The following is a 57,671-nucleotide window of genomic DNA, read 5'->3' as shown; positions in this document are numbered from 1 at the left end:
CGGGTGATCGGCCCGTTGGGCGACTGCCTGGATGGCGGGCCGCCGGTTAGCGGCCTGCAGCGCTACCCGCTGCAGGCCGAACCGCCTGCGCCGTTTTCCCGGCAGCTGATCGAGACCCCGATGCCGCTCGGTATCCGTGCCATCGACGGGCTGCTGACGGTGGCGCGCGGCCAGCGCATGGGCATCTTTGGCGAGCCCGGGGTGGGTAAGTCGTCGTTGCTGGCGGGCATCGTGCGGCGCAGCGAAGCCGAGGTGATCGTCATCGGCCTGATCGGCGAGCGTGGTCGCGAGGTGCGCGAGCTGCTCGACGTGCACCTGGGCGCCGAAGCGCGCGCCCGTACGGTGGCGGTGGTCGCCACCTCGGATCGTCCGGCCACCGAACGGGTCAAGGCCGCGCTGGTGGCCACCGCCCACGCCGAATACCACCGTGACCAGGGGCGCCATGTACTGCTGCTGCTCGACAGCCTGACCCGCTTCGCCCGCGCCCAGCGTGAGATCGGTTTGGCCATTGGCGAGCCGCCGACCCGGCGTGGTTATCCACCGTCGCTGTTTTCCGCCCTGCCGCGCTTGCTGGAACGCTCCGGGCCGGCGGCCACCGGCAGTATCACCGCGCTGTACACGGTGCTTACCGAAGGCGACGCCTCCCTCGATCCGGTGGCCGAGGAAGTGCGCTCGATCCTCGACGGGCACCTGGTGCTCAGCGCCGAACTGGCCCAACGCAACCATTTTCCCGCCATCGACGTGCTGCAGAGCCGCAGCCGCCTGATGGATCGCGTGGTCGAGCCCGAGCAGCGGCAACTGGCCGGCCACCTGCGCGCCCTGATGGCGCGACATGCCGATATCGAATTGCTGTTGCGCACCGGCGACTACGTGCCTGGCAGCGATCCGCTGGCCGACGAGGCCATTGCCCGCCAGGCTGCCATCGAACAGTTCCTGCGCCAGGATGCCAGCGAGCCGAGCAGCCTCGATGACACCCTGAGCGCTTTGCGCAAGGTACTGGCATGAGCCGCCCCCACGCCGTGCAGCAACTGGACGATCTGCGTCGCCTGCGCGTGCGCCGGGCCGAGGCGCAACTGGCCAGCTGGCGCGTGCCCTGTGAGCAGGCCGCAGCGCGGCTGGCCAGCGCCCAGGCGCAGGTGGGCGAGGCGTTGGCCTTGCTCGAACAGGAAGCCCGGCAGCTGCAGACCCTGCTCAGCGAGGGTGCCCTGCCGGTTGGGCAGTACCGCAATGCCCTGGATTTGCTCGACGCCCTGGAGGCGCAGCGCGCCGGGCTGGCCGAGCAGGCAGGCGATGCAGCCCGGCAACTGGCCGAGGTGCAGGCCAGCCGTGATCATGCCCAGCAACTCTGGTTGCGTCGGCAATTGCAGTGCGAGGCCCTGGAACCCTTGCTGCAGCGCCATTACCGCACGCAGCAGCGGGCCGCCGAGGCGGTCGAGGAAAGCCTGGCCGAAGACCGCCCCCATGGAGTCACCCGCCGATGAATTGCCATCAGTCGTCGCTGCCAGCGCCGCTGTTGCCGCTGTTGCCGCAGCTCGATGCCGCCAGGCAGGCGCTGCACAATCGCCTACTGCGCCGCCGCCAGCCCTGGCAGGGGGAGGTGGCCGGCGAACGGCTCGAGGTCAGCGTCAGCGGCCAGCCTGCAGCGCTGCAGGCAGCCCTCGTGCTACCCGCCCGGCTAGGCGCTGCAGCGCTGCAATTGCATCTGGATGGGCCGCTGCTCGAGCGGCTGCTCAGCGGCCTCGATCTGCAGCGCGATTTTCATGGCTTGCCGCAGCCCTTGCAGAGCCTGTTACTGGAGCAGGCACTGATGCCCTGGCTGGAGCCCCTGGAGCAGGCGCTGGGCGAGCCCCTGACCCTGGATGCCGAGCCGCAGCCCTGGGATTTCATGCTGACCCTGCAACTGGGTGTCGCCGGGGCGCCGGCCGGCGTTCTCGGCCTCGGCCTGGACACCGCTGCCGGCGAAGCGCTGGCCGCTTTGCTGGAGCGCCACCTGCAGCCGGCGCGGCACGCCTTGCCGACCTTGCAACTGGGTCTGGCCCTGCAGCGCGGCTGGCAGACCCTGAGCCTGGCCGAGCTGCGCAGCCTGCAGCCCGGCGATGTGCTGATGCTTGATTGCCCGCCGGATGCCGACGGTCTGCTGGTGCTCGGCAATGGCCATCGGCAGGCCCGTTTCAAACGCCAGCAGTCCGGGCTGGAACTGCTCGAAGCCTGGCAACCGATCAACCCGACGATGGAGAACGCCATGGGGCAAGACGCCGATGATGCGCAACTGGACGATGTGCCGCTGACGGTGGTCTGTCAGATCGGCAGCCTGGAACTGCCCCTCGGGCAACTGCGCGAACTGGGCGAGGGCAGTGTGCTGACCCTGCCGGATGGCGATGCGCAACGGGTCGAGCTGATGGTCAATGGGCGCTGCGTCGGGCGCGGCGAGCTGGTCGCCATCGGCGATGGGCTGGGGGTGCGCCTGACCCGGTTCGCCAGCCTATGACGGATTACCAACCGAACCTGCTGGAAATCATTCTGGTCGTCACCACGATCGGTCTGATTCCCCTGGCGGTGGTGACCCTGACCGGCTTTCTGAAAATCTCCGTGGTGCTGTTCCTGATCCGCAACGCCCTGGGCGTGCAGCAGACGCCGCCGAACCTGGTGCTCTACGGCATCGCGCTGATCCTCGCGGTGTACGTGACCACGCCGCTGATCGGCGAGATGTACCGCGAGGTGGAGGGCCGCTCGATCAGCCTGCAGAACGCCGAGGAGTTGCGCGAGTTGGGCGACGCCCTGCATGCGCCCCTGCAGACCCACCTGTCACGCTTCGCCAACCCGTCCGAACGGGCGTTCTTCGTGCAGGCCACCGAGACCGTGTGGTCCGAGGAGGCCCGCGCCGATCTGCGCGACGATGACCTGGTGGTGCTGATTCCGGCGTTCGTCAGCTCCGAGCTGACCCGCGCCTTCGAGATCGGCTTTCTGCTCTATATCCCCTTTCTGGTGATCGACCTGCTGGTGGCCAACGTGCTGATGGCCATGGGCATGATGATGGTGTCGCCGACGCTGATCTCGATCCCCCTGAAGATTTTTCTGTTCGTTGCCGTCAGCGGCTGGTCACGGCTGATGCACGGCCTGATCCTCAGTTACGGGGGAGGGTAAAACATGGGCCAGGACGTATTTCTATCGTTGATGAAACAGGCGCTGATGACCGTGCTGCTGCTCAGCGCACCGGCGCTGGCGGTGGCCATTCTTATCGGCCTGGGGGTCGGCCTGTTGCAGGCGCTGACGCAGATCCAGGACCAGACCCTGCCGCAGGCAGTCAAACTGGTAGCGGTGCTGCTGGTGCTGGTGCTGATCGGCCCGCTGCTGGCGACCCAGGTAGCGGCGCTGGCCAGCCACGTGCTGGACAATTTCCCCGCCTGGACACGCTAGGGCATGGATGCCGACATCGGCCTGGGCATCGCCGAGATCGCCTATCCGGTGATTTCGGCGGCGGCCCTGGCGGTCTGTCGGGCGCTTGGCCTGGTATTCATCACCCCGGCCTTCAATCGCCTTGGGCTGACCGGAATGATCCGCAGCTGCGTGGCCGTGGCGATCTCCGCGCCGATGTTTTTGCCGGCCTTCTCGGCGCTGACCGCCCTGGAGGACTACGGCAGCTTTCTCCTCGCCGGCCTGATGATCAAGGAGTTTCTCATCGGGGTAACCGTGGGGCTGCTGTTCGGCATTCCGTTCTGGGCCGCCGAGGTGGCCGGCGAACTGGTCGACCTGCAGCGCGGCTCGACCATGGCGCAACTGGTCGACCCGTCCGGTGCCGGCGAATCCGGGGTGACCGCGACCCTGCTCAGCGTCACCCTGATCACCCTGTTCTTCATGTCCGGCGGCTTCATCCTGATGGTCGACGGCTTCTACCACAGCTACCAGCTATGGCCGGTCACCGCCTTCACCCCGGTGGTCGCCAGTTCGGCGCTGGAAGCGGTGCTGGCGATTCTCGACCAGGTGATGCGCATCGGCGTGCTGATGGTGGCGCCGCTGATCATTGCCCTGCTGGTGGCCGACATGATGCTCGCCTATCTGTCGCGCATGGCACCGCAGATGAATATCTTCGACCTCTCGCTGTCGGTGAAGAACCTGATCTTCACCTTTCTGATGGTGCTCTACTGCGGCTTCCTGATTCCGCTGATGCTCGAGCAACTGGCGGAATTTCGCGGCACCGTCGAGGTGCTCAAGACGTTGTCCGGCGCGGGTGAGTCCTGATGGCCGGCAACAGCGGCAGCGAGGAGAAATCCCAGCCGGCCTCCGACAAGAAGCTGCGCGAGGCGCGGCAGAAAGGCCAGGTCTCGAAAAGCCAGGACATGGTCTCGGCGGTGGTGCTGCTCGGCTGCTCGGTGTGCATCGCCTTTCTTGCCGGTATCGCCGAGTCACGGGTACGCGGTCTGCTCGACCTGGCCGCGACCATCTACGTGGAACCCTTCGCCACGGTCTGGCCGCGGCTGCTCAACAGTGCCCAGCAGGTGCTGCTGCGCACGGCCTTGCCGATCCTCGGGGTGACGGTGGTCTGCGTGATCCTCACCAACATCATCACCATGCGCGGCATGGTGTTCTCCGGCGAGCCGATCAAGCCGGAATTCTCGCGTATCAACCCGGTGGAAGGGGCCAAACGCATCTTTTCCATGCGCAATTTCATCGAGTTCCTCAAGAGCCTGGTCAAGGTGGTGGTGCTGTCGGTGGCCTTCTACGTGGTGGGGCGCATCGCCCTGCAGGCGCTGATGGAGTCCTCGCGTTGCGGCGCCGGCTGTATCGAGTCGGTATTCTTTCTGCTGCTCAAGCCGCTGGTGGCCACGGTGCTGCTCACTTATCTGGTGATCGGTGGTGTCGATCTGTTGCTGCAGCGTTGGCTGTTCCAACGTGAGATGCGCATGACCCGCAGCGAGCAGAAGCGCGAGCGCAAGGACATGGACGGCGATCCGCTGATCAAGCGCGAACGCCAGCGTCAGCGCCGCGAGATGCAGGCCCTGAGCAGCCGCAAGGTAGGCATCGCCCATGCCACCTTGATGATCGGCAGCGAAGACGGCTGGCTGGTCGGCGTGCGCTATGTGCGCGGCGAAACGCCGGTACCGGTGCTGGTGTGCATGGCCATGGGCGAGGACGCGCAAGCCCTGCTGGCGCAGTCGACGAGCCTGGGCGTGCCCCTTAGCCCGGATGCCAGGCTGGCCGCCGAGATCGCCAAACGCGCGGTTAAGGGCGAGCCGATTCCGGCCAACACCTTCCAGCCGGTGGCCGACGCGCTGGTCGCGGCGCGGCTGATCTAGCGGCGTCCGCAGCTTACCTGGTCGTCGACTGTCGTGTGCCTCGTGGCGGCCGCCTTGCGGCCACGCTATCCCGCTCCTTTTCAGCGTACCTGGTAGCGCAGCGGTTCCTGCACGGCCGGCTGTTCCACCCGCGGGCGCGACGAGCGATCACGATAAGGGCCCAGGCCGAGTGCCGCCAACGTCAGCTCCAGGCCCAGGGACTGGTTGCCGTCGGTCGAGCAGGCCCAGGTGAGCGCCGAACGGATGGTATCGCTTTCCGCGCCGTAGAGATTCTTCCAGGCTTCCGGCACCACGGCATCCAGTTGGCTGGCGGCCTTCTTCACCACAGCCAGTGCGTAGGACGCATGACGGGCCACGAGGCGTTGGGTGCTGCCGGTCTGGTCGAGTTTCTCCAGTGCGTAAAGGCGCTCGCTCTTGGGCATCTGGTAGAACTTCAGGGTGTCGTCGCGGTGAGCGATCAACAGGGACTTGTCCACCAGGCTTTCGATCAGCGGCAGCGGATCGCCCGGCAAGGCTTCGTCACCTTCGACAATGGCGCGTACCGCATTGAGGGTGAAGGTGCCGTTGAAGATGGCCACCAGGCGCAGCATCGCCTGCTCGGCCGGGGTCAGCGTCTGGTACGACCAGTCCAGGGTCGCCCGCAACGAACGGTGGCGTGGCGGCGCGGTGCGGCGGCCCTCCATCTGCAGGCGGAATTCGCCATCGAGCAGTTCCGCCAGCGGGCCGAGGCCGAAGGCGCTGACCCGCGTCGCAGCGATCTCGATGTCCAGGGGAATGCCGTCGAGCTTGCGGCAGATGCTGATCACGTCGGCCACGTTGTCGTCGTTGAGGTTGAAGGCCGTGTCGCTGGCCTGCACACGCTCCACGAACAGCTCGATGGCCGGGTAGGCCAGGGCCTGCTCGGCCGCGGGGTGTTCGCAGGCTGCCGGCAGTTGCAGGGGCAGCAAGCGTTCTATCTGTTCGCCCGTGGCGCGTAACGGTTCACGGCTGGTGGTCAGAATGCTGCAGTCGGACGTCCACTTGAGCAGGGTTTCCACTACCATGGCAGTGCCGTCCAGCGCCTGTTCGCAGTTGTCCAGGATCAACAACTGACGCCGTTGCTGCAGGTGCTGCACAACGTCGCGCAGCGGGTCGTTGCCGGCCCGCACGCCCAGTGCCTCGGCCAGCGCATGGGCGATGCGGCGGTCGTCGTCGATCTCGCTGAGGTCGACGAAGCAGGCGCCGTGGGGCATCTCGCCGGCCAGCTGGTTGCCCAACGCCAAAGCGACGGTGCTCTTGCCGATACCGCCGGGGCCGACCAGGGAAATCAGTCGCGTCTGTTGCAACTGCTCGCCAAGGCGCTGCAGCAGGTCGTCACGCCCCAGGGGGCGGGTGATCAGGCTGGGCAACGACTGCAGGCGTTCGACCCCGGCAGGCTCGCTGGGTACATCGTAGGGTTCGGTATGCGCCACGAAGCGATAGCCACGCCCTGGAACGGTGACGATGTACTCGAAGCCACTTTCATCCTCGCTGAGCACCCGGCGCAAGGCGACGATCTGCGCCCGCAGGTTACATTCCTCGACGATGACCTTTGGCCAGGCATGGGCGATCAGCTCGGATTTTTCCAGCAGCTCGCCCGGGCGCGATGCCATGGCGATGAGCAAGTCCAGTGCGCGACTGCCCAGGCTAACGGGCTCGCCGTTCTTGAGCAGCAGGTGCTGGCGCGGGTAGAGGACGAAGGCGCCGAACCGCAGCGCGCCTTCGCTGTTGAATGGTGCATGATCGTAAGGCGTCTCGGTCGGCGTGGTGGTGCCGAGAGTGGTCGAATACATGCCTATAGTCCCTCGAGGATTATGGTTGTTGTACGCACTGGCAACCGTCGCGCACAGGCAAGCCAGCGCAGGCTCGCAATGAGCGCGTGGGGCTGCCCGGTGAGGCGGTTGCTGACGGAACGCGGCAGTACGGCAATTGGAACAGGCAAGAAAGAATCCCCCAAAACGTGTTTGTTGTTGTTTATCACCGCAGCGCTACAAAGCGGTGTCGATCAGAGGTAGGGGTATGCATCGCAATTACCGTGCCGTGCCGCTGCAATGACCAGGTAGTCGCTAACTGATTGATTGTGAATGGCCGGTGCGGTTCATTGGCGAGGCGGCGTTCGGTAATTCGGATCACGCCCCAAAAACCGTTCGGGAATCCGGCTGCCAGGCAGGCGCCAGGGTAAGCATGGGAGGGCATGTCGCGGTGCTCCTGACAGTCTGTTCAGCGCCGCCCTTGCATCCTGTTAAGGGCTATATGTCGCCGTGAAAAGCTGCGAAATCCATCGCGATAAGGTTGTTACATCAATGTGACGGTTGCTTGAATGAGAGGGCAGCAGGTCGAGTTATTCGCGTGCACCGTTCTCTTTTTCAGCAACGGGTGAGTCGTCACGGGCAGATCTGCGCCGTTCAACAAGTGCCACAGCCACTCACTTGCGTACAAGGTCGGCAGTGCCGTTTTGCGACCTTGTCCACTTATCGAGCCGGAGCGCAGAGCCGATGAGCACCATTGACACCAGCACACCAGAACGCTTGACCGGGGAAACCGGCGATAGCAGTTTCAATGACAAATTGCGCGAGGCGCAGAGCCGGGGCGGCCAACTCGATCAGGAAGGCATCGACGCCTACAAGGAGTACCGTGGGCCCTACCTCGATGGCAAGCCGCCGTTGGCCGAGAGTGATCACAAGTGGGAAGAGAAGGACATCGCCAACGTCGAGACCCACTGGCTCTCGCGTAGCGGCCATCGCCTGATGCTCTGGGACGACCTGCTGCTGGTGACCATGAAAAACGGTGATCAGGTGCTGGTGCATGCCGGCGTCAACCCGCGCCTGCATGAGGTGGCCAAGGAAAAGCTGGATGCCGGTGAGGTCGCCGGGCCACCAGCCTGGACCGAGAAGGAACTGTCCGAGGAGCACGAAAACTGGCTTGGCCAGCGCGAGGCCGGCGGTTTCGAGGTGGTCACCTCCGCCGACGAGATACCCGAGCTGGGGGATCTGCGCTTTATCGAAGACGGCTACATGGACATGAGCGCGGCGGTGTATCACCCCGGCAACGGCTTTCAACTGACCGTCGACGACAACGGCGCCTATGGGGCGAACGACACGGCGCTGTTCACCACGGCCGACGGCAAGAAATACGCGGTGTCCAAGGAGGTATCGCCGGAAGCCTACAAGAAGGTCAAGGAGCTGGCCGAGACCCGCGACAAGATCGAGAACAAGATCGACGATGACGGCTACAAGGTGATGAGCGGCCGGGATGACATTCCGGTGGTCACCGACGACACCAAGGTGGAGACCCTGGCGCCTGGCGTGCTTGCCGTGGAAACGCCCCGAAAGGGCAAGTTCATCGTGATCGAGAGCGTCACCCCCGAGCACTTCGCCAACCTCAGCGGCGTGCAGGCCGAGAAGCAGCAGGGCGCTGTCGACAAGGCGTTCGAAGACCGCGACCTGCCGCCCGCCAAGGAAACCGACCTGATGCTCGCCGAAACCAGCGAGAAGAAGGACGGCAAGGCCAAGACCGTCGGCGAGCTCTACTACGACAACCTCAAGGAGGCCTACAAGGACAAGCCTGCCGACTCCAAGGAGGCCAAGTACCTGCGCCTGCTCGAAGCCCGGGCGATGCTCAACGGCGGCTTCCAGTACCTGCCCTATACCACCACCAATGGCGCGTTCAGCGGCACCACCAATACCAGCTACGGCAAGGATCCCAAGGAGATGAGCCCGGCCGAGATGCGGGCGCTGGTCGACGAGGGCAAGCTCGGTGAAGAGCTGCTGGCGCTGATGACCGACGAGGACATCGCCGCCGACAACGACCGCTTCCTCAAGGAGGCAATCGACAAGGTCGAGGACAAGGATGGCTTCAAGGACAAGCTGGCCGAAACCCTGCGCGACCCGCAATACAAGGAAGCGCTCGAAGCGTTGCAGAAGGACAACCCCGAAGGCGCAGCGGCGCGCTACGCCGCCGACATGCAGTCACTGAGCCTTCTTGATTCCGAGCTGGCGGCGCAGATTGACACCGAGTTCAAGTTCGGTATCCCTATCGAGCAGCTCAACGAGCTGTACAAGGATGGCATCGACGGCGTCGGCGAGGATAACGTCGACAAGGCCACCACCGACATGGTCTCGACAATGCTCACCACCATGATGACTTCGGTGCTGGGTACCAAGCGCGGCACCGACATCTACAACTACTTCTTCGGCGGCGGCAAGGAGAAGGGCCAGGCCAAGCCCGAGCTCAATGCCGAGGAGCAGAAACTGGTCACCGCGGCGGAAAACTCCCGGGAGCCGCTGACCCAGCTGCTCAAGGACAGCGCCACGGAGAGCATCAAGGATCCCTCGGGGAAAGGCGGCGCCATAACCGCCGAGAAGATTGAGAAAGCCGTACAGAAAGTCCCGCTGGCCGAGCGCGACGGGGTTGCCGGGGTACTGGGCAAACTAGGCAAAACCGGGGTACTGAGTTCCAGTGCCGGGTTGATCTCGATGGTCGCCGGGATTTACAAGCTTTCCGATGGCGGGCTGAACTTCGGCGACACGCCGGCCGAGCGCATCGAGGCAGCGAAGAATTTCGTGACCACCATCAGCATGATCTCGCCGATGGCCACCATGGTCACCGGTGCCTATGAAGAACTGTTTCGCAAGCCGGGCGCCGCTGACGCCCTGGGCCTTGGCACAAGCCTCAAGGAGAACGTCTGGGACAAGCACTTCAAGCCCAAGGACGTGTCGGAAACCGACGCCATCGAACTCAAGGAGCGGCAGCAGAAGCTCGACAACCTCAAGGAGCTGCCGCAGCTCGACATGGGCGACAAGTTCACCGCCGACAGTTTCTGGCAGGAGTTCGATGACACTACCCGTAAATCGCGGCCGAGGGTCGAGGACCTGATCGAACAACTGCCGCCGGAGCAGCAGGACGCAGCACGCAGCAGCTTTCTCAGCATCACCGACAAGAACCCGGAGTTGAGCAAGGTGCCCGAGGCCGATCGGCTGCGCTGGGTCGGTGGCGCGCTGTCGACCATCGGCGGCGCGGCCGACGTGGTGGGCGGCGTGCTGGACCTGGTGCTCGGCGGCATGGGCATCGACAAGCTGCGCAAGGAAGGTGGCACGCCGGAGCAGTTCGCGGCCAAGAGCCTGCAGCTGGTTGGCGGCACTGCGGGGCTGGTGATGGGCGGCGCCGGCCTGGCTGCGGCCATTGGCGTGGGCTCGGCGGCGGTGGCCGGGGTAGTGGCCGCCGCTGCTGGCGGTGTGGGCGCGGTGCTCGGTTTCATCGGCGCCATCATCGGTGGCGTGGTCGCTCTGAAGAAGAGCGAGGAGACCGTCGAGAAGGTGCGTGACCACTTCCGCGCGCTGGAAGACGACGGGGTGCTGGAAAAGGAGTGGGGCGACAAGCTCAACTACTTGGTGCACATGAGCTACGAGTACAACTACTACGAAGGCAAGTACGAAGACCGTTTCGACGCCTGGTACCCCGAAGATATCCCGGTGTGGGAGGCCCAGCCCGAGCACTACAAGGAATTCACCGAAAAGGTCGAGAAGGACGGCAAGATCGACGATGACTGGTTCACCGACAACATGCAGGACCTGGTCACCTACAGCGACAAATTCGACGCCGAGTTCTACCGCGAGAACAAGGACAAGATCGACCGCATCGTCGATAACTGGGAGCAATGGCAGGGCAGCGACGACATCATCAGCGACAAGGATTTCAACAAGCTGCTCAAGGGCGACGAGCGCTTCGACAACTCCAAGGAAGACATCGATGCGGTGCGCTTCCTGATGGAGAACAAGGAGTTCTTCGAGTTCCTCGACACCATCCGTTTCCACCCCAACAACGTCAAGGCAGACGGCAAGATCAGCCGCAAGGACGTCGACAAGTGGCTGGAGCAGGTCAGCTGAAGCCGACTGCGCTGGTCGGGCTGCTAGGCGTGCGGCGCCAGGCCTGACCTTGGCGCGGCCTCGCGCCGATCCTGCCGCGGGCTGACCGCAAAGCGCGTGCGGTAGCGACGGGCGAAGTAGGAGGCCGACTCGAAGCCGCAGGCCAGGGCCACCTCCAGCACGCTGAGGTCGCTCTGGCGCAGCAGCTGGCGGCCCTTGTCCAGGCGCAGGGCGAGGTAGAAGGTGACCGGCGTGGTGTTCAGGTGCTGGCGGAACAGCCGTTCCAGCTGACGGGTGGTGATGCCCACCGTGTCGGCCAGTTGTTGTGGGCTGCGCGGCTGTTCGGTGCAGCGCTCCATCTCGCCGATCACCAGGGCCAGCTTCTTGTCGTGAATGCCATAGCGGCTGCTGACCTGCATGCGCTGGTGGTCCAGCCGGGTGCGAATACGACCGAGCACGAACTGCTCGGATACCTGGATCGACAGCGCCTCACCATGGTCGCGGCCGATCAACCCGAGCATCAGGTCCAGGCTGCTGGTGCCACCGGCACTGGTGATAAGCCGGCCGTCGATCTCGAACAGCTCCTGGGTCGGCTGCAGCTGTGGATAACGTTCGCGAAAGGCCTCCAGCGCTTCCCAGTGCAAGGTGAAGCGCTGCTTGGCACCCAGCAGCCCGGCCTCGGCGAGCACGAAGCTGCCAGTATCGATGCCGCCAACTATCGGGCACTCCCGGTCCGCATGGCGCAGGCGGCTGGCCAACTGCCGGCTGAACGCCGCGAGGGGTTCGAAACCGGCCACCACGAACAGGCTGTTGCCGGCCAGATCGTCCTCCAGGCTGCCGTCGACATTCAGCGACATGCCGTTGCTGGCCTCTATGGCCTGGCCGTCGAGGCTGAGCAGGCGCCAGCTGTAGTGCGGTGCATGAAAGCGATTGGCAACCCGCAGCGGCTCGATGGCCGACATCAGGCCCATCATCGAAAAGCCGGGCAGCAGCAGAAAGCAGAAGTGATGCGACATGGCGATCCCCGCCTATGGAAGCCCCATCTAACGGCAGGCACGCCGGGCAATCAAGTCGGTATGTTGTGGTTTTATGTCGATATAGTGAGAATTGCGGGTCAGGCAACTGCGTAAGGTGAGCTCATCGGAATTCAGCCGTTCCGGTCACACGGTACTAAGAACCAGACTAAACCGTTGAGGAGCCCCCTATGAAAGCGCTCACCGCGTTCGCAGCCTGCTGCACCTTCACCCTGTTCAGTTCACCCCTGCTGGCCGCCGAAGACGCCAGTTGCAAGACCGTGCGCCTCGGCGCCGTCGGCTGGACCGATGTGGTCGCCACCACCGCCGTGGCCAGCGAGCTGCTGCAGGGCCTGGGCTATGAAACCAAGCAGACCCAGGCCTCCCAGCAGATCATCTTCGCCGGCATCCAGAAGGGTCAGGTCGACGCCTTTCTCGGCTACTGGAAGCCGATCATGGACGACAACATCAAACCCTTCCTCGACGCCGGCGCCGTGAAGGTGGCCGATAAGCCGTCGCTGAACGATGCCGTGGCGGTGCTCGCCGTGCCGACCTATGCGGCCGAGCAGGGCATCAGGACGCTTGCCGATATCGCCCGCTTCAAGGACCAGCTCGACGGCAAGATCTACGGCATCGAGGCCGGTTCGGGCGCCAACACGGCGATCCAGAAGATGATCGATTCCAACCAGTTCGGCCTTGGCGGTTTCAAGCTGGTCGAGTCCAGCGAGGCCGGCATGCTCGCCGCCGTCGGCCGTGCGGTGCGCAACGACAAGCCGGTGGTGTTCTTTGGCTGGAAGCCGCACCCGATGAACCTGCAGATGCCGATCACCTATCTGACCGGTACCGAGGAGGTGTTCGGCCCCAACGACGGCGCCGCCACGGTATCCACCGTGACTTCGCCTGACTACGCCCAGCGCTGCCCGAACGCCAACCGCCTGCTCACCAGCCTGCGCTTCACCAGCGCCCAGGAAGCCGAGCTGATGCAGCCGATCATGGATCGCCAGGCGCCGGCCAAGGTGGCGCGCGAGTGGATCGCCGCCAATCCCCAGGTGGTCACCGCCTGGCTCGACGGCGTCACCAGCCGCGACGGCAAGCCGGCCGCCCAGGCCCTGAAACTCGCCCCTTAACCATTGCCCAGGCTGCCACCGCGCCCGGCGCGGGGGCGGCGTTCGTCCAGAGAATCTGCCTGGCGCCTGATCGGCATGAGCCACGCAGTTCCCACCAAGGAGATCGACCGTGAACCATGAAGTCATCATCACCTGCGCGGTCACCGGCGCTGGCGACACCGTCGGCCGTCACCCGGCCATTCCCGTCACGCCCAAGCAGATCGCCGAGGCCGCCCTCGAAGCCGCCAGGGCCGGTGCCACCGTCGCCCACTGCCACGTGCGTGACCCGCACACCGGCAAGCCGAGCCGTGACGTGGCGCTGTACCGCGAGCTGGTCGAGCGCATTCGCGAAAGCGACACCGACGTGATCATCAACCTCACCGCCGGCATGGGCGGCGACCTGGAAATCGGCAAGGGCGAGCAGCCGCTGGAGTTCGGCACTGGCACCGATCTGGTCGGCCCGCTGACCCGCCTGGCCCATATCGAGGAGCTGCGGCCGGAGATCTGCACCCTGGACTGCGGCACCCTGAATTTCGGCGATGGCGATTTCATCTACGTGTCCACCCCGGCGCAACTGCGCGCTGGCGCCAGACGCATCACCGAGCTGGGGGTGAAGGCCGAGCTGGAGATCTTTGACACCGGCCACCTGTGGTTCGCCAAGCAGATGATCAAGGAAGGCCTGCTCGACGACCCGCTGATCCAGTTGTGCCTGGGCATCCCGTGGGGCGCGCCGGCCGATACCGCGACCATGAAGGCGATGGTCGACAACCTGCCATCAGGCATGACCTGGGCCGGCTTCGGCATCGGCCGCATGCAGATGCCGATGCTCGCCCAGGCCATGCTGCTGGGCGGCAACGTGCGCGTCGGCCTGGAAGACAACATCTGGCTGGACAAGGGCGTGCCGGCCAGCAACGGCTCGCTGGTCGAGCGGGCGGTGGAGATCATCGAGCGCCTTGGCGGCCGTGTGCTGAGTCCGGCCGAAGGTCGGGCAAAGATGAATCTGAAAAAACGCTGAGCCGTCGCCTGGAGCCTGCCATGTCCTATGTTACCGATATCAAGATTTTCGCTGCCCTGGGCACCGGCGTGATTGGCGCCGGCTGGATCGCCCGCGCCCTGGCCCATGGCCTGGACGTGCACGCCTGGGACCCGGCGCCGGGTGCCGAAGCGGCCCTGCGCACCCGCATCGCCAACGCCTGGCCGGCTTTGGAGAAGCAGGGGCTGGCGCCTGGCGCGGCGATGCAGCGGCTACGCTTTTTCGCTGACCTCGAGGCCTGCGTACGTGATGCCGACTTCATCCAGGAAAGCGCCCCCGAGCGCCTCGACCTCAAGCTCGACCTGCACGCGCGGATCAGCGCCGCGGCGCGCCCCGAGGTGATCATCGGCTCCAGCACCTCGGGCCTCCTGCCCAGCGAGTTCTACGCCGAGGCGCAGTACCCGCAGCGCTGCGTGGTCGGTCACCCGTTCAACCCGGTGTACCTGTTGCCGCTGGTCGAGGTGGTCGGCGGCGAACGCACCGTGCCCGCGGCGGTGCAGGCGGCCATTGGCATCTACAGCGCACTGGGCATGCGCCCCTTGCACGTGCGCAAGGAGGTGCCGGGTTTTATCGCCGACCGCCTGCTCGAAGCGCTGTGGCGCGAAGCCCTGCACCTGGTCAACGACGGTGTGGCCACCACTGGCGAGATCGACGATGCGATCCGCTTCGGCGCCGGCCTGCGTTGGTCGTTCATGGGCACCTTCCTGACCTATACCCTGGCGGGTGGAGATGCCGGCATGCGTCACTTCATGGCCCAGTTCGGCCCGGCGCTGAAACTGCCCTGGACCTACCTGCAGGCGCCTGAGCTGACCGAGCAACTTATCGACGACGTGGTCGCCGGCACATCGGTTCAGCAGGGCCAGCGCAGCCTCGCCGAGCTGGAGCGCTATCGCGACGACTGCCTGCTGGCGGTACTCGGCGCCATCCGCGAGACCAAGGCCCGTCACGGCTTCGCCTTCGAGGACTGAGCATGCTGCCCGTCACCTACAAGACCGCCGTGCAGCCCGCCTGGGTCGACTACAACGGGCACCTGCGCGATGCCTATTACCTGCTGATCTGCAGCTTTGCCAGCGACGGGCTGATGGATCTTATCGGCTTGGACGAAGCGGGCAGGGCCCGTACGGGGCACACGCTCTACACCCTGGAGTGCCACCTCAACTTTCTCGCCGAGGTGAAGCTTGGCGTCGAGCTGCGGGTGCGTACCCAGCTGCTCGGTCATGACCACAAACGCCTGCATATCCACCATTTGGTCGAACGCTGCGAAGACGGGCGGGTGGTGGCCGAAAGCGAGCAGATGCTGATGAACGTCGACACGGCCACTGGTCGTTCGGCGGCCTTCCATGAGCAGATCGCAGGTCGCGTCACGGAACTGGCCGGGGCGCAGCAGGAGCTGCCGCGCTCTGCCTGTGTCGGCCGGTTGATCGGTTTGCCGGCAAGCTAGCACGCGTGTCGGCGGGCTCCTGGCAGGGCAGGAGCCCGCCGGTTTATCAGAAACGCATCTGGCGCCAGGCCGGCGTGTCGTCGTTGGGGTTGTAGGTCAGCTCGCTCTTGTCGGTCTTCTCCAGGCCGATGGCCTCGAGCCAGGTTTCCAGGTCGCCGGTGCTGATCTTGCCGTCGCGCCTGTCGTTTTTGGCCAGGTTGTCGAGCTGATCGAAGAAGCCCTGATTGTTGAGCAGGAAATTCGCCGCTGCTTTCTCCTCTTCGCTGCCGTCGCCCTTGGAAATTTTATCCAGATCGTCCCTGCTGACGATGGCGTCCTTGCCGTTCCAGGCGTCCCAGCGCTCGCGAATGGTCTCGATGATGTCCTTGTGTTCATCGTAATAGGCGCGCCCGTAATCCTCCTGGTGAGCGCCGACCATCTTCAGCCAGGTGTTGAGGTCATTGGTGCTGACCTTGTTGTCCTGGCCGCCCTTGCCCCATTGGGTATCGAGTTGCTCCCAGAATTCGCTGTTGTTGAGCAGGAACTTCGCGGCTGCTTTCTCCTCTTCGCTGCCGTCGCCCTCAACGATTTTGTCCAGGTCGTCCTTGCTGACGATGGCGTCCTTGCCGTTCCAGTCATCCCAGCGCTCGCGGATGGTGTGGATGACCTCGCGGTTCTCTTCGTAGAACGCCTTGTCGTACTTGGCCATGTGCTTGTCGTCGTCCAGGCGGTTGATGGACGAGCCGCCTTCCTGGGGCGTTTCCTTGAAATGCTCCCATTCGTCTTTCTGGTAGTCGTAGATGCTCTGGCCTGCGGGCGCATCGCGACCATCGTATTCGTAGAAGCTGTAGCGGGCGTACTCGAGCTTGTCGCCCCAGTCCTCCTGGGTCAGGCCGAGTTCGGCGAGGTCCTTGAACCACTGGCCTTCCTTGTCGGTGGCTTTCTGCTTCTTCTCGTGATCGACGAAGATGCCGATGATGCCGCCGATCAGCCCCAGCCCTGCGGTGATCAGGAACAGCGGGCCAGTGGCGCCGGCCAGGGCACCGATGCTGGCGAACAGGCCGACGGTGCCGATGACGCCGGCGGTGGTGCCCGCCACGCCGCTGATGATCTGCAGGGCACCAGCGGCCTTGCCCAGGTCGCTGTTGTTGGCGATGGCATCCTTGATGGTGAAGCCGCCCATGACGATGTCGGCGACGCTGAGGATATCCGGCGCCACGCCCAGCACCTTGGTCAGGGTGCCGCCTATCTTCGCCGCCAGGCCGGGCTTTATCGACGGTGTATCGGCGCCGCCCAGGGCGCTATTGATGGTGTCGGTGTCGACGATGCCCTGCACCGAGCCATTGCGCACCGTGTCGTTGAGGCGCTCGACGGCATCGTCGATCACCTCGGCGGCCGGTGGCGTGCGGTTGTCGTGCTCGAACATCTGGTTGATCGAGTCGCCATCCAGGCGCAGGTCGCCGTCGAACGGGTCGTTGGCCGCCGGCACGCTGCGGCCGGACTCCTCGATGCGCTGGTTGACCACGCGCTCGACGGATTCGCGACTCGGCGGCGTGATATTGCGCTCTTCGAAATACTCCACCGCATCTTCATAGATGGTCGACACCGCATCGGTGTAGCTGGAATAGCCCGAGGAGGTGACCGAGGGTGGCAGCGGGCGGTTGGCCGCCTCATCGAGAAAGTCGGCGAACTCGCGAACCGAGGCATCGTCAGGGACCTGCCCCAGCCCGGCCCCAGCCTGGCGTTCGGCGATGCTCTGGTTGATGGTGTCTTCGGTTATGACCAGGTTCTGCTCGTCGGCGAGCTGATTGAGGCTGTTGTAGCGTGAGTAGTCGTCGGGTGGGTTGCCGCCGGCGCGTTGCACGATGTCATCGAGCAGGGCACGAGTCGCGGCATCGTCTAGTGGACCGATACCGGCGGCTTCGGCGGAAAGCCGCACCTGATCGAGTACGCTGCCGCCGCCACCGCCATTCAGCGAGCCCAGCTCGATCACGCTGTTGGCGCGGCTCTCCACCGCATCGGGAATGCCCTTGATGCCGCGATCGCGCAGGAAGCCTTCGACCTTCTTGCCAAGGGTGCCGTTTTCCTTGCCCCAGATTTCCGGCAGGGTCTTGCTCAGGCCCAGCAGCTCGGCGGTGTTGGTCTTGGTGAAGAGGTCGAAGATTTTGGTTTTTTCGAATTGCGCACCGCCACTGAGGAAGGTGATGAAATCCTTGGCGATGGCCAGGCGCTCCAGGGGCTCGTCGGATAGCTGCCCATTCTTGGCCGAAAGCATGTAGATCGCCCCGCCCAGGGAGCCGAATGCGGAAATGGTGCCGAGCACGCCGTACTGGTTCAGCGTGCCGATGGCCCTGGTGAAGTCGTCCTTGCTGACTTCCGCCGGAATGTACTTGGTTTCCAGCTGCTTATCGAAGTCGGCCTGGGTGATGGTGCCGTTATTGAGCTGCTCGGAGAGCTTGGCAAAATCGGCCATCTTGGTCTTGTCATTGAGCAGCTCGTTGTAGAACTTCTCGATGCTGTCCTGCACCCGACGCGGAATGTCGGCGGACTTGAGCACGGTCTTGATCAGTGCGCCCATGTCCTTGTAGGCCAGTTCCTTGTACTCGTCGGGAATCGCACCGGGGTCGCCGACCAGGGTATCGATCTCCACCAGGATGCCGTTCTGCTTGAGCGCCGACTCGGCCTGGCGAGCGCGCTCCGGGTCCAGCAGCTCCAGGCTGGAGGCGAGCCGGGCAACCTCGGCCTGGCCCTCGCTGCCCAGACCCTGCTCTTTCATGTCCGCCAGGTACCGGACGAAATCCAGGCTGGTCAGGGTGTCGTAGAGTTCGTCCGCCAGCCTGGTCTTGTCTTCGCCGCTGATCTTCTCGATGGCGCTGTCCAGTTCGGCCTGGTACTCCTTGCCGATCTTGTCCTTCTCGCCATTGCCGCTGGTGAACATCTCGCTGAGCAGTTCATCCACCGAGTTGCCGTTGAGGATGTCCTGCATGTCCTCGGTACTCAGGGTTTCGCCATCGCTGTCGAACTTGCGCCAGGTGGTGTTACCGCCACGCGGATCCTCGATGTAGGGGGTGATGCGGTGGCCGCTCTCCATCGACGCCTTGGCCTCGATGGCCTTGACCAGCTTGTAGATGTCGCTGTCCTTGCCGACCTTGCCGTCGTCGATGAGCTTCTTGTACTTGTCGAGCAGGTTCTTGGTGGCCAGCTCGACCACCGTCATCTCTTCCTTGTCGTCCTTGTTGGCCTTCTCGCCGCTGCTCTGGCCGAGCAGGTCCAGCTTGTCGAGGTCGGGCAGGTCGTATTTCTCACGCAGTTTCTGGATCGAGTCGCCGCCTTTGACGTGGTCGCTCCACATCCCCGCGACACGGTCGTACATCGCCTTGTTCTCGTGTTCGGATACCACGTACTTCTTGCCATCCTTGGTTTCGAACTGGATGACGCCATTGCCGAATTCCTCGGGGCCGCCCCAGAGGGCAATATCGTGCTCGGCCACATAGGTGTCGGGGCCGGCGACCTCACGGCCATCGGCGACGCGCTGTTCGAGGGTGTAGCGCGACAGGCCGATCTGCTGCACCTCGAGGAACAGCTCGGGGGTCAGGGCCTTTGACACGGTGACCGTCTCACCGTCCGCGGTGACGTAGGTGATCACCTCGGCATCTTCCAGGTTGCCCTGCCATTTGAACTGGGTGTAGTCGCCCCAGTCCTGCACCTCTGTGTTGCGGTCGGCGATGGCGTGCTCGTCGCCCATCGCCGCGACTACCTGGGCCTTCTGCTCGGGCGACTGGTTGAGGGCGTGCAGGTTGAGCAGGAACTTGTACAGCTCGGGGTTGACCGAGCGCTCGACCACCACACCCTGGCCATCGAGCTGGTAACGGATATTGCCGTCCCTGGGCGCTTCTACCCGGGTCTCGTCAATGGGTGGCCACTGCTCGTTGTCGGTTGCCTTGCGGTCTTCCTTGGGCTTGGCGTTGCCTTTGCCCTTGAGACTCAGCTGCATGATGTTGTCGAAGCGCAGACTGTCGGCATCGTTCTGCTGGTTGGGGCCTTTGCTCAGTGGTTTCACGCTCACGGTAGGTTCCTCGCGAAGTGGAAGCGCTTGGCCGAGCCGCGTTGCAGTAAAAGCCGCGTATGCGCCTGTGGCCGGGGCTAACCGATTGTTCCGCTTAGTTGCGTGAAATGCTGTGAAAACTTCTGCTAAGCCGAACAAACGGCAAGCAGCGGCAGTGGTGCCGGTTTTCTGGCCGTGGGAAGTGATGTGGTTACCGAGGCCGGGCGGCGCGCTTGTTATCCGCCGGCGCACGCTCCGCCTGCCAGCGGCGCGCGCAAAAAGAAGCCCCGCCAGCTCTGGGCTGGCGGGGCTGTCGATATCACCTTAGCGGCTTATTGCGCCTTTACATCACGCAGGTAAGGCGCCGGGGCGGCGCCCAGGTTGTTGAGCATGCGCCCGCTGTACCAGTCGATGAAATTGACCACGCCGAACTCGTAGGTTTTCGAGTAGGGGCCGGGCTGGTAGGCGGTGGAGTTGATGCCACGCTGGTTCTCTTCGGCCAGGCGGCGATCCTGGTCATTGGTGGCGTCCCAGACTTCACGCAGGCGCGCCACATCGTAGTCGACCCCTTCGACGGCATCCTTGTGCACCAGCCAGCGGGTGGTGACCATGGTTTCCTGGGCACTGATCGGCCACACGGTGAACACGATCATGTGGTCACCCATGCAGTGGTTCCAGGAATGCGGCAGGTGCAGGATACGCATCGAACCCAGGTCCGGGTTCTGGATGCGACCCATCAGTTTGTTGCAGCCCTGCTTGCCGTCCATGGTCATCGACACGGTGCCCTTGAGCAGCGGCATGCGCACGATGCGGTTGCGCAGGCCGAAGCCGGCATGCAGGTAGGGGATCTTCTCGGCTTCCCACTTGGCCGCTGATTCGGCCACGTGATCCTTGAAGGCCTGGCTAGCGCGCGGGTCGTTGGTGTCGTCCCACTCCAGCAGGGTGTTGAGCAATTCGGGGTGCGAGCCGTTGCAGTGGTAGCACTCGCGGTTGTTCTCCAGCACCAGTTTCCAGTTGGCTTTCTCAAACAGCGTGGTCTGTACCGCCACCTTGGCGTTTTCCATGTCGTACGGTTCCATGTAGTGCGCCAGGGTGGCGAGGAACTCGTCGATGGCCGGTGGGTTCTCGGCCAGGGAAATGAAGATGTAGCCGCCAGCGGTCTTGCAGTTCACCGGCTTGAGGTTGTAATCGGCGAGGTTGAAGTCGGCGCCCATTTCAGTGCCGGCGAACAGCAGGCGGCCGTCCACTTCGTAGGTCCACTGGTGGTACGGGCAGACCAGCTTGGCGACCTTGCCCTTTTCGCTGGTGCACAGGCGCGAGCCGCGATGGCGGCAGACGTTGTGGAAGGCATGCACGACGCCCTCGGCACCGCGGATGACGATGATCGGGTTGTTGCCGATCTGCAGAGTCAGGTAATTGCCCTTGGCGGGGATCTCGCAGGTCATGCCGGCGATCAGCCATTCCTTGTGGAAGATCTCCTGCATGTCGAGCTGGAACACCCGCTCGTCGTTATAGAACGGCTGTGGCAGGGAGAAGGTGCGCTCGCGGTTCTGGAGCATTTCGGCAACGGCGGCGCGGGCCGGATCCAGCGGGTCGCCAAGGCTCAGCGTAGAGGTGACGGTCATCGGAAAACTCCTCATGGCGAGCGCGGGGCGAACGCCGTAAAAGTGGCTATTGCGGTGGTACGCAAGATGGCGCGTCGCTCCCCGGAACGCCTGCCGAATGGCGCTTTGCATAGGGGCTGCGGCTGACGCTCTTATCCTGTTCGGCTTGGGGCGAGTGTGGAGCCGGGCGCGGGGCGAACCTTATCTATGGGCGACATGGCCGAATCATTTCCCGACTGGGTACGCCAGTGTCTACGGGGCAGGTCGCCGTTAGCATGCCGATGTCGCTGGCAGGTAAATGAGCGCCAGGTGTCATGCGCACAATCGCGGCAAAGACAGGGCCGGTGAGCGGCCTGCGTGCGCGAGAGAACCGACATGTCGAACGACTTCCTCTATCCCGTCACTACCCAGACCTGGAGCAATGGCCGCCATGTGGTGCGCTGCGTCAAGGTCATCCAGGAAACATGGGATGTCCGCACCTTCTGCTTCATGGCCGACCAGCCGGTGCTGTTCTTCTTCAAACCAGGGCAGTTCGTCACCCTGGAGCTGGAGATCGAGGGCCAGCCGGTGATGCGTTCCTACACCATCTCCAGTTCGCCATCGGTGCCCTACAGCTTTTCCATCACCATCAAGCGGGTGCCGGGCGGCAAGGTGTCCAACTGGCTGCACGACAATCTGAGCGAAGGCCAGGAGCTGGCGGTGCACGGCCCGGTAGGGCTGTTCAACGCCATTGATTTCCCCGCCGACAAGGTGCTGTTTCTCAGCGGCGGCGTGGGCATCACCCCGGTGATGTCGATGGCTCGCTGGTTCTACGACACCAATGCCAACGTCGACATGGTGTTCGTGCACAGCGCACGCTCGCCAAAGGACATCATCTATCACCGCGAGCTGGAGCACATGGCCGCGCGGATCAATAACTTCAGCCTGCACGTGATCTGCGAGAAGCATGGTCTGGGCGAAGCCTGGTCAGGTTACCGTGGTTATCTCAACCAGCCGATGCTGGAACTGATGGCGCCGGACTACCTGGAGCGGGAGATCTTCTGCTGCGGCCCGACGCCCTACATGAGCGCGGTCAAGCGCCTGCTCGAAGCCAAGGGCTTCGACATGAGCCGTTACCACGAGGAGGCCTTCGGCCCGGTGCCGGCCGACGTGCGCGAGGAGGTCAAGGAGCTGGCCGAGCAGGCCGCCGATGCGCCGGACGTGCCGGCCGCCGACCTCAACCAGGTGGCCTTTACCAGTACCGGCAAGAGCATTCGTGTCGGCCCGGGTGAAACCGTGCACGCCGCGGCGGCCAAGCTTGGTCTGCATATTCCCAAGGCATGCGGCATGGGCATCTGCGGTACCTGCAAGGTGCTCAAGACCGCTGGCGACGTGGACATGGAGCACAACGGCGGGATCACCGACGAAGACGTGGCCGAGGGTTACATCCTGTCCTGCTGCAGCGTGCCGCGTAACGATGTGAGCATCGATTACTGACTGGCACTGGTCAAAATCTGGGCGGTGCCCATCAGGGCCCGCCATGCCTGGGCTATAGCCTTAACCAAACAGCTTATCCACAACGGCGCACACAGTAATTGTGTGCAACCGCTCCTGCTGGCATGGCATCACCGGTGTCGCTTCTGGCTTGCCCCACGCGCTTAAAGCAGCCGGCATATGGCGACGTTTTCTGTTGGTTCGTGCAGAGTTATACAAGCTATCCACAGTTCTATACACAGTTCGGGTGGCTCGTTGCCTCCTATGATCGAACCTTACCGACACAAGCAACTGTACGATTTATGATCGATAGGCTGCAGGCCGCGGATTTAGTAGCATGCAGCGATATAGCGACAGTTTTTGCACAGCTTGATCCACCTGCTTTGGGGAAAGCCTGCGGAGAGTTGTTCAACTGCTCCCCTGATAACCCTCAGTCTATGTTCAGAGCAGAACCCCATTCGGCCCTGATCAATAATTGATCATTGCTTTAAGAGCGCCATGGATACTGGGCTGCAGCGCTAGCCGAACATGTTATGCACAGCTAAACGCACAGCTTCTGTGTGTAGATAACTTGCCACTCAATCGTCATCGATCATTTTTTCATCGCTATGCCAGAGGCCACGGATGGCAAGGGGTATAGGTATATACCTACAGCTTATCCACGTCATCGTCCCCGACTTGTGGGGACGGATTTCCACAGCTATTGATTCGCGCTTAGGGATGGCTGTGGATGGAGCGGCCTTTTCTGTCCTTGATCAAAAAATGATCGCCGTGCTACAGCCCTTTATTCGCGAGCCTGGTAGCGACATATGCACAGCTTGTGAGCGCGCTACTGCACAGTAGTTGTGTGTAAGCTTCCAGGCAACTTGCTGAAATAGAACGTTTTTTGTACGGATGCCTGTAACCCTTGCAGAATCTGGGCTGCAGCCAGATGCAGACAGCTTATGCACAAGCTCGTCCACGTGATCTGGGGATGGGCCAGCCGTTTATCCCCACTCGGCTGATTCGCTGTTGCTAAAGATCAACAGTCGGGAAATATATAGAAGCGCGCGACAGGCGCGATTTCAAGCGGCAGTGGATAGTTATCCACAGACTGATGTAGACAGTGAGGTCAGGGAGCAAGTGCGAGGTCTTACTGCGGCGGGGATCAGGCATGACCTGATCCCCCATTGCCAAGAGTTGCCGCACAGGCTGTTGTCAGGACATTACCTGGCGGATATCCGCTGCCAGCTGACGAACGCGGGCTTCGTCGGTGTCCCAGGAGCACATAAAGCGTGCGCCACCGGCACCGATAAAGGTGTAGAAACGCCAGCCGCGGGCGGTGAGAGCGGCGATGGCCGGCTCGGACATCTGCAGAAACACGCCGTTGGCTTCGACCGGGAACATCAGGCTGACGCCGGGCACGTCTTCCACCAGCTTGGCGAGCAGCTGGGCGCAGTGGTTGGCGTGGTTGGCATAGCGCAGCCAGGCATCGTCCTGCAGGATGCCCACCCAGGGCGCCGACAGGTAGCGCATCTTCGAGGCCAGCTGGCCGGCCTGTTTGCAGCGGTAGTCGAAGTCTTCGGCCAAGTCGCGGTTGAAGAACAGGATTGCCTCGCCAACCGCCATGCCGTTCTTGGTGCCGCCAAAGCACAGCACATCCACGCCAGCCTTCCAGGTCAGCTCGGCCGGAGTGCAGCCGAGAAAGGCGCAGGCGTTGGAGAAGCGCGCGCCGTCCATATGCAGGTTGAGGCCCAGTTCGTCACAGGTCCGGCTGATCGCCTGGATCTCCTCGGGGCGGTAGACGGTGCCGACTTCGGTGGCCTGGGTCAGGGTGACCACCCGCGGCTTGGGGAAGTGGATGTCCTTGCGCTTGAGGGCGATCTCGCGGATCGAGGCGGGCGTCAGCTTGCCCTGCTCGGTGCGCGCGGTCAGCAACTTGGAGCCGTTGGAGAAGAATTCTGGCGCGCCGCATTCGTCGGTCTCGACGTGGGCGGTCTCCGAGCAGATCACGCTGTGGTAACTCTGGCACAGTGCGGAAAGGGCCAGGGAGTTGGCGGCGGTACCGTTGAAGGCGAAGAACACGTCGCAGTCGGTCTCGAACAGGCTGCGAAAATGGTCGGCGGCGCGGGCCGTCCATTCGTCATCGCCATAGGCGCGCTGGTGGCCCTGGTTGGCCTCTGCCATGGCTTCCCAGGCTTCGGGGCAGATGCCCGAGTAGTTGTCACTGGCGAATTGCTGGGCGTTGTCGGGCATTGAGGAATCCTTGTCTGCGTCGCCCCGTGCGGGCGTATGTCGGTACTGTATCCCGGCGCGCCTGTGCGTAGAACTCGCCAGGGCGACATATTGTTCCGTCGCCAAGCCCTCGCCGGGCGGCCCCATTAATTCTGAACTCACGGGCGTCGATGGGCTCACAAAACAGAGAGTTCATTCAAGGACTCACCGATCCCAAGCTACAGGAGCCCACCATGAGCTACCGTCATCTGATCGCCCTTTTTGCACCGCTCGCTTTCGCCCTGCCGGCCGTAGCCGCTCAGCAGTGGTCGCCGGAAGCCAAGTCGACCTTCGTGCAGGAATGCGTGAAGGGCGCTCAGTCCGGCCACTCGCAGGAAAAGCTGACCGCCTTCTGTGATTGCGCGGCGACCAAGGTCAGCCAGGAATTCAGCGAAGCGGAAATGGCCGAGATGAGCAAGCAGGTGCCGCCGGATGCCGCTCTGCAGAAGCGCCTGGTAACCGCCTCGAGCAGCTGTAACGCAAAGCTGCAGTAAGCACCTGGAGGGCGGCGCAGTTCGGCGCCGCCCTTTTCATTTGCGCCATCGCGCTGGCAGCCTCTACCGTGATGCCTCATCCGTCAGCCTGATGCGCGTGTATGCCATCCTCATCTCCCCAGCAGCCCCTCATCCGCAGCCGTGACGCGGCCCTCGATCTGATCAAATGGCTGGCGCTGCTGACCATGCTGATCGATCACCTGCGCCATGCCTGGCCGTCGCTGTACTTTCTTTATGTGCCTGGGCGCCTGGCCTTTCCATTGTTCTGCCTGGCCATTGCCGCCAATGTCGCGCGGCCCCGGATGGGGGACGCCAGCGGCTTGTCGGCGCGCTACCTGGGCTGGCTGCTGCTGTTCGCGCTGATCTCCGAATGGCCGTACCGGCTGCTGGTGCCGACTGCCGAATCGCTCAACGTGATGCCGACCCTGATGCTCGGGCTGCTGATCGCCAACGCCGTGCAGCGAACTGACATCCAGGCGCGCTGGTTGGGCGCCGGCGCGCTGGCGACTGCGGTGCTGGCCCATGAGTGGCTGATGTTCGGCGCCTTCGGGGCGCTGCTGCCAGCGGCCTTCCTGCTGGCGCTGCGTGGCTCCCGTGCGCTCTGGCTGCTGCCGATGGTCTGCTGCTTGGCGGCCAACTACTGGGCGCCGTTCTATGCCGATGCCGCCCGGGGCGATCCCTTTGCCTGGAGCGTGCTTGGCATCTGTCTGTTTGCGCCATTGCTGGGCCTGCTGCTGTTGCGCCTGCGGCCGCCCTTTGCGGTGCCGCCGGTCAGGCGCTGGGCCTATCTGTTCTACCCCGCGCACTTTCTCGTGCTGGTGGCACTGCGCAGCCTCTGAGCGACGCCCGGGGCATGCACAATTGCGACGCTTGCGCATGTCGCAAACGCAATCTCCCGTGGCGTACATAGGCATCTGGTTCTCAAGGGCGAGTCATACCATCGCTGCAACAAGACTCATATCGAGCAACCGAGCCAGATGCGGCGCTGCAAGGCGCCTCGGGGAGAAACGTGATGTTCAGCAAGCAAGATCAGATTCAAGGCTACGATGACGCCCTGCTCAGTGCCATGCAGGCCGAGGAGCGTCGTCAGGAACATCACATCGAGCTGATTGCCTCGGAAAACTACACCAGCAAGCGGGTGATGGAAGCCCAGGGTAGCGGCCTGACTAACAAGTACGCCGAAGGCTATCCGGGCAAGCGCTACTACGGTGGCTGCGAGCATGTGGACAAGGTCGAGGCGCTGGCCATCGAGCGCGCCAAGCAGCTGTTCGGCGCCGACTACGCCAACGTGCAGCCGCACTCCGGCTCTTCCGCCAACTCCGCCGTGTACCTGGCGCTGCTGCAGCCCGGCGACACCATTCTGGGCATGAGCCTGGCCCACGGCGGCCACCTGACCCACGGCGCCAAGGTGTCGTCCTCGGGCAAGCTGTACAACGCCGTGCAGTACGGCATCGATACCGATACCGGGCTGATCGACTATGACGAAGTCGAGCGCCTGGCCGTCGAGCACAAGCCGAAGATGATCGTCGCCGGCTTCTCGGCCTACTCCAAGACGCTGGATTTCCCGCGTTTCCGCGCCATTGCCGACAAGGTCGGAGCCTTGCTCTTCGTCGACATGGCCCACGTGGCGGGGCTGGTTGCTGCAGGCCTGTACCCGAACCCGATTCCGCTGGCCGACGTGGTCACCACCACCACCCACAAGACCCTGCGTGGCCCACGTGGCGGGCTGATCCTCGCCAAGGCCAACGAAGAGATCGAGAAGAAGCTCAATGCCGCGGTGTTCCCTGGCGCCCAGGGCGGCCCGCTGATGCACGTGATCGCCGCCAAGGCGGTGTGCTTCAAGGAGGCGCTGGAGCCGTCGTTCAAGGAGTACCAGGCCCAGGTGATCAAGAACGCCCAGGCCATGGCCGCGGTGTTCATCGAGCGCGGCTTCGATGTGGTGTCCGGCGGCACCGACAACCACCTGTTCCTGCTCTCGCTGATCAAGCAGGGCATCACCGGCAAGGACGCCGACGCCGCCCTCGGCCGCGCCGGTATCACCGTCAACAAGAACGCCGTGCCCAACGACCCGCAGTCGCCATTCGTGACCTCAGGCCTGCGCATCGGTACCCCAGCGGTCACCACCCGCGGCTTCAAGGAAGCCCAGTGCCGTGAGCTGGCGGGCTGGATCGCCGACATCCTCGAGCACCTCGGCGACGCCGATGTCGAGGCCCAGGTCGCTGGTCTGGCGGCCGGTCTGTGCGCCGATTACCCGGTTTACCGCTGAGACACAGTCGTTACGTAGGGCGTCAGCTCTAGCCGCAGGATGGGTGAAAACCCATCAGTGATTGATGGGTTGTGCCTACGCGGTGCGACCCATCCTGCGGTCAGGGGTACCTCTACAGGCAAGCAGAATTCAGGAGTTCCCCATGCAGCGCTATTCCGGCTTTGGCCTGTTCAAGCATTCTTTCAGCCACCATGAAAACTGGCAGCGCATGTGGCGCAACCCGACGCCCAAGCCGGTTTATGACGTGGTCATCGTCGGCGGTGGCGGCCACGGCCTTGCCACCGCCTATTACCTGGCCAAGGAATTCGGTGTGAAGAACGTCGCCGTGGTGGAGAAGGGCTGGCTGGGTGGTGGCAACACCGCACGCAACACCACCATCGTGCGTTCCAACTACCTGTGGGACGAATCAGCGCACCTCTACGAGCACGCGATGAAGCTCTGGGAAGGCCTGTCCCAGGACCTCAACTACAACGTCATGTTCTCCCAGCGCGGCGTGTTCAACCTTGGCCACACCCTGCAGGACATGCGCGACATCGAGCGCCGCGTCAGCGCCAACCGCCTCAACGGTATCGACGGCGAGGTGGTGGACGCCAAGCAGGTGGCGGAGATGATCCCCTACCTGGATTGCTCGAAGAACACCCGTTACCCGATCCTCGGTGCCTCGCTGCAGCGCCGTGGTGGGGTGGCCCGCCACGATGCCGTTGCCTGGGGCTTCGCCCGTGCCGCCGATGCCCTGGGCGTCGACCTGATCCAGCAGACCGAAGTCATCGGCTTCCGCAAGCAGGACGGTGCGGTGATCGGCGTGGAAACCAACAAGGGCTTCATCGGCGCCAAGCGCGTTGGCGTGGTCGCCGCCGGCAACTCCGGGCACCTGGCCAAGCTCGCCGGCTTCCGCCTGCCGCTGGAATCGCACCCGCTGCAGGCACTGGTTTCCGAGCCGATCAAACCCATTATCGACACGGTGATCATGTCCAACGCCGTGCACGGCTACATCAGCCAGTCGGACAAGGGCGACCTTGTCATCGGCGCCGGCATCGACGGCTACAACGGCTACGGCCAGCGCGGCTCCTACCCGACCATCGAACACACCCTGCAGGCCATCGTCGAGATGTTCCCGGTGCTCTCGCGGGTGCGCATGAACCGCCAGTGGGGCGGCATCGTCGACACCACGCCGGATGCCTGCCCGATCATCGCCAAGACGCCGGTGAAGAACCTGTTCTTCAACTGCGGCTGGGGCACCGGTGGCTTCAAGGCCACGCCGGGCTCGGGCAACGTGTTCGCGGCCAGCCTGGCCAAGGGCGAGATGCATCCGCTGGCCAAGGCCTTCTCCATCGAGCGCTTCCACAACGGTGCGCTGATCGACGAGCACGGCGCTGCCGGTGTGGCGCACTGATTTTGGCGCCCTCTCTCGCTGAGAGGGGGACGATGGTTTTCTGGAGGTACCGAGCATGTTGCACATCTTCTGCCCTCACTGTGGCGAACTGCGTTCCGAAGAAGAATTCCACCCCGCCGGCCAGGCGCACATCGCCCGCCCGCTGGACCCCAACGCCTGCACCGACGCGGAGTGGGGCGAGTACCTGTTCTTCCGCGACAACCCGCGCGGTATCCACCACGAGCTGTGGATCCACGCGGCGGGCTGCCGTCAGTATTTCAACGTCACCCGTCACACGGTGAGCTACGAGATTCTCGAAACCTACAAGATCGGCGAGCGCCCCAGCGTCACTGAAGCTTCGCTCGCCGTGAAAAAGGCCGCTGACCAAGGAGTAACGGCATGAGCCAGGTCAATCGTCTTTCCCAGGGTGGCCGCATCGACCGCAGCCAGCCGCTGACCTTCAGCTTCAACGGCCAGACCTACCAGGGTTATGCCGGCGATACCCTGGCCGCCGCGCTGTTGGCCAACGGCGTCGACGTGGTCGGCCGCAGCTTCAAGTACTCGCGCCCGCGCGGCATCGTCGCCGCCGGCGCCGAAGAGCCCAATGCGGTGCTGCAGATCGGCAGCACCGAAGCGGCGCAGATTCCCAACGTGCGTGCCACCCAGCAGGCGCTGTACGCCAACCTGAGCGCCACCAGCACCAACGGCTGGCCGAGCGTCAACACCGACCTGATGGGCATTCTCGGCAAGGTCGGCGGTGGCATGATGCCGCCCGGTTTCTATTACAAGACCTTCATGTACCCGCAGAACCTGTGGCTGACCTACGAGAAGTACATTCGCAAGGCCGCAGGCCTCGGTCGCGCACCGAAGGAAAATGACCCGGACATCTACGACTACCTGAACCAGCACTGTGACGTGCTGGTGGTCGGCGCCGGTCCTGCCGGCCTGGCTGCGGCCCTGGCCGCTGGGCGCAGCGGCGCACGGGTGATCCTCGCCGACGAGCAGGAAGAGCTCGGTGGCAGCCTGCTCTCCACCCGCGAGATGCTCGACGACAAGCCAGCCGCCGAGTGGGCCGCCACGGCCATTGCCGAGTTGCAGGCCATGCCGGAAGTGACCCTGCTGCCGCGCGCCACGGTCAACGGTTACCACGACCACAACTTCCTCACCATCCACCAGCGCCTCACCGATCACCTGGGTGAAGTCGCGCCCATGGGCCAGCCGCGTCAGCGCCTGCACCGCGTGCGGGCCGGCCGGGTGGTGCTGGCCACCGGCGCCCACGAGCGGCCGCTGGTGTACGCCAACAACGACGTGCCCGGCAACATGCTGGCCGATGCCGTGTCGACCTACGTGCGCCGCTACGGCGTGGCGCCCGGGCAGAAGCTGGTGCTGTCGACCAACAACGATTATGCCTACCGCGTGGTGCTCGACTGGCTCGACGCCGGTCGCCAGGTGGTGGCGGTGGCCGACGCGCGCAGCAACCCGCGTGGCAGCTGGGTCGAGGAAGCGCGTCGGCGTGGCGTGCGTGTGCTCACCGGCAGCGCCGTGGTCGAAGCGCGGGGCAGCAAGCGCGTCACCGGTGCGCGCATCTGCGCCATCGACGCCGCCAGGCACAAGGTCACCAGTCCGGGCGAGACCCTCGACTGCGACCTGATCGTCAGCTCCGGCGGCTACAGCCCGGTGGTGCACCTGGCGTCGCACCTGGGCGGTCGTCCCGTCTGGCGTGAAGACATCCTCGCCTTCGTGCCGGGTGAGGGCTTCCAGAAGCGTCATTGTGCCGGTGCCGTGAACGGCGTGTTCGGCATGGGCGACAGCCTCGCCGATGGTTTCGAAGCCGGTGCCAAGGCGGCCGCCGAAGCGGGCTTCCAGCCGGTGACCGGCACCCTGCCAAAGGCCGAGAAGCGCATCGAGGAAGCCACCATCGCGCTTTTCCAGGTGCCCCACGACAAGAACACCGCCCGGGCGCCGAAGCAATTCGTCGACCAACAGAACGATGTCACCGCCGCCGGCATCGAGCTGGCCACCCGCGAGGGCTTCGAGTCGGTCGAGCACGTCAAGCGTTACACCGCGCTGGGCTTCGGCACCGACCAGGGCAAGCTGGGTAACATCAATGGCCTGGCCATCGCCGCCCGTTCGCTGGGGATCAGCATCAGTGAGATGGGCACCACCATGTTCCGCCCGAACTACACCCCGGTGACCTTCGGCAGCATCGCCGGCCGTCACTGCGGCGAGCTGTTCGAGCCCAAGCGCTATACCGCGCTGCACAAATGGCACCTGCAGCAGGGCGCCGAGTTCGAGGACGTTGGCCAGTGGAAACGTCCCTGGTACTTCCCGCAAAACGGTGAGGATCTGCACGCCGCCGTGGCCCGCGAATGCAAGGCCGTGCGTAACGCAGTGGGTCTTCTCGACGCCTCGACCCTGGGCAAGATCGACATCCAGGGCCCCGATGCCCGCGAGTTCCTCAACCGCGTGTACACCAACGCCTGGACCAAGCTGGACGTGGGCAAGGCCCGCTATGGCCTGATGTGCAAGGAAGACGGCATGGTCTTCGACGACGGCGTGACCGCCTGTCTGGCCGACAACCACTTCGTCATGACCACCACCACCGGTGGCGCCGGGCGCGTGCTGGAGTGGCTGGAGATCTATCACCAGACCGAGTGGCCGGAGCTGAAGGTGTACTTCACTTCGGTTACCGACCACTGGGCGACCATGACCCTGTCCGGCCCCAACAGCCGCAAGCTGCTGGCCGAGGTCACCGACATCGACCTGGACAAGGACGCCTTCCCGTTCATGACCTGGAAGGAAGGCAAGGTCGGCGGCGTACCGGCGCGGGTGTTCCGCATCTCCTTCACCGGTGAGCTTTCCTACGAAGTCAACGTGCAGGCCGACTACGCCATGGGCGTGCTCGAGCAGATCGTCGAAGCCGGCAAGAAGCATGGCCTGACCCCTTACGGTACCGAGACCATGCACGTGCTGCGCGCCGAGAAGGGCTTCATCATCGTCGGCCAGGACACCGATGGTTCGGTCACCCCGGACGACCTGGGCATGGGCTGGTGCGTCGGTCGTAACAAACCGTTCTCCTGGATCGGCTGGCGCGGCATGAACCGCGAGGACTGCCTCAAGGAAAACCGCAAGCAGCTGATCGGCCTCAAGCCGGTGGACCCGAACAAGGTGCTGCCCGAAGGTGCACAGCTGGTGTTCGATCCCAAGCAGCCGATTCCGATGACCATGGTTGGCCATGTCACCTCCAGCTACATGAGCGCCGCGATGGGTCACTCCTTCGCCATGGCACTGGTCAGGGGCGGCCTCAAGCGCATTGGGGAGCGCGTGTACGCGCCGCTGGTGGATGGCAGCGTGATCGAAGCCGAAATCGTCAGCCCCGTGTTCTATGACCCGAAAGGGGACCGCCAGAATGTCTAACGTCAATGTCTACAAGCAACGCCCTGACGATATCGCCGGGCAATCGCCGCTGCACCATGCCGGCCTGCACGAGTTGGCCGGCAAGGGCCGCCAGGGCGCCGGGGTGACGCTGCGCGAGAAGAAGCTGCTCGGTCACCTGGTGCTGCGCGGCGATGCCGACGACGCCAACTTCGCCGGCGGCGTGCACAAGGCCCTGGGCCTGGAGCTGCCGGGCGCCCTGATGCTGGTGGCCAATGGCGACACCTCGCTGCAGTGGCTGGGCCCAGACGAATGGCTGCTGATCGTACCCGGCGGCAGCGAGCTGGAGGTCGAGCGCACGCTGCGTGAGGCCCTGGATGGCCAGCACATCTCGGTGGTCAACGTCAGCGGCGGGCAGACCCTGCTGGAACTGCGTGGGCCGAAGGTACGTGAGCTGCTGATGAAGTCCAGCAGCTACGACGTGCACCCGAACAACTTCCCGGTGGGCAAGGCCGTGGGCACGGTGTTCGCCAAGTCCCAGCTGGTGATTCGCCATACCGGCGAGGACACCTGGGAACTGCTGATCCGCCGCAGCTTCTCCGACTACTTCTGGCTGTGGCTGCAGGATGCCAGCGCGGAATACGGGCTGGCCGTGGAGGCCTAGGCCTGGTTGCTGTAATCCATTGTGGGAGCGGGCCATGCCCGCGAAAAATCGCTGGCATGGACTAGGCGTCCCCGCCCGTTCCCACAGAATAAATGCTGACCGTCACTGCTGCTTTAGCTTCACCACTCCCCAAGGCTGCGTATGGATGCAGCCAATTATGCTCCCCGTCGTGCACTGCCGGTCGGCGCATGGGAGCGATCTGCACAAGGAATCGCTTTCATGAGCCGCACCCCCGACACCTGGATTCTTACCGCCCACTGCCCGAGCCTGCTGGGTACCGTGGACGTGGTGACCCGCTACCTGTTCGAGCAGGGCTGCTACGTCACCGAGCACCACAGCTTCGATGACCGCCTGGCCAGTCGCTTCTTCATCCGCGTGGAGTTCCGCACCCAGGCGGATTTCGACGAGGCGGCGTTTCTTGCCGGCCTCGACGAGCGCACCGCGCCGTTCGACATGCGCACCGAGCTGACCGCGCCGGGCTACCGCGCCAAGGTGGTGATCATGGTCTCCAAGGCTGACCACTGCCTCAACGACCTGCTCTACCGCCAACGCACCGGCCAGTTGCCGATGGACATCACCGCCATCGTCTCCAACCACCCGGATCTCAAGCCCCTGGCCGACTGGCACGGCATCCCGTACCACCACTTTCCCCTCGACCCCAACGACAAGCCTGCCCAGGAGCGCCGGGTCATGCAGGTGGTCGAGGACACCGGCGCCGAGCTGGTGGTGCTCGCCCGCTACATGCAGGTGCTGTCCGCCGAGCTGTGTCGCAAGCTCGACGGCCGTGCGATCAACATCCACCACTCGCTGCTGCCCGGTTTCAAGGGCGCCAAGCCTTACCACCAGGCGTACCAGAAGGGCGTGAAGCTGGTCGGCGCCACCGCCCACTTCATCAACAACGACCTGGACGAAGGCCCGATCATCACCCAAGGGGTGGAAAGCGTCGATCATGCGCACTATCCCGAGGATCTGGTGGCCAAAGGCCGCGATATCGAGTGCCTGACCCTGGCCCGTGCGGTCGGCTACTTCCTCGAGCGCCGGGTGTTCCTCAACGCCAACCGCACCGTAGTCCTCTAACCAGAGACGTGCCGCACAGAGAACGGCGGCTGTCGGTTTTGTATCCGCGGGCGCGACATCCGCTGGTTAGTCTGGCTAGACCCATTCGTGCTGCCAGTATCGTCAGCGCGAGCACTCGGTAGCCGTCCTGCCCTCACCGGCGGGTGCCGAGACAGGCGCTTCAATACTCCATTGCAAGACCTACGCGCCTTGCATCCACAAGAAGAAAGGAGATTCATATGTCTGGTAATCGCGGTGTCGTCTATCTCGGCGCAGGCAAGGTCGAAGTCCAGAAGATCGACTATCCGAAGATGCAGGATCCGCGCGGTCGCAAGATCGAGCACGGGGTCATTCTCAAGGTCGTCTCCACCAATATCTGCGGCTCCGACCAGCACATGGTGCGTGGCCGTACCACCGCCCAGGTCGGCCTGGTGCTCGGTCACGAGATCACCGGCGAGGTGATCGAGAAGGGCAGCGATGTCGAGAACCTGAAAATCGGCGATCTGGTTTCGGTACCCTTCAACGTCGCCTGCGGCCGTTGCCGCTCCTGCAAGGAACAGCACACCGGCGTGTGCCTGACCGTCAACCCGGCGCGTGCCGGCGGTGCCTACGGTTACGTGGACATGGGCGACTGGACCGGCGGCCAGGCCGAATACGTGCTGGTGCCCTATGCCGACTTCAACCTGCTCAAGCTGCCGGATCGCGACAAGGCCATGGAGAAAATCCGTGACCTGACCTGCCTCTCCGACATCCTGCCGACCGGCTACCACGGTGCCGTCACCGCAGGTGTTGGCCCGGGCAGCAGCGTTTATATCGCCGGTGCCGGCCCGGTTGGCCTGGCCGCAGCTGCCTCGGCGCGCCTGCTGGGCGCCGCAGTGGTGATCGTCGGTGACGTCAACCCGGTACGCCTGGCCCACGCCAAGGCCCAAGGCTTCGAGATCGCCGACCTGTCCAAGGACACGCCGCTGCACGAACAGATCGCTGAACTGCTCGGTGAGCCGGAAGTGGATTGCGCGGTCGATGCAGTAGGCTTCGAGGCCCGCGGCCACGGTCACTCCGGTGCTCAGCACGAAGCACCGGCCACGGTGCTCAACTCGCTGATGGGTGTGGTACGGGTTGCTGGCAAGATCGGTATCCCCGGCCTCTACGTCACCGAAGACCCAGGCGCTGTGGACGCGGCGGCGAAGATCGGCAGCCTGAGCATCCGCTTCGGCCTTGGCTGGGCCAAGTCGCACAGCTTCCACACCGGCCAGACTCCGGTAATGAAGTACAACCGCGCGCTGATGCAGGCCATCATGTGGGATCGCATCAACATCGCCGAAGTGGTCGGCGTGCAGGTCATCAGCCTGGACGACGCACCCCGTGGCTACGGCGAGTTCGATGCCGGCGTACCGAAGAAATTCGTCATCGACCCGCACAAGACCTTCAGCGCTGCCTGAGGCTGCACAGGCGGGGCCCGTCAAGGGCCTCGCTTCTGCCTGACACACTTTGACATGACTGGTCACGGCGTTAGACTGGGTGCCCTTTTTCGGGGCGCTTGCTGCGTCTCATTGCCTGCAAGGATCGTTCATGGCTGCTCTATCGCGTTTCCTCCTCATTGCCCTCAGCGCTGTACTGCTCGCGGCGTGTTCGTCCAGTGACTCACCCGAAGCGGTGGCGAAATCCTTTATCGAGGCGTCGTTTTCCAACGATGCGGACGGCATGTACAAACTGATTGCCGTGCCTGCCGACGCCGAGGAGGGTGCCGAGGAGATGGTTCGCGGCAAGTTGAAAATGGCCGTGACCAAGCGCTCCGAACAGGCGGCCAAGCTGGGCGGCGTCGCCGAGGTAAAGGCTGACGAAGCCATCTACAACGATGACAAGAGCCAGGCTACCAGCAAGGTCACGATCACCTTCAAGAAAGCCGATGTGCCGGCCCAGACCGAGTCGGTTCGGCTGACCAAGGTCGACGACCAGTGGAAGGTTCGTATCTGAGCCATCGTTCCCGGTATCTGCTGGCGCTTTCGATTCTCCTGGCAGGGCTCATGCTGCTCTGCTGGTTGCCCAAGGCCCAACCCATGCCTAGCGGGCCTGACCTGAGCCAACTGCCAGCACTGCAGACAGGCGACTGGCTGTTTCGTCTCGGCCATTCGGCAGACAGCCGTCTGGTGCAGCAAATGGGCGGTGGCGACTATTCGCATATCGGCATGGTGGTGGCCACCGAGCCGCGGGTGCTGGTGGTGCATGCCACCACCGATGACGACCCGCAGCGCTTGAACCAGGTGCTGATCAGCACGCTCGAGGACTTTCTGCAGCCCGCATTGGCGCGTCACTTCGCGATCGCCCGTCCCGAGTTTCTGAACCCACACCAGAAGCAGGCGGCCGCCCAGGTGGTGGTCGATGCGGTGGGGGCGCCATTCGTGTTGGAAGTACGTAGCCAGCCTCACCGCTATTGCACGACCCTGCTCGCCGAGGCCATCAAGTCTCAGGATCCCGACTTCGAGCCCGTCTGGACGCGACTCGACAACCCCTTTTATCGCGGGGACTTGCTGTTCCCCCGGGCCTTTGCCGACTATCCTGGGATCGCGTGGCTCTACCGTTTCTGATGGCTTATGCGGCCTTGACGTGAGGCCTGGCAGAACCTTGGATCATTGTTGACAGCACCCGGGCCGCGCGGCTGGCTCAACCACTGCAGGAGCAACGTATGAGCTTTGACCGACGGATTTCCCTGATCACCCTCGGCGTCGCCGATGTACAGGCCAGTGCCGCCTTCTACGAACGGCTGGGCTGGAGGCGTTCCTCCGCGTCCCAGGAGCAGATCGTCTTCATCAAGCTCAAGGGCCTCGCCCTGGGCTTGTTCTCGCGCGACGAGCTGGCCAGGGACGCCAACCTGCCCGAAGCGGGTCCGGCAGGCTTCGCCGGCATTACCCTGGCGCACAACCTGGATAGCCCCGAGGCCGTCGACGCCGCCATGGCGCTCGCTGTCGCCTCGGGCGCGCGGCAGGTCAAGGCGCCTGGAAAAGTGTTCTGGGGTGGTTACTCGGGCTACTTCGCCGACCCCGATGGCCATCTCTGGGAGCTGGCGCACAACCCCTTTGCGCCACTCGATGAGGCCGGCCATATGATCCTGCCGGATTGATCGATCTGCCCCGGCTAGCAGACCGTTGAAAAACGTCAGCGAGGCCGCCGGAACGAGGCCGATGGCGGCCGCGCAAAAACAGCCGAAACGTAGCGCAGCGCGGTAACAGCCGAAGGCTGGCCCGTAGGGCGAACGCAGTGAGTCAAAAGCGGAGTGTACGAGTTGTACATGAGCATTTCGACTGGGCTCGCACGCGAGGCTGTTTTTAACGATGTGCCGGCAGCGTAGGTAGTTTTTTCAACGGCCTGTTAGAGCAGGTTCAGCCCTCTGCTTCCTGCTTGAGCCTGGCGATCAATGCATCCTTCTCTTCCCACAGCCCACTGACCCACTCCTGCACGTGCAGGCGAAAGTCCGGGTCGTTCTGGTAGTCGCCTTGCCACAGCGCTGGCTCCAGCGCGCGGGTGCGGATATCCATGATGACCTTCGGCACCTGGCCGCTGGCCAGCTTCCAGAAGCCGGGCGGGGTGCCTTCCGGGTAGACGAGGGTGACGTCGAGAATGGCGTCGAGCTGTTCACCCAGGGCCGCCAGCACGAAGGCCACACCGCCGGCCTTGGGCTTGAGCAGATAGCGGTACGGCGAGCCCTGCTGTGCCCGTTTGGCCGGGGTGAAGCGGGTGCCTTCCAGGTAGTTGACCACCGTGACCGGCAGATCCCGGAATTTCTCGCAGGCGCGGCGGGTTATTTCCAGGTCCTGGCCCTTGAGGTGCGGATACTTCTCCAGCTTGGCCTTGCTGTAGCGCTTCATAAAGGGGTAGTCCAGCGCCCAGAACGCCAGGCCGAGAAACGGCATCCAGATCAGTTGCTGTTTGAGAAAGAACTTGAAGTAGGGCGTCTTGCGGTTGAAGGCCTGCACCAGCGCGGGAATATCGACCCAGGATTGGTGGTTGCTGATGATCAGGTAGGAGGTGTCCTGGCGCAGCTCGGCGTTGCCGCGGATATCCCACTGGGTCGGCGTGAGCGCGGCGAAGATACGCTTGCAGTTCTCCGCCCAGGCCTCGGCGATATTCATCACCTGGCGCGAACAGGCTGCCTTCAGCGCCTTGACGGGCAACACCAGCCTGCCGATGGCGATCAGCATCATCGGCCCGATCAGGATCAAGGTGTTGAGCAGCAGCAGGAGGATAACGGTGATGCCGGTGAGCAGACGGCGCATGACAGCTCCTTGTGGGCACGAGGTGTTCATCATAGGCATACCGCAGGCTGGCGCCAAATCGATGGGCTGAGCAAGGTGCTACCCGATGTCGTTGAAGCGGACGATGATCTGCTTTTGTGGGAGCGCGCCATGCGCGCGAATCGCGGGCATGGACTAGGCGTCCCCGCCCGCTCCCACAGATATTGCAACCAAGACGGCTACTGCTACCGAGCCGCCCTTGAGCTGCCGCTCAGAACAACCGGGCAAGCAGCGCTGTCACCGCCGTTTCCACCCGCAGAATGCGTTCGCCCAGCTGCACCGGCTGCAGGCCGGCTTCGGTGAGCTTGTCGACTTCGTAGGGAATCCAGCCGCCTTCCGGGCCGATGGCCAGGGTTACCGGCTGTTCGACGGCGCGCGGGCAGGCGGGATAATCGCCGGGGTGGCCGGTCAGGCCGAGGGTACCGGCGGCCAGCTGCGGCAGGCGATCCTCGACAAAGGGTTTGAAGCGCTTCTCGATGATTACCTCGGGCAGCAGCGTATCGCGGGCCTGCTCCAGGCCGAGGATCAGTTGCTCGCGAATCGCCGCGGGCTCGAGAAAGGGCGTCTGCCAGAAGCTTTTTTCCACCCGGTAGCTGTTGAGCAGGATCAGCCGCGGCACGCCCATGGCGCTGACGCTCTGCAGCACGCGCTTGAGCATCTTCGGGCGCGGCAGGGCCAGCAGCAGGGTGATCGGCAGCTTGGCGGGCGGCGGCTGATCGAAGGCCACCTGCAGTTCGGCGCTTTTGGTGTCGAGCTGCAACAGCTGGCCGCGGCCCATCTGCCCGCCGAGGCGACCGACACGCAGGGTGTCGCCGTTCTCGGCGCGGTGCACTTCATTGAGATGAATGAGGCGGCGACCGCTCAGGCGTACGCGGTCGGCGGCGACGAAGTCACCGTCCTCGAGCAGCAGCAGGTTCATGGCTGGACGCTGGGCGGCTGGTCGGTCGGTGCGTTTTCGTCTTCTTCATCCGGCTGGCCGCGGCGCGTGCGGATCAGGCTGCCGGCCAGGATGCCCAGCTCGAACAGCAACCACATCGGCACCGCCAGCAGGGTCTGGGAAAAAATATCCGGCGGGGTGAGGATCATGCCGACCACGAAGCAGCCGATGATCACGTACGGGCGGATCTTGCGCAGGTATTCGACGTCGACGATGCCGATCCAGATCAGCAGTACCACGGCCACCGGAATCTCGAACGCTACGCCAAAGGCGAAGAACAGCGTCATCACGAAGTCGAGGTAGCTGGCGATGTCGGTCATCATCGACACGCCTTCGGGCGTCACGCTGGCGAAGAAGTGGAAGATGATCGGGAACACCAGAAAGTAGGCGAAGGCCATGCCGGCGTAGAACAGGATGATGCTGGAGATCAGCAGCGGAATGGCGATGCGCTTCTCGTGCTTGTACAGCCCCGGCGCGATAAAGCCCCAGACCTGGTGCAGGATCACCGGCATGGCCAGGAACACCGCGACGATCATGGTCAGCTTGAAGGGCGTAAGGAACGGCGAGGCCACATCGGTGGCGATCATCGTCGCGCCTTCCGGCAGGTACTGGCGCAGCGGCGCCGATACCAGGGTGTAGATCTTCTGGGCGAAGTAGAACAGGCCGGCGAAGATCAGGAAGATCGCCGCCACACAGCGCAACAGGCGCGTGCGTAACTCGGCAAGGTGCGAGACCAGCGGCATTTCCTGGTCGTTGTCGGGCAGTCGACTCATGGTTGCGGCGTCTTGTTCTGGCTGGCGACGGGCGCCGGGGCGGGCGGGGTAGCCGGCGCTGGGGCAGGCTCCACCGGCGCTTGTGCAACGGGCTCGGCAGCACTGGGCGATTGCATGGCGGGCGGCGGCACGCTGGCCTGGGGCGCCGGCGGCAGAATGTCGTTCTTCACCGCCTGCATCTCGCGCTCCAGTTCGAGGATACGTTCGTTATGCAGTTGCCGGCGGATTTCGTCGGCGCCGATCTCGCGCTCGACCTCTTCCTTGATCGAATTGAAGCTGCGCTTGATGCGCCCGATCCACAGCCCCGCCGTGCGCGCTGCGCCTGGCAGACGCTCGGGGCCGAGCACCAGCAGGGCAATCAGCCCGACCAGCAGCAGCTCGCTGAAACTGATACCGAACATGCTTTGCCTCAGTCTTTGCGCAGCGGTTCTTCGACTTTGCTGGCCTGGCCTTCAACGGTGTGCGGCTGGTTCAGCGGCGCCTGCTGCTGGTAGGGCTGTTGTGGTTGTTGCGGCTGTTGCGCGTGCGGCTCGGCCGGCTTGCCGTCTTCCTCGTTCATCGCCTTGCGGAAACCCTTGATGGTTTCGCCGAGGTCGGAGCCGAGGTTCTTGAGCTTCTTGGTGCCGAACACCAGCACCACGACGATCAGAATGACGACCCAGTGTTTCCAGTCGAAAATGCCCATGTTTCGTAGTCCTCGTCAGCGTCTTTATTGAGTGTCGCCATCGTTGCGCGCGGCTTTTTCCGCGTGCCCCGACAGGCCGAAACGGCGATCCAGTTCATCGAGCACCGCCTGCGGGTGCTGATCCAGCGCGGCCAGCATGACCAGGCTGTGGAACCACAGATCGGCGGTTTCGTAGATCAGGTCGCTGCAGTCGCCACTGGCGGCAGCATCCTTGGCGGCGAGAATGGTTTCCACCGATTCTTCGCCGACCTTCTCCAGAATCTTGTTCAGGCCCTTGTGGTACAGGCTGGCCACGTACGAGCTGTCCGGTGCCGCGCCCTTTCGCGACTCCAGCACCTCGGCCAGGCGCTTGAGGGTATCAGTCATGGCGGTGCTCCGGCGAATAGATGGTGTGCGGATCTTTCAGCACCGCATCGACGGTTTTCCAGGCACCGTTCTCGAACACGCGGTAGAAGCAGCTTTCGCGACCGGTGTGGCAGGCGATGCCGCCCAGCTGCTCGACCATCAGCACGATGACATCGGCGTCGCAGTCCAGGCGCAATTCATGCAGCTTCTGTACGTGACCGGACTCCTCGCCCTTGCGCCACAGCTTGCCACGCGAACGTGACCAATAGATGGCGCGCCCCTCGCGGGCGGTCAGCGCCAATGCTTCACGGTTCATCCAGGCCATCATCAGAATGCGCCCGGTCTGGTGATCCTGGGCGATTGCCGGCACCAGGCCGTTATCGTCCCACTTGATTGCATCTAGCCAGTCGTTCATTGCATTTCCATCTCTATATCGACGCCAAGTGTGCCAGCCGAGGCGTGGGCTGGCTATCGACGCAGGATCAGGTACAGACCGCTGGCGCTCATCAGCCAGGCCGGCCAGGCGGTGGCGGGCTCGCTCAGGTTGCCCAGGCCAAGGGCCGTCACCACGCCGCCGCCGATCAGCGCTGCGCCGATCAGTCGCACCGTCCAGCCGTCGCGCTCGCGCCACGGCGGGGGTGGGTCGTTGGCGTGGGGCTGGGCCATGCGCTCGAGCAGGCTGCGGGTCATGTTGGCCAGGTGCGGCAATTGCTCGACCTGGCTTTGCAGGTTGTGCAGCACGTTGCGCGGGCTGACGCGCTCGCGCATCCAGCGCTCCAGGAATGGCTGGGCGGTGGTCCACAGGTCCAGGTCGGGGTACAGCTGGCGACCCAGGCCCTCGATGTTCAGCAGGGTTTTCTGCAAGAGCACCAGCTGCGGCTGGATTTCCATGTTGAAGCGCCGCGCGGTCTGGAACAGGCGCATCAGCAAGAGGCCGAAAGAGATGTCCTTGAGCGGCCGTTCGAAGATCGGCTCGCAGACGGTGCGGATCGCCGCTTCGAAATCGTTGACCTGGGTTTCCTGGGGTACCCAGCCCGAATCGATGTGCAACTGCGCCACCTTGCGATAATCACGCTTGAAGAATGCCACCAGGTTGCGCGCCAGGTAATCCTGGTCCTCGGGCGTCAGGCTGCCGATGATGCCGCAGTCGATAGCGATGTATTGCGGGTTCCACGGCGTGCGGGTGCTGACGAAAATGTTGCCGGGGTGCATGTCGGCGTGGAAGAAACTGTGGGTGAAAACCTGGGTGAAGAAGATCTCCACGCCGCGCTCGGCCAGCAGTTTCATGTCGGTGCGCTGGTCGGCCAGGGTTGCCATGTCGTTGACTGGAATGCCGTAGATGCGCTCCATCACCAGCACCTTGGGGCGGCACCAGTCCCAGTACACCTGGGGCACGTAGAGCAGGCCGGAATTCTCGAAGTTGCGCCGCAGCTGGCTGGCGTTGGCGGCCTCGCGCAGGAGGTCGAGCTCGTCGTAGATGGTCTTCTCGTAGTCGCTGACCACGTCCACCGGGTGCAGGCGGCGGGCTTCGGCCGAGGCGCGCTCGGCCAGCTTGGCAAGCAGGAACAGCCAGGCCATGTCGGCCTTGATCACCGGCCTCAGGCCGGGGCGCACCACCTTGACCACCACTTCCTCGCCGCTCTTGAGCTGCGCGGCGTGCACCTGGGCGACCGAGGCCGAGGCCAGCGGTTCGGTGTCGAAGCGGGCGAAGGCCACGCTCACCGGTACGCCGAGCTGCTCCTCGATCAGCGCCAGGGACTTGGCCGGGTCGAACGGCGGCACGCGGTCCTGCAGGTGCGCCAGCTCGTCGGCGATATCCGGCGGCAACAGGTCGCGGCGGGTGGACAGCAGCTGGCCGAACTTGATGAAGATCGGTCCCAGTTCCTCCAGCGCCAGGCGCAGGCTCTCGCCGCGGCTGCGCGACGACTTGCCACGCGGCACCCAGCGCCAGGGCAGCAGGAAGCGCGGCGCACGCAGCCAGAGCGGCAGCGGCAGGGCGAACAGCATGTCATCTAGGCGGTAGCGGATGACCACGTAGAGAATGCGCAACAGACGACGAACGGCAAGCAGCTTCATGCGGTGGGCTTATGGCGTTGGGCGAGGCGCTCGATACGCGCGTCGAGACGGTCGAGGGAAAGTTTCAGGTCATCGAGTTCGGCGAAGCGGGCATCGGCCTCGCGGCGGCCGACCAGGGCGCGTGATTCTTCGCTGAGGTAGTCGGCCAGGCTCAGCTGCAGGCTGTGCAGGTTCTCGCGGGTCCAGCCGGCGCGGCTGCGCAGGTGGCCGGCCAGCAGCGCAGTGGGCACCGGGCCGAGCCATTGAGACAGCTGGTATTCCCAGTCCAGGTCGAGGTCCTGCAGCACGCCGGCCAGCTCCATCAGCGCGCCGCTGTCGCCATCGAGGTCGACTTCGGGCTCGTGCAGCACGGCCTGTTTGTCCTTGGCCAGGGCCAGGCGCAGCAGGGCACTGGCGGGCGCACGCAGAGTGCAGTCGACCGCGCCGGCCCACTGGCTGGCCAGGCGCAGGCCCTGGCCGTCGGCGAGGATGAACAGTTGCACGGCCGGCGCCTGGCACTCGACCGCGATCACCCGGCCATTGAGCCTGGCCAGGCGCGGCAGGGCGGTGCTGTCCAACGCGAGTACGCGGTTGAGACCGCGTTCGACGCCGGCGAGCAGGGCCAGGGTCAGCATCAGGGTTTGATACCGCGGTGCAGGGCGACGATGCCGCCGGTCATGTTGTGGTAGGTCACGCGGTCGAAGCCGGCGTCCAGCATCATCGCCTTGAGGGTGTCCTGATCGGGGTGCATGCGGATCGACTCGGCCAGGTAGCGGTAGCTGTCTGCGTCGTTGGTGACCAGCTTGCCCACCAGCGGCATGAAGTTGAACGAATAGGTGTCGTAGACCTTGGACAACAGGCTGCTCTTCGGCTTGGAGAACTCCAGCACCAGCAGGCGGCCGCCCGGCTTGAGCACGCGCAGCATGGAGGCGATGGCCGCCTCCTTGTGGGTGACGTTGCGCAGGCCGAAGGCGATGGTCACGCAGTCGAAGTGATTGTCCGGGAAGGGCAGCTTCTCGGCGTCGGCCTGCACGAAGGAAATGTTGCCGGACACGCCGCGGTCGAGCAGGCGGTCACGGCCGACCTTGAGCATCGAGGCGTTGATGTCGGCCAGCACAACCTCGCCGGTTTCGCCGACGATGCGCGAGAACTGGCGGGCCAGGTCACCGGTGCCGCCGGCGATGTCGAGCACGCGGTTACCGCTGCGCACACCGGACAGCTCGATGGTGAAGCGCTTCCACAGGCGGTGCATGCCGCCGGAAAGCAGGTCGTTCATCAGGTCGTACTTGGCGGCCACCGAATGGAACACCTCGGCGACCTTTTCCGCCTTGCGGCTTTCCGGAACGTCCTGGAAACCGAAGTGGGTGGTGGGTTCGCTGTTGTCGTTCTTGCGCGGATCGTTCATGTGGCCCTTTTCCTGAAGTCCGGGAGGCGTTGGCGTCTGCTAAGTGTGCTTGCTTGAGGCCCTGGCTAGCGTGACCGTGATCATGAGACCGCGCCGCGCGCGTCTCATCAGTGAGTCAGACAAGCGAAAAGGCGAGTTTACCGAGGTAAATAAGCGTTTCCATCGACTTCCTGATTCACGGCCCGCTCAACCGCTGGTGCAGTGCCGAGTGGCGGCATTCTAAACCCAAAAGCCGGGCGCCGGCTGCACGCGTGGTAGTGGGCCGGCGGGCGCTTCTTGTATATTGCCCCGCCCGCGTTTTCAGTCAGGAGAGCCCTATGGCCAAAATCACCGTCGACCGCCCGCACAATCTGGGCATCGAGGCCGCCCGTAGCAAGGCTGAAAAGCTCGCCGAGCGCCTGGCCCGCGAGTACGACGTGCGCTACCAGTGGAAGGGTGACACCCTGGAGTTCAAACGCAGCGGCGCCGACGGGCGCATCGAGGTCAGTGAAGACCGCGTTCACCTGCAGCTCAACCTCGGCCTGCTGCTGTCGGTGATGAGCGGCAAGATCAAGAGCGAGATCGAGGAAGTGCTGGATCGGGAGTTGAGTGCCTGATCGAACCCCCGCTAAGCGGGGCAAGGACAATACGCAGCCATGGACGCTGCCAGAAGGTGCGGAGATTGATGAATTGAGCGGTTCATCACTTCTTTGCCGACCGCGCGCCGTGCCATTTCATGAAATGCGAAGCCTGTCTCCCGCCTGAGAAACCGGGAGTGGCAAAATGCCTCATCGCTGTCAGGGACGAATCAATTTTCCAGGTACGGATTTCCATGCGCTCGTATTTTCCGCTCTTTCTCATGGCTGTGCCTTTCATGGCACTTGCCCAGACGCCACCGCCCAACCTGCCCACCAATCTGCCGTCGCCGCTGACTCAAGACCTGATCCGCGACCGCCAGGAGCGTCTGCTCGACGAGCAGCAACAGCGCCTGCAGGAACTGCAGCAGCTGCCGGGCAAGCGCGCCGAGCCGACGGCACCGCCAGCACCCGAGGACGAGCGCTGCTTCGCCATCGAACAGATCGAGATCAGCGGCGCGAGCCTGCTGTCCGAGGCTGATCGCAGCACCATTCTCGCCCCGTTCGCCGACAGCTGCCTGGGCGTCAGCCAGCTCAACGAACTGCTCAAGGCGATCACCAACCACTACGTCGACCGTGGTTACGTGACCACCCGGGCCTACCTGCCGCAGCAGGATCTGTCTGCCCGTACCCTGAAGATCACCGTGGTCGAAGGCCGCCTGGAGGGCCTCGACAGCTCTGCCCTGGCCAGTGACCGCGAATTCGCCATGAGTTTCCCCGGCGATACCGGCGAGATCCTCAACCTGCGTGAGCTGGAGCAACTGGTCGACAACCTCAACCGCCTGCCATCGCGCCCGGCGCAGCTCGAACTGGTGCCGGGTCAGCAGGTGGGTGGCAGCCGGGTGGGCCTCAAGGGCGAGCGCAGCAAGCCCTGGCACGCCAATATCAACCGCCACAACGATGGCCAGCGCAGCACCGGCGAGCAGCAGTGGGGCCTGGGCCTGACCTGGGACAGCCCGCTGGGCCTGGCCGACCAGCTGAGCCTGCGCGCCAGTCGCGATGCGGTCAGCGACAGCTACCGTCACTCCCACGCCCAGAGCCTGTCCTACAGCATCCCTTATGGCTGGTGGCGCGTGGACTACAGCTACAGCCAGAGCTACTACCGCACCCTGGGCCAGAGCAACGGCTTCCCCTTCGAGACCGATGGTGACAGCCAGCAGCACGCCCTGCGCGCCGAGCGCGTGCTGCACCGCGACAGCGTCAGCAAGACCGCCTTCAACACTGGCGTCAGCCATGTGCGCACCAACAACTTCATTCTTGGTAACCGCATTGACCCGTCGAGCAATCGCTTGAGCGAATGGCAGCTGGGCTTCAACCACGGCCGGCGCATCGGCAGCGCCTTCGTCAACGCCGATATCGGCTGGCAGCGCGGCATCGGCGCCTTCGATGCGCAGGGTAATGGTGAGCCCCGTGGTGACCAGCCGGTGGCGCGCTACAACAAATACAGCCTGACCCTGAGCTACCTGCAGCCCTTCAGCCTGTGGGGCGAGCGCTTCAGCTTCGACAGCCTGGCCACTGGCCAGAAGAGCGAAGACCCGTTGTTCAGCTCCCAGCGCATCAGCATCGGTGGGCTCAACTCGGTGCGCGCCTTCAAGGACCAGAACCTGTCCGGGGACAGTGGCGGCTACTGGCGCAGCCAACTGCGCTGGACCCGGCCGGTCACCTGGGCGCCGCTGCAACCCTTCGTGCAGCAGTATGGCGCCGCCCTGGCCTATGACGTCGGCGTGATCAGCCATGACAGCTACAACAGTGGCGCCAGTGGCCGCCTGAGCGGCCATGCCCTGGAGCTCAGCGCCCGCGGCGAACACCTGGCCGCCAGCGTGACCTTCGCCCATTCCCTGGAACGCCCTGACGTGATCACCGAGCGCGAGCGCCCGGTGTATTTCCGCCTCGACCTGTTCTTCTGATTCCCGATTCGTTTACACCCTGGAGCACCCTGACATGGACGTTCGCAGCCCGTTTTTCCAGAACATCGCCCTGATCGTTGCCGGCGTCATGTTCCTCAACCCCATCGTTACCGTGGCGGCCGAGCTGAGCATCGATGCTCAAGCGGGCGGCAACACCACCATCGGCCAAGCCGGCAACGGCGTGCCCATCGTCAATATCGCCACGCCCAATGGCAGCGGCCTGTCGCACAACAAGTTCACCGACTACAACGTTGGCCAGCAGGGCCTGATCCTCAACAACGGCGCCCAGGCTTTCGTGCCCACCCAACAGGGCGGTTACATCACCGGTAACCCGAACCTGCGTGGCGGCGCGGCGAACGTCATCCTCAACGAAGTGACCGGCAGCAACCGCAGCCAGCTCAAGGGCTACACGGAAGTGGCCGGGCAGGCAGCGCATGTCATCGTCGCCAACCCCCACGGCATCACCTGCGACGGTTGCGGTTTCATCAACACCCCGCGGGCGACCCTGAGCACCGGCGCTCCGTTGGTTAACAATGGCCGCCTGCAGGGTTTCGACGTTAATGACGGCGACATCGCCATCGAAGGTGCTGGCCTCAATGCCAGCAACGTCGACCAGTTCGACCTGATCACCCGCAGCGCGCAGATCAATGCCGAAATCCATGCCAAGCGCCTGAACGTCATCGCCGGCCGCAACGAAGTGGATGTCGCCACCTTGCAGGCCACCGCCAAGGCCGATGACGGCTCCCAACAGCCGCAACTGGCCATCGACAGCTCCGCCCTGGGCGGTATGTACGCCGGCGCGATCCGTCTGGTCGGCACCGAAGCCGGTGTCGGTGTAAAACTGGCCGGCGACATGGCCGCCAGTGCCGGGGATATCCAGATCGATGCCAGTGGGCAGCTGACCACCAATCGCATGGCGGCCAGCAATGACGTCACGCTGGTGGCCAAGGGCGTCGAGCTCAATGCCGATACCTACGCCGGTCGTAATGCGACGGTGACCGCCGACGGCAAAACGGTGGTGAAGGAAAGCCTGGCAGCGGGCAGCAAAGTTGACGTCGGTGGTGGTGAGCTGGATAACCAGGGCATCGTCGAAGCTGGCGTCAAGGCTGATGGCACGCTGGTAACCAATAGCCAATTGGTGCTGAACAGCAAGCGCGTCACCAACCGGGGCGAACTGATTGCCCGCGGCACATTGGATGCAACTGTCGACGAACTGGACAACCGCACCGGCAAGTTGATCAGTGCTGGCGATGCCACCATCCAGGCTGCAACGCTCGACAACCGCCAAGGCCAGCTGATCGGCCAGAAGAACCTGACACTCAAGGGCGGTGACGTCACCAACCATGCGGGCGAGGTCGTAGCGGCCGGCCAACTTCAAGTCGATGGCACGGCGCTGGATAACCAGGGCGGCACAATGGCTGCCAACGCCATTGACGTGAAGCTGACGGGGGCGCTGACCAACGATCAGGGCCTGATCGAATCCACCCAGTCCCTGAAGCTCGATGCGGGTAGCGCTCAGAATCGCAATGGGCGTCTGCGCGCGCTGGCCAGTACCGGCCAAAGTGATTTCCAGATCGGCAGCCTGTTCGACAACGGCCAGGGGTTGGTGGAAATCGGCAACGCCGTCTTCAGCCTTTCCAGCGGTTCGCTGACCAACGTAGGCGGTACGGTTCGTCATGTGGGCAACCAGGGATTCGACCTGAAACTGTCCGACCTGGGCGGCGCGGGTGGCCGCTTCACCACCAACGGCGAGATGACCCTGAGCGCCGCCGATTGGACCAACACCAGTGAGCTGCAGGCCGAGCGCCTGACCCTGAATATCGGCCAGTTCACCCAAACGGCCACCGGCCAGTTGATTTCCCGGCAGAGCATCGTGGCCAACGGCGACAGCTGGTTAAACGACGGTGTCATCGCCACCGATGGCACGCTAGGCCTGACACTTACCGGCAGCTACGCGGGCAATGGTGCGCTGCGCAGCCTGGGCGATCTGACCTTCAAGGCTGCCAGTGCCGAGTTCGGTACCGATGCTCAGGTCAAGAGTGGTGGCGTCGGTCAATTCGAGCTGAGCGGCCAGTTGTTGAACCGTGGCCGCCTGACCGCGGCCCAGGACATGTCCCTCAAGCTGGGTAGCCTGGACAACCTCGGCACGCTCGGTGGTGCGGGACTGCTGCGTATCGAGGGGGACGCGCTGCGTAATGAACAGGGGCTGATCTTCAGTGGCTCGGATATGGCTCTGCGGGTGGGCGCGCTCACCAACTACAAAGGTGATATTTACAGCCTCGGCGCGCTGAGCGTTGCTAAGGATGAATCGCTGGGGCAGCTGGCCCTGCTGGAGAATATTTCCGGAACGATCGAGAGCGCGGACGATATGAGCCTGGCCGCATCGTCGTTGATTAATCGTAAGGATGTCTTCAAATCCACCATAAGTAAGATCAGTGGTCGAATGAGACTGACGGGGACGGACAATTGCAAGGGCGATCATTGCGAAGCGTCATATGTTGTAGACGAGGTGTATGGCCTTAAGATCACCGAGGACTCTGCACGCGGGAATCTTATTGCAGGGGGCGACCTGAGCTTTATCGGCGGTGATTTTGATAACCGCCTCAGCACTGTTTCTGCTGGCGGACAGATTGATCTTGACACCATAAGTTTCCGGAGTGTTGGCGCCGCTGGGGGCGAGACACGTTTCTACGACTATTACGTCTACACCAAGGATGAAGACTCGTACTACAACTTTGTCTCCAACATTGGTCGATACAACGCTTATAACGATCCTAATTCCTCCTCCTATAATCCCGCTGCGATGCCATTGGGTTCCATTGCAATAGGTGATGTTCGTGGCTCCAGAATCACGAAAACATCGGGTGGTGGTGACGTCGTATATTCCATCATCCAAGCCGCAGGCGCAGTGAATATCTCAGGCGCTCAAACGCTTGAGAACAACCTTCTACGGCCCGGTGAAAAGATTGACCAAGGCGCCAGTCGTGTTGGCCAAACGACTGTCAGCAGCGACGTCAAACCTGCGGCCACGCTCAATGCTCAGTTGCCACCGGATGTTAAGCAACAGGCTGTTGATCCGCTGGCTCAACCTGGCTTCAGCTTGCCCCAGGGGCAGAACGGTCTGTTCCAGATCAGTACCAAGCCAGGGCATCGTTACCTGATCGAAACCAATCCGGCGTTTGCTGACCTGCGCAATTTCCTCAATTCGGATTACCTGCTGAGTCGCATTGGCTTCGACCCGGATAAGGCCAAGAAGCGACTGGGCGACGGGCTCTATGAGCAGCGCCTGATTCGCGATGCGGTCGTTGCGCGTACTGGTCAGCGCTTGATCGCTGGCCTGGACAGCGACGAGGCCATGTACCGCTATTTGATGGACAACGCCATTGCCAGCAAGGATGCCTTGAGCCTTGTCCCAGGTGTGGGCTTGAGCGCCGAGCAGGTTGCTGCCCTGACTCACGACATCGTGTGGATGCAAGAGCAGGAGGTGAATGGTGAAAAGGTGCTGGTGCCGGTGCTCTACCTCGCCCAAGCGAGCGGCCGCCTTGCACCGACAGGTGCGCTTATTCAAGGTAGCGAAGTCAGCCTGATCAGCGGCGGTGACCTTTCAAACAAAGGCACCCTGCGCGCGAGCGGTAACCTCAAAGCGACCGCCAACAATATAGGCAACCAAGGCTTGATCCAGGCGGGTAACCGCCTGGCGCTGCTGGCAACGGACAGCATTCGCAATGCCCAGGGCGGCATTATCAACGGCAAGGATGTCAGCCTCACCGCCGTCAATGGTGATATCACCAACGAACGCTCCATCGGCTATACCGAGCAAGGCGGCCGTTTCACCTTCAGTAATGCATCGGTTGATAACGCTGCGCGAATCGAGGCCGGTAACAACCTCGCAGTAGATGCCGGTCGGGACCTGAATAACCTGGGCAGCGTGTTGAAGGCAGGTGGTGATGCCACGCTGAGCGCCAAACGGGATATCAACCTTGGGGTCGTGACGGAAGTCGACAGCTCCAACGCTCAGTATAAAAAAACCAGAGTCACTCAATCGCAAGTCACGCAGCACGGTAGCGACGTGCAGATTGCCGGCGATCTTCAAGCCAAAGCCGGGCGCGATCTTCTGGTTGTAGGTAGCAAGGTCAAGGTCGGTGAGGATGTTGACCTCGCTGCAGGTCGCGATATTGCCGTGACGTCAGCAGCTAACGAGAGCAGCTTCCAGTCGTATCGCAAGAGCGGCGGCAAGACAGTCGATATCCGCAATCAGCAGGTACGACAAGTCGCCTCGGTCATTGAAGCAGGCGGTGATTTCACAAGCGCTTCTGGCAATGACACAACCCTTATTGCGAGCCAGGTTCACGCAGGCGAAGAGGCCTACCTCTACGCGGGTGGCGACATCGACCTCGATGCCGCTCAGAACTACGATTACAACTATTACTACAAAAAGAAAAAAGGCGGCATGTTCAGCAGCAGCAAGCTGAAAATGTCCGAGTCCTCCAATAGCCATGCTGTCTCCTCTTACATCACTTCCGGAAGTGACCTGACGCTGCGCGCTGATAACGACGTCGCTGCGCGCGGTGCCCAACTGATCAGCGACTCGGACATCTATCTGCGTGCTGGTGGCGATGTCGTGCTGGATGCAGCTCAGAACGCCAGCAGCCAAGCTAACGCTAAAGCCAAGAGCGGCCTGTTCTCCAGCAAGGCGAAAAGCAGCAGCTCCGAAGCCACAACGCTCACCGGTACTCGCCTGGACGGTCAGAATGTCGTCATCGACGCCAAGGACGATATCGCTCTGCGCGCAGCAAGCTTGCGGGCGGACGATGCCATCGTCCTGGATGCCGGGCGGGATGTTTCCGTCGGCACTGCGGTGGCCTCGCAGCAATCGAGCCAAGCCAGCAAGTCCAGTTCACTGAAATGGCATGTGTTCGACTCACTGGCCACCAATGGCTCTTTCACGCTCGAGCAGAAATCCAAGGGTGCTCAGTCGTCATCCTCCCAGGAAGTCGGCAGCACGCTCAGCGGTGGGACCATCGATGTGACCAGCGGCCGCGACACCGCTGTGCGTGGCAGTACCCTGGTCGCCGATAACGATATTGCCGTAGCGGCAGGGCGCAACTTGGTGATCACCAGCGGTGAAGCCAAGGATGACTCCAGCGCGCGCTCCAACTCCAAGAAGTCCGGCGAGATCGGTAGTTGGTGGCAGGGTGCGACCGGCGTGGTCAGCGTCAAGCAAAGCAGCGAGAACAGCACCACTCAACAGCTGGGCAGCCAGATCGCGTCGCTGGGTGGGGATGTCGATTTGAAGGCGGGTGAAGCCTATCGCCAGCAGGCCAGCCAGGTTATCGCGCCGAAGGGGGATGTTTCGATCACGGCCAAGCGTGTCGACATCGAATCGGGCTATGACCTGCTCAGCTCCAGCCAGAAGCAAAGCTACAACCGTACTGCCGTTGGCGGCACCGTTAGCGTACCGCTGATCGATGCCGTTCAAGGCGCCAAGCGCATGACCGATGTTGCTGGTGATACCAAGGACGGTCGCCTTACTGCATTGGCTGCTGCCAATACGGCAATGAGTGGCTATCAGGCTTACCAGAGTGCTCAAACCCTGGCGACCGGCAACTTCGCGGGTATCAAGGTCAGCGTCAATCTGAGCAATAGCCAGAGCAAGAGCGGAGGTACGCAGTCCGGTCAGAACGTAGTTGCCAGCAGCGTGGCTGCTGGCCGCGACGTCACCATCAAGGCGACTGGTGATGGCGATGCCAGCAACCTGAACGTAGTGGGCAGCACCATCGATGCCGGGCGCAACGTATCCCTTGATGCAGATGGCAGCATCAACCTCGTCTCTGCGCAGAACACTGCCAATCAGAAGGGCAAGAACAGTAACAGCGGTTGGAGTGCTGGCGTTGGTTTTGGTATAGGTCAGCAGAACGGCTTCACTATCGAACTGGCAGCCAACAAAGGCCGAGGCTCGTCCGAGGGTGAGGCGATCACTCACGCCAATACGCTGATAAACGCCGGCGAAAAAGTCGCTTTGAACAGTGGTGGCGACACGAACCTGAAAGGGGCCGTGGTTACCGCCAAGCAAGTTACGGGCGAGGTCGGCGGCGACTTGAATCTGGCTAGCCAGCAGGACATCGATAACTACAAATCCAAGCAACAAAACGCAGGGGTTGGCTTGAGCCTCTGCATTCCGCCGATCTGTGGCGGGGTGTCCACTGTCTCTGGGAGCGTTAGCCAGCAGAAAATCAACAGTGAATATGCAAGCGTCGGTCAACAGACGGGGATCAAGGCGGGCGACAACGGCTTCCAGATCAAGGTGGTCGGCAATACCGATCTGAAGGGCGCCATTATTGCGAGCAACGACAAGGCAATCGCAGACGGCAAGAACAGTCTTACCACCGGCACCCTGACTCATTCCGATATCGAGAATAAAGCCGAGTACAAGGGCACCAGCATCAGCCTGAGCGGCAGCTATAGCACAGCAGCTCATGACAAGGCAGGCAACCTCATCAAGGATAAGGACGGAAAGCCTGTTCAAGAGGCCGCTGCAAATGCAGGCACACCAATTGCGCTAAGCGCCAGCGGCAAGGACAAGAGCACAACTCATAGCGGTATCAGTGGTGGGGCCATCACCATCACCGACGGGGCGAAACAACAGGAACTGACAGGGCAGACGGCTGAGCAGGCAATTGCTGATGTCAATCGTGATGTCTCCAGTGACAGAGACGGCAGCAACACCCTCAAACCGATCTTCGATCGCAAGGAGATCGAGGCCGGTTTTGAGATCACCGAGCAGTTCGTACGGAATGTGGGCACTTTCCTGGAGCAGCGAGCGGCTGTCTCTACGGATGCCAAGAAGGAGTTGGCCGAGGAGAGCGCTAAGCCTGCTGAGCAGCGTGACCAAGTAAAAATTGCTCAACTCCAGAAAATCATTGACAGCAATGCCACTTGGGAGATTGGTGGGCTGGGGCGCACGCTGGTTTCTGCTATCAGTGGTGCGGCCGGAGGCAACGTTACTGGTGGTGGATCACAGCTTCTGCAAGGGGCGGCGGTCAGCTATCTACAAGGTCTGGCCGCTGAAAAGGTCAAGGGCATTGCTGATGAGTTGAAATCCGAAACAGCACGTGCGGCCTTGCACGCCATTGTCGGGTGTGCGGGGGCAACAGCACAAAGCCAGAGTTGCGGTGCAGGCGCCTTGGGCGGCAGCGCAAGCGTGGTGCTGAACAATTTGATTGATCAGTTGAGCGATCAAACTGCTGAGGGCATGACTGATACGCAGAAACAGAATCGTCTGAACCTAATTGGCAGCCTAGTTGCGGGTATTACGGCTGCAGCGGGTGGCGAGGCTGCAGTGGCAGCGAATGCGGCGCAGATTGAAACTGGAAATAATTATCTGCACCGCCCTGAGGCACAGCGCAAAGCCACATTAGAGCGTAGGCAGAGGGCTGGCAGCTTAACCCCTGATGAGGCCATCGAGCTTGCTGAGATCCATAGGGTTGATGAAGCACGCAACCAAGCAATTCTAGATATTTGTACCAACGGGAAGAAGTCTGGGGGCGCATGCTCGGCCTTGGTTGCTCAGGCAAAGCTAGCGTTAGCGTCCTATGATGAGCCTATTAGCTATAGTCTCGCTTGGAAAAGCGTTTATCAGGAAGACGCTGCAAATGTTGAAAAAATCCTGCAAGGCCTCGATTCGGGGAGTATTACACGCGACGCGGCGATAGCGGCTATAGCGGAGGAGTCAGGAAAGAGCTGGGGGGAGATAGCGGAGCAGTATGATACTGTCATGGCTGTCCATTCAGTAGTTGCCGCTTTGGCAGGTGCGTATGGTGGTCGAGGTATTCCTAGCAGTCCGAAAGGTGCTGGGACATTGGTCCCAAAAGAAACGACTATAACTCCTAAAATAACCATCCGTGATCATTATGAGCACCATCTCAATATGGTTGACGATATTAAAGATCAGTTGGTTTCTCAAGGATATACTGTTAGTCAAAGAGAGGTTTCTTTTGGAAGTTCTTGCGGAGTTGGTCGTTGTAGGCCGGACATTATCGCAAGGGCGCCAGATGGTAGTATTCGAATTATTGAAGTTAAAACTGGTAGCGCCGATCTTAGTATTCGGCAGGAAAAAATATTTCCCCAAATTGAGAATGGCAGTTCGATTCCTCGAGGGAAGGTGGCTAGAGATTTTGGGTTGATTCCTGGCAAACCTCTTAAAGAGCAGGGTTACCCCAACGGGATTCCGATTGAAACTAAGTATTTTCCAGGTGCAAAAATATGAAGGTAAAGGAAATTTTACCGACCCTAGAGGGGCTTGGTTGGTTGTGTGCGAGAGATGAGGCTGGTGACTACTTCTGCATAATTAATATTAACGGAGTGCAGGTTCAGGTTATTCCATCAATAGGAAAGCGTTCCGACCATTTTAGGGTCTCATTGATGCCTTCTGTATCTACGAAAGACTTTACAGCAGCCGCTGCATTCATCATGGGGGAGGCAGGAGACCATGAACCGATAATCGTCAGAAATGGTGCACCGGAAAAAATAGTTCACTTTTCACTGGGTGACATTGTCAGGCTTTCTCAAGATGCTATATCCTGGGCCTCTGCCCAAGATATAAGAAAAGGCTTAGCGGATTATAGGTCGCTGCCAACAGAGGCCAAGGGCGCCATGCCGTTACGGCATTTGGCTGCCTTGGCGATTGCTGGAGATGTGGAGAGGCTGAAAAGCTACAAAATAAGTTTTGAGCAGGGCAATAGACTAGGATTTGTTCCTTATATTGAACAAGATATGATAGAGCGTGCGCTCTTGATTGCACAGGACGTACGCTGAAGCTTTATTGTTGGATCAATAAACCTAGTAATCTGAGTTGTTTCGACTCTCGAGGGAAAAGGGGACAGATTTATTTTTCTCCTGATTGGCTACGCTGAATATCTCAATGGAAGGAGATTGTTATGCTAATAATCGATGGGGTCACAATAATCGATGGGGTCAGAGTCATTGATTCGGTCATACAGCTAAATCAATGATTCTGACCCTATTGATCTCGGAAACATTGCTGTGAGGGTTGCGCCCCGATGACTATGCATAAACTTGAGTTTCGTCATAGGCCAAAATTTTCAGAGCCTATTGAAAGACGGCACGAGAATTTTCTTGAAAAGTTGTCCGGCTTAGGCGAGCTATGGGATTTGGCTGGCGCTGTAGAAGTTCCCGATATTAAGGGGGGAAAGGGGACAGATTCTGAGGAATCCCCACAAATCTATTCCAGCACCTGAGCTTGCCGGTGTACCTCCTCACGCAGCAATAGCTCCATCCTGGTGAGTGCCGAACAAGATAAATCGCTGGCCGAGCGCCTGAGATATTCAAGGCCTATCCGCCAGAGTGACAGCACGTTTTTTTGCCTGACGCTGTTGCTCTGAAAGCGGTATGACCGGCCTGTCGTTTTAGCCTGAAGGCCAACCAGGTACAGCGCATAACGAGCCATTGCCGCGATCAACAGCAGGATCTCGATGCGGCGTGGGCAGCGGGTTCGGTACAGGTCGAAGGCAAAGCCGAAGGGAAAAAGGGGACAGATTTATTTTCTACCTGATTGGCGAAGCTGAAGGTCTCAATGGACGGAGGCCGTTATGCCGAGGATGGGGCGGATTGTATTGCCGAACTACTCACATCATGTGGTGCAGCGAGGGCATCACCGGCAGGTAGTGTTTGCCGCTGAGCAGGACTATCAGCGCTACATAACTGACCTACGCGAGTTGGAAGATGCGTTCAGGGTTAAGGTCTACGCTTATTGTCTGATGACCAATCATGTTCACCTGCTATTGGCACCCGGTGAAGCCATTGCCGGTTTGGGGCAAGTTGATGAAAGCGCTGGCGGCGCGCGCCACCCGCTATCGGGGCCGCTTAGAAGGCGAACCGGTACTCTCTGGGAAAGTCGCTATAAGTCCAGCGTGGTTGAGTCATACACCTACCTGCTTGCCTGCTGTCGCTACATTGAGCTGAGCCCGCTGCGAGCCCTTATTTGCTGAGGCGGTGATTATCTCTGGTCTAGCTCAGCAGATCGAGGCGTAATCCCGGAAAATAAATCTGTCCCTTTTTCCCGTCCCCTTTTCCCCTGTGTCCCCTTTTCCCCTGGTAACGGATCAGGCTGACAGAGATTGGCTGGATATGGATCCTTGCTTCGTCGCACTTGGGGATACGCCTGAAAAGCGTCGCATCCGCTATACAGAATTCATCCGCCAAGCCGTTCCATCAAGCGAAATTGATTTGATTCGTGCAGCACTGCAGAGGGGACAGCTAACCGGCAGTGCTCGTTTCGTGGATGAAATAGAA

45 protein-coding genes and 1 pseudogene (1 of these 46 running past the window's edge) are annotated in these 57,671 nt (G+C 62.6%); 30 read left to right on the top strand and 16 right to left on the bottom strand.

Annotated features, from left to right (window positions below; genetic code table 11):
* The 7 genes in view from BM154_RS22545 to BM154_RS22515 are tightly spaced (at most 3 nt apart) and all read left to right on the top strand, a layout consistent with a single transcriptional unit that may run on beyond the window.
* Window positions 1-1,005: the 3' portion of a FliI/YscN family ATPase gene (locus BM154_RS22545; protein WP_074889847.1), read on the top strand. It extends 318 nt beyond the left edge of the window; 1,005 of the gene's 1,323 nt are visible here — the last part of the coding sequence; the start codon falls outside the window, past its left edge; its stop codon occupies window positions 1,003-1,005.
* Complete coding sequence (locus tag BM154_RS22540; RefSeq protein WP_074889845.1) at window positions 1,002-1,481, top strand: hypothetical protein; 480 nt, start codon at window positions 1,002-1,004, stop codon at window positions 1,479-1,481. Before BM154_RS22545 ends, BM154_RS22540 begins: the two co-directional genes overlap by 4 nt.
* Window positions 1,478-2,488, top strand: coding sequence for a type III secretion system cytoplasmic ring protein SctQ (gene sctQ / locus BM154_RS22535; RefSeq protein WP_074889842.1), 1,011 nt, complete (start codon window positions 1,478-1,480; stop codon window positions 2,486-2,488). The genes BM154_RS22540 and sctQ overlap by 4 nt, the downstream gene beginning before the upstream one ends.
* The gene (sctR, locus tag BM154_RS22530) at window positions 2,485-3,144 is read left to right on the top strand and encodes a type III secretion system export apparatus subunit SctR (RefSeq protein ID WP_042556778.1); all 660 of its coding nucleotides are present in this window, start codon (window positions 2,485-2,487) and stop codon (window positions 3,142-3,144) included. The genes sctQ and sctR overlap by 4 nt, the downstream gene beginning before the upstream one ends.
* Before the next feature lie 3 nt (window positions 3,145-3,147).
* A complete protein-coding gene (locus BM154_RS22525; protein WP_074889839.1) occupies window positions 3,148-3,417 on the top strand; it encodes an EscS/YscS/HrcS family type III secretion system export apparatus protein in 270 nt (89 codons plus the stop codon).
* Between the two features lie 3 nt (window positions 3,418-3,420).
* Entirely contained in the window at window positions 3,421-4,239 is an 819-nt protein-coding gene (gene sctT / locus BM154_RS22520) for a type III secretion system export apparatus subunit SctT (protein WP_074889836.1), read from the top strand.
* Window positions 4,239-5,294 (top strand): EscU/YscU/HrcU family type III secretion system export apparatus switch protein, encoded by a 1,056-nt coding sequence (locus BM154_RS22515; RefSeq protein WP_074889833.1) that lies wholly within the window; start codon window positions 4,239-4,241, stop codon window positions 5,292-5,294. The genes sctT and BM154_RS22515 overlap by 1 nt, the downstream gene beginning before the upstream one ends.
* An 80-nt stretch (window positions 5,295-5,374) precedes the next feature.
* Here the strand turns inward: BM154_RS22515 and BM154_RS22510 are convergent, their stop codons facing one another.
* Window positions 5,375-7,105, bottom strand: a complete 1,731-nt coding sequence (locus BM154_RS22510) for an ATP-binding protein (protein WP_074889828.1) — start codon at window positions 7,103-7,105, stop codon at window positions 5,375-5,377.
* Window positions 7,106-7,807: 702 nt separating this feature from the next.
* Here BM154_RS22510 and BM154_RS22505 point away from each other — a divergent pair.
* A complete protein-coding gene (locus BM154_RS22505) occupies window positions 7,808-11,197 on the top strand; it encodes a hypothetical protein (RefSeq protein WP_074889825.1) in 3,390 nt (1,129 codons plus the stop codon).
* A gap of 23 nt (window positions 11,198-11,220) precedes the next feature.
* Here the strand turns inward: BM154_RS22505 and BM154_RS22500 are convergent, their stop codons facing one another.
* Window positions 11,221-12,192 (bottom strand): GlxA family transcriptional regulator, encoded by a 972-nt coding sequence (locus BM154_RS22500; protein ID WP_074889822.1) that lies wholly within the window; start codon window positions 12,190-12,192, stop codon window positions 11,221-11,223.
* A gap of 188 nt (window positions 12,193-12,380) precedes the next feature.
* Between BM154_RS22500 and choX the strand changes: the two genes are divergently transcribed.
* From choX to BM154_RS22480, 4 genes are all read left to right on the top strand, one after another.
* Window positions 12,381-13,316 (top strand): choline ABC transporter substrate-binding protein, encoded by a 936-nt coding sequence (choX, locus tag BM154_RS22495; protein ID WP_074889819.1) that lies wholly within the window; start codon window positions 12,381-12,383, stop codon window positions 13,314-13,316.
* Between the two features lie 109 nt (window positions 13,317-13,425).
* A complete protein-coding gene (cdhC, locus tag BM154_RS22490; protein ID WP_074889817.1) occupies window positions 13,426-14,310 on the top strand; it encodes a 3-dehydrocarnitine:acetyl-CoA trimethylamine transferase CdhC in 885 nt (294 codons plus the stop codon).
* Between the two features lie 20 nt (window positions 14,311-14,330).
* Window positions 14,331-15,296, top strand: a complete 966-nt coding sequence (locus BM154_RS22485) for an L-carnitine dehydrogenase (protein ID WP_074889814.1) — start codon at window positions 14,331-14,333, stop codon at window positions 15,294-15,296.
* A 2-nt stretch (window positions 15,297-15,298) separates the two neighbouring features.
* On the top strand, window positions 15,299-15,769 hold the full coding sequence (locus BM154_RS22480) for a thioesterase family protein (RefSeq protein ID WP_074889811.1): 471 nt from the start codon (window positions 15,299-15,301) through the stop codon (window positions 15,767-15,769).
* Window positions 15,770-15,815: 46 nt separating this feature from the next.
* Here the strand turns inward: BM154_RS22480 and BM154_RS22475 are convergent, their stop codons facing one another.
* Both BM154_RS22475 and gbcA read right to left on the bottom strand, forming a co-directional pair.
* On the bottom strand, window positions 15,816-19,814 hold the full coding sequence (locus tag BM154_RS22475) for a hypothetical protein (protein WP_074889808.1): 3,999 nt from the start codon (window positions 19,812-19,814) through the stop codon (window positions 15,816-15,818).
* Window positions 19,815-20,125: 311 nt separating this feature from the next.
* Window positions 20,126-21,418, bottom strand: a complete 1,293-nt coding sequence (gene gbcA, locus BM154_RS22470; protein WP_074889806.1) for a glycine-betaine demethylase subunit GbcA — start codon at window positions 21,416-21,418, stop codon at window positions 20,126-20,128.
* A 354-nt stretch (window positions 21,419-21,772) separates the two neighbouring features.
* Here gbcA and gbcB point away from each other — a divergent pair, with 354 nt between their 5' ends.
* Window positions 21,773-22,873 carry a glycine-betaine demethylase subunit GbcB gene (gene gbcB / locus BM154_RS22465; RefSeq protein ID WP_074889803.1) on the top strand — a complete coding sequence of 367 codons (1,101 nt, stop codon included), beginning with the start codon at window positions 21,773-21,775 and terminating at the stop codon, window positions 22,871-22,873.
* A 1,194-nt stretch (window positions 22,874-24,067) separates the two neighbouring features.
* On the opposite strand, the gene BM154_RS22460 is transcribed toward gbcB, so the two are convergent.
* Window positions 24,068-25,105, bottom strand: a complete 1,038-nt coding sequence (locus BM154_RS22460; protein WP_074889801.1) for a threonine aldolase family protein — start codon at window positions 25,103-25,105, stop codon at window positions 24,068-24,070.
* A gap of 212 nt (window positions 25,106-25,317) precedes the next feature.
* Between BM154_RS22460 and BM154_RS22455 the strand changes: the two genes are divergently transcribed.
* The 12 genes from BM154_RS22455 to BM154_RS22400 all read left to right on the top strand — a co-directional run bounded on the left by BM154_RS22455 (window position 25,318) and on the right by BM154_RS22400 (window position 37,468).
* Window positions 25,318-25,617, top strand: coding sequence for a hypothetical protein (locus tag BM154_RS22455; RefSeq protein ID WP_074889795.1), 300 nt, complete (start codon window positions 25,318-25,320; stop codon window positions 25,615-25,617).
* A gap of 101 nt (window positions 25,618-25,718) precedes the next feature.
* Window positions 25,719-26,456 (top strand): TraX family protein, encoded by a 738-nt coding sequence (locus BM154_RS22450; protein WP_074889792.1) that lies wholly within the window; start codon window positions 25,719-25,721, stop codon window positions 26,454-26,456.
* Window positions 26,457-26,629: 173 nt separating this feature from the next.
* Complete coding sequence (glyA, locus tag BM154_RS22445) at window positions 26,630-27,883, top strand: serine hydroxymethyltransferase (protein ID WP_074889789.1); 1,254 nt, start codon at window positions 26,630-26,632, stop codon at window positions 27,881-27,883.
* A 142-nt stretch (window positions 27,884-28,025) separates the two neighbouring features.
* Window positions 28,026-29,276 (top strand): sarcosine oxidase subunit beta family protein, encoded by a 1,251-nt coding sequence (locus BM154_RS22440; protein WP_074889786.1) that lies wholly within the window; start codon window positions 28,026-28,028, stop codon window positions 29,274-29,276.
* 55 nt (window positions 29,277-29,331) lie between these two features.
* Window positions 29,332-29,658, top strand: coding sequence for a sarcosine oxidase subunit delta (locus BM154_RS22435; protein WP_074889783.1), 327 nt, complete (start codon window positions 29,332-29,334; stop codon window positions 29,656-29,658).
* Complete coding sequence (locus BM154_RS22430) at window positions 29,655-32,672, top strand: sarcosine oxidase subunit alpha (protein WP_074889781.1); 3,018 nt, start codon at window positions 29,655-29,657, stop codon at window positions 32,670-32,672. The genes BM154_RS22435 and BM154_RS22430 overlap by 4 nt, the downstream gene beginning before the upstream one ends.
* On the top strand, window positions 32,665-33,294 hold the full coding sequence (locus BM154_RS22425; protein ID WP_074889778.1) for a sarcosine oxidase subunit gamma: 630 nt from the start codon (window positions 32,665-32,667) through the stop codon (window positions 33,292-33,294). Before BM154_RS22430 ends, BM154_RS22425 begins: the two co-directional genes overlap by 8 nt.
* A 219-nt stretch (window positions 33,295-33,513) precedes the next feature.
* A complete protein-coding gene (gene purU / locus BM154_RS22420) occupies window positions 33,514-34,371 on the top strand; it encodes a formyltetrahydrofolate deformylase (RefSeq protein WP_074889775.1) in 858 nt (285 codons plus the stop codon).
* Window positions 34,372-34,589: 218 nt separating this feature from the next.
* Window positions 34,590-35,789 (top strand): formaldehyde dehydrogenase, glutathione-independent, encoded by a 1,200-nt coding sequence (fdhA, locus tag BM154_RS22415; RefSeq protein ID WP_074889772.1) that lies wholly within the window; start codon window positions 34,590-34,592, stop codon window positions 35,787-35,789.
* Between the two features lie 130 nt (window positions 35,790-35,919).
* A complete protein-coding gene (locus BM154_RS22410; protein ID WP_074889770.1) occupies window positions 35,920-36,324 on the top strand; it encodes a DUF4878 domain-containing protein in 405 nt (134 codons plus the stop codon).
* 83 nt (window positions 36,325-36,407) lie between these two features.
* Window positions 36,408-36,935 carry a YiiX/YebB-like N1pC/P60 family cysteine hydrolase gene (locus BM154_RS22405; RefSeq protein ID WP_244157257.1) on the top strand — a complete coding sequence of 176 codons (528 nt, stop codon included), beginning with the start codon at window positions 36,408-36,410 and terminating at the stop codon, window positions 36,933-36,935.
* Between the two features lie 98 nt (window positions 36,936-37,033).
* On the top strand, window positions 37,034-37,468 hold the full coding sequence (locus tag BM154_RS22400; protein ID WP_074889764.1) for a VOC family protein: 435 nt from the start codon (window positions 37,034-37,036) through the stop codon (window positions 37,466-37,468).
* 259 nt (window positions 37,469-37,727) lie between these two features.
* Here BM154_RS22400 and BM154_RS22395 read toward each other — a convergent pair whose 3' ends face one another.
* The 10 genes from BM154_RS22395 to ubiE form a co-directional block, all read right to left on the bottom strand.
* The gene (locus tag BM154_RS22395; RefSeq protein WP_074889761.1) at window positions 37,728-38,621 is read right to left on the bottom strand and encodes an acyltransferase; all 894 of its coding nucleotides are present in this window, start codon (window positions 38,619-38,621) and stop codon (window positions 37,728-37,730) included.
* Between the two features lie 229 nt (window positions 38,622-38,850).
* Window positions 38,851-39,558, bottom strand: coding sequence for a 16S rRNA (uracil(1498)-N(3))-methyltransferase (locus tag BM154_RS22390; RefSeq protein WP_074889758.1), 708 nt, complete (start codon window positions 39,556-39,558; stop codon window positions 38,851-38,853).
* Window positions 39,555-40,349 carry a twin-arginine translocase subunit TatC gene (tatC, locus tag BM154_RS22385; protein WP_074889756.1) on the bottom strand — a complete coding sequence of 265 codons (795 nt, stop codon included), beginning with the start codon at window positions 40,347-40,349 and terminating at the stop codon, window positions 39,555-39,557. Before tatC ends, BM154_RS22390 begins: the two co-directional genes overlap by 4 nt.
* On the bottom strand, window positions 40,346-40,750 hold the full coding sequence (gene tatB, locus BM154_RS22380; protein WP_074889753.1) for a Sec-independent protein translocase protein TatB: 405 nt from the start codon (window positions 40,748-40,750) through the stop codon (window positions 40,346-40,348). Before tatB ends, tatC begins: the two co-directional genes overlap by 4 nt.
* 8 nt (window positions 40,751-40,758) lie before the next feature.
* Window positions 40,759-41,034 carry a twin-arginine translocase TatA/TatE family subunit gene (locus BM154_RS22375; RefSeq protein ID WP_074889750.1) on the bottom strand — a complete coding sequence of 92 codons (276 nt, stop codon included), beginning with the start codon at window positions 41,032-41,034 and terminating at the stop codon, window positions 40,759-40,761.
* A 24-nt stretch (window positions 41,035-41,058) separates the two neighbouring features.
* On the bottom strand, window positions 41,059-41,400 hold the full coding sequence (locus BM154_RS22370; protein WP_074889747.1) for a phosphoribosyl-ATP diphosphatase: 342 nt from the start codon (window positions 41,398-41,400) through the stop codon (window positions 41,059-41,061).
* Entirely contained in the window at window positions 41,393-41,794 is a 402-nt protein-coding gene (hisI, locus tag BM154_RS22365; RefSeq protein ID WP_074889746.1) for a phosphoribosyl-AMP cyclohydrolase, read from the bottom strand. Before hisI ends, BM154_RS22370 begins: the two co-directional genes overlap by 8 nt.
* A gap of 53 nt (window positions 41,795-41,847) precedes the next feature.
* Entirely contained in the window at window positions 41,848-43,455 is a 1,608-nt protein-coding gene (gene ubiB, locus BM154_RS22360; RefSeq protein ID WP_074889743.1) for a ubiquinone biosynthesis regulatory protein kinase UbiB, read from the bottom strand.
* Entirely contained in the window at window positions 43,452-44,069 is a 618-nt protein-coding gene (locus BM154_RS22355) for a ubiquinone biosynthesis accessory factor UbiJ (protein ID WP_074889740.1), read from the bottom strand. The genes ubiB and BM154_RS22355 overlap by 4 nt, the downstream gene beginning before the upstream one ends.
* A complete protein-coding gene (ubiE, locus tag BM154_RS22350; RefSeq protein WP_074889738.1) occupies window positions 44,069-44,839 on the bottom strand; it encodes a bifunctional demethylmenaquinone methyltransferase/2-methoxy-6-polyprenyl-1,4-benzoquinol methylase UbiE in 771 nt (256 codons plus the stop codon). Before ubiE ends, BM154_RS22355 begins: the two co-directional genes overlap by 1 nt.
* A 317-nt stretch (window positions 44,840-45,156) precedes the next feature.
* On the opposite strand from ubiE, the gene BM154_RS22345 reads away from it, so the two are divergent.
* From BM154_RS22345 to BM154_RS22330, 4 genes are all read left to right on the top strand, one after another.
* Entirely contained in the window at window positions 45,157-45,435 is a 279-nt protein-coding gene (locus BM154_RS22345; protein WP_074889735.1) for a polyhydroxyalkanoic acid system family protein, read from the top strand.
* A 257-nt stretch (window positions 45,436-45,692) separates the two neighbouring features.
* The gene (locus BM154_RS22340) at window positions 45,693-47,360 is read left to right on the top strand and encodes a ShlB/FhaC/HecB family hemolysin secretion/activation protein (protein ID WP_244157255.1); all 1,668 of its coding nucleotides are present in this window, start codon (window positions 45,693-45,695) and stop codon (window positions 47,358-47,360) included.
* A gap of 34 nt (window positions 47,361-47,394) precedes the next feature.
* On the top strand, window positions 47,395-55,626 hold the full coding sequence (locus BM154_RS22335) for a hemagglutinin repeat-containing protein (protein WP_074889732.1): 8,232 nt from the start codon (window positions 47,395-47,397) through the stop codon (window positions 55,624-55,626).
* The gene (locus BM154_RS22330; RefSeq protein ID WP_074889729.1) at window positions 55,623-56,174 is read left to right on the top strand and encodes a DUF6990 domain-containing protein; all 552 of its coding nucleotides are present in this window, start codon (window positions 55,623-55,625) and stop codon (window positions 56,172-56,174) included. The genes BM154_RS22335 and BM154_RS22330 overlap by 4 nt, the downstream gene beginning before the upstream one ends.
* A gap of 427 nt (window positions 56,175-56,601) precedes the next feature.
* On the opposite strand, the pseudogene BM154_RS24490 reads toward BM154_RS22330, so the two are convergent.
* A pseudogene (locus BM154_RS24490) lies at window positions 56,602-56,895 on the bottom strand (IS4 family transposase); the annotation flags it as partial.
* A 148-nt stretch (window positions 56,896-57,043) separates the two neighbouring features.
* Here BM154_RS24490 and BM154_RS24690 point away from each other — a divergent pair.
* Window positions 57,044-57,367, top strand: coding sequence for a transposase (locus BM154_RS24690; RefSeq protein ID WP_425272844.1), 324 nt, complete (start codon window positions 57,044-57,046; stop codon window positions 57,365-57,367).
* The last annotated feature ends 304 nt before the right edge of the window (window positions 57,368-57,671 follow it).

It is taken from the genome of Phytopseudomonas argentinensis (assembly GCF_900113905.1).
GTDB lineage: Bacteria > Pseudomonadota > Gammaproteobacteria > Pseudomonadales > Pseudomonadaceae > Aquipseudomonas > Aquipseudomonas argentinensis.
Note: the sequence above shows the minus strand (reverse complement) of the source record. Positions and strands in the feature narration are given on the sequence as shown.

Coding starts and splice junctions, on each gene's coding strand:
- BM154_RS22540 (WP_074889845.1), top strand. CDS start 1,002: ATGAGCCGCCCCCACGCCGTGCAGCAACTGGACGATCTGCGTCGCCTG.
- sctQ (WP_074889842.1), top strand. CDS start 1,478: ATGAATTGCCATCAGTCGTCGCTGCCAGCGCCGCTGTTGCCGCTGTTG.
- sctR (WP_042556778.1), top strand. CDS start 2,485: ATGACGGATTACCAACCGAACCTGCTGGAAATCATTCTGGTCGTCACC.
- BM154_RS22525 (WP_074889839.1), top strand. CDS start 3,148: ATGGGCCAGGACGTATTTCTATCGTTGATGAAACAGGCGCTGATGACC.
- sctT (WP_074889836.1), top strand. CDS start 3,421: ATGGATGCCGACATCGGCCTGGGCATCGCCGAGATCGCCTATCCGGTG.
- BM154_RS22515 (WP_074889833.1), top strand. CDS start 4,239: ATGGCCGGCAACAGCGGCAGCGAGGAGAAATCCCAGCCGGCCTCCGAC.
- BM154_RS22510 (WP_074889828.1), bottom strand. CDS start 7,105: ATGTATTCGACCACTCTCGGCACCACCACGCCGACCGAGACGCCTTAC.
- BM154_RS22505 (WP_074889825.1), top strand. CDS start 7,808: ATGAGCACCATTGACACCAGCACACCAGAACGCTTGACCGGGGAAACC.
- BM154_RS22500 (WP_074889822.1), bottom strand. CDS start 12,192: ATGTCGCATCACTTCTGCTTTCTGCTGCTGCCCGGCTTTTCGATGATG.
- choX (WP_074889819.1), top strand. CDS start 12,381: ATGAAAGCGCTCACCGCGTTCGCAGCCTGCTGCACCTTCACCCTGTTC.
- BM154_RS22485 (WP_074889814.1), top strand. CDS start 14,331: ATGTCCTATGTTACCGATATCAAGATTTTCGCTGCCCTGGGCACCGGC.
- BM154_RS22480 (WP_074889811.1), top strand. CDS start 15,299: ATGCTGCCCGTCACCTACAAGACCGCCGTGCAGCCCGCCTGGGTCGAC.
- gbcA (WP_074889806.1), bottom strand. CDS start 21,418: ATGACCGTCACCTCTACGCTGAGCCTTGGCGACCCGCTGGATCCGGCC.
- gbcB (WP_074889803.1), top strand. CDS start 21,773: ATGTCGAACGACTTCCTCTATCCCGTCACTACCCAGACCTGGAGCAAT.
- BM154_RS22460 (WP_074889801.1), bottom strand. CDS start 25,105: ATGCCCGACAACGCCCAGCAATTCGCCAGTGACAACTACTCGGGCATC.
- BM154_RS22455 (WP_074889795.1), top strand. CDS start 25,318: ATGAGCTACCGTCATCTGATCGCCCTTTTTGCACCGCTCGCTTTCGCC.
- BM154_RS22450 (WP_074889792.1), top strand. CDS start 25,719: ATGCCATCCTCATCTCCCCAGCAGCCCCTCATCCGCAGCCGTGACGCG.
- glyA (WP_074889789.1), top strand. CDS start 26,630: ATGTTCAGCAAGCAAGATCAGATTCAAGGCTACGATGACGCCCTGCTC.
- BM154_RS22440 (WP_074889786.1), top strand. CDS start 28,026: ATGCAGCGCTATTCCGGCTTTGGCCTGTTCAAGCATTCTTTCAGCCAC.
- BM154_RS22435 (WP_074889783.1), top strand. CDS start 29,332: ATGTTGCACATCTTCTGCCCTCACTGTGGCGAACTGCGTTCCGAAGAA.
- BM154_RS22430 (WP_074889781.1), top strand. CDS start 29,655: ATGAGCCAGGTCAATCGTCTTTCCCAGGGTGGCCGCATCGACCGCAGC.
- BM154_RS22425 (WP_074889778.1), top strand. CDS start 32,665: ATGTCTAACGTCAATGTCTACAAGCAACGCCCTGACGATATCGCCGGG.
- purU (WP_074889775.1), top strand. CDS start 33,514: ATGAGCCGCACCCCCGACACCTGGATTCTTACCGCCCACTGCCCGAGC.
- fdhA (WP_074889772.1), top strand. CDS start 34,590: ATGTCTGGTAATCGCGGTGTCGTCTATCTCGGCGCAGGCAAGGTCGAA.
- BM154_RS22410 (WP_074889770.1), top strand. CDS start 35,920: ATGGCTGCTCTATCGCGTTTCCTCCTCATTGCCCTCAGCGCTGTACTG.
- BM154_RS22405 (WP_244157257.1), top strand. CDS start 36,408: ATGCCTAGCGGGCCTGACCTGAGCCAACTGCCAGCACTGCAGACAGGC.
- BM154_RS22400 (WP_074889764.1), top strand. CDS start 37,034: ATGAGCTTTGACCGACGGATTTCCCTGATCACCCTCGGCGTCGCCGAT.
- BM154_RS22395 (WP_074889761.1), bottom strand. CDS start 38,621: ATGCGCCGTCTGCTCACCGGCATCACCGTTATCCTCCTGCTGCTGCTC.
- BM154_RS22390 (WP_074889758.1), bottom strand. CDS start 39,558: ATGAACCTGCTGCTGCTCGAGGACGGTGACTTCGTCGCCGCCGACCGC.
- tatC (WP_074889756.1), bottom strand. CDS start 40,349: ATGAGTCGACTGCCCGACAACGACCAGGAAATGCCGCTGGTCTCGCAC.
- tatB (WP_074889753.1), bottom strand. CDS start 40,750: ATGTTCGGTATCAGTTTCAGCGAGCTGCTGCTGGTCGGGCTGATTGCC.
- BM154_RS22375 (WP_074889750.1), bottom strand. CDS start 41,034: ATGGGCATTTTCGACTGGAAACACTGGGTCGTCATTCTGATCGTCGTG.
- BM154_RS22370 (WP_074889747.1), bottom strand. CDS start 41,400: ATGACTGATACCCTCAAGCGCCTGGCCGAGGTGCTGGAGTCGCGAAAG.
- hisI (WP_074889746.1), bottom strand. CDS start 41,794: ATGAACGACTGGCTAGATGCAATCAAGTGGGACGATAACGGCCTGGTG.
- ubiB (WP_074889743.1), bottom strand. CDS start 43,455: ATGAAGCTGCTTGCCGTTCGTCGTCTGTTGCGCATTCTCTACGTGGTC.
- BM154_RS22355 (WP_074889740.1), bottom strand. CDS start 44,069: ATGCTGACCCTGGCCCTGCTCGCCGGCGTCGAACGCGGTCTCAACCGC.
- ubiE (WP_074889738.1), bottom strand. CDS start 44,839: ATGAACGATCCGCGCAAGAACGACAACAGCGAACCCACCACCCACTTC.
- BM154_RS22345 (WP_074889735.1), top strand. CDS start 45,157: ATGGCCAAAATCACCGTCGACCGCCCGCACAATCTGGGCATCGAGGCC.
- BM154_RS22340 (WP_244157255.1), top strand. CDS start 45,693: ATGGCACTTGCCCAGACGCCACCGCCCAACCTGCCCACCAATCTGCCG.
- BM154_RS22335 (WP_074889732.1), top strand. CDS start 47,395: ATGGACGTTCGCAGCCCGTTTTTCCAGAACATCGCCCTGATCGTTGCC.
- BM154_RS22330 (WP_074889729.1), top strand. CDS start 55,623: ATGAAGGTAAAGGAAATTTTACCGACCCTAGAGGGGCTTGGTTGGTTG.